44 protein-coding genes and 11 pseudogenes are annotated in these 44,246 nt (G+C 68.8%); 33 read left to right on the forward strand and 22 right to left on the reverse strand.

What is annotated here, in order from left to right; all coding sequences use genetic code 11:
• Positions 1-104: pseudogene (locus PV419_RS50370) on the forward strand (IS481 family transposase); the annotation flags it as partial.
• A 159-nt stretch (positions 105-263) separates the two neighbouring features.
• On the opposite strand, the gene PV419_RS53650 reads toward PV419_RS50370, so the two are convergent.
• The 6 genes from PV419_RS53650 to PV419_RS50395 form a co-directional block, all read right to left on the reverse strand.
• On the reverse strand, positions 264-638 hold the full coding sequence (locus tag PV419_RS53650; protein WP_415925549.1) for a PTS glucitol/sorbitol transporter subunit IIA: 375 nt from the start codon (positions 636-638) through the stop codon (positions 264-266).
• A 9-nt stretch (positions 639-647) separates the two neighbouring features.
• Positions 648-1,070 carry a transcriptional regulator GutM gene (locus PV419_RS50375; RefSeq protein WP_319700812.1) on the reverse strand — a complete coding sequence of 141 codons (423 nt, stop codon included), beginning with the start codon at positions 1,068-1,070 and terminating at the stop codon, positions 648-650.
• 11 nt (positions 1,071-1,081) lie between these two features.
• A complete protein-coding gene (locus PV419_RS50380; RefSeq protein WP_319700813.1) occupies positions 1,082-1,456 on the reverse strand; it encodes a hypothetical protein in 375 nt (124 codons plus the stop codon).
• A 114-nt stretch (positions 1,457-1,570) separates the two neighbouring features.
• Positions 1,571-1,942, reverse strand: coding sequence for a PTS glucitol/sorbitol transporter subunit IIA (locus PV419_RS50385; RefSeq protein ID WP_319700814.1), 372 nt, complete (start codon positions 1,940-1,942; stop codon positions 1,571-1,573).
• Positions 1,942-2,994, reverse strand: coding sequence for a PTS sorbitol transporter subunit IIB (locus PV419_RS50390; RefSeq protein WP_319700815.1), 1,053 nt, complete (start codon positions 2,992-2,994; stop codon positions 1,942-1,944). The genes PV419_RS50385 and PV419_RS50390 overlap by 1 nt, the downstream gene beginning before the upstream one ends.
• On the reverse strand, positions 2,991-3,662 hold the full coding sequence (locus PV419_RS50395) for a PTS glucitol/sorbitol transporter subunit IIC (protein WP_319700816.1): 672 nt from the start codon (positions 3,660-3,662) through the stop codon (positions 2,991-2,993). Before PV419_RS50395 ends, PV419_RS50390 begins: the two co-directional genes overlap by 4 nt.
• Positions 3,663-4,125: 463 nt before the next feature.
• Here PV419_RS50395 and PV419_RS50400 point away from each other — a divergent pair, with 463 nt between their 5' ends.
• The 14 genes and pseudogenes from PV419_RS50400 to PV419_RS50465 all read left to right on the forward strand — a co-directional run bounded on the left by PV419_RS50400 (position 4,126) and on the right by PV419_RS50465 (position 14,327).
• The gene (locus PV419_RS50400; protein WP_319700817.1) at positions 4,126-4,398 is read left to right on the forward strand and encodes an HPr family phosphocarrier protein; all 273 of its coding nucleotides are present in this window, start codon (positions 4,126-4,128) and stop codon (positions 4,396-4,398) included.
• 69 nt (positions 4,399-4,467) lie between these two features.
• The gene (locus tag PV419_RS50405) at positions 4,468-5,451 is read left to right on the forward strand and encodes a sugar-binding transcriptional regulator (RefSeq protein ID WP_319700818.1); all 984 of its coding nucleotides are present in this window, start codon (positions 4,468-4,470) and stop codon (positions 5,449-5,451) included.
• A 30-nt stretch (positions 5,452-5,481) separates the two neighbouring features.
• Positions 5,482-5,649: pseudogene (locus PV419_RS50410) on the forward strand (hypothetical protein); the annotation flags it as partial.
• On the forward strand, positions 5,646-6,452 hold the full coding sequence (locus PV419_RS50415; RefSeq protein WP_319700819.1) for a PRD domain-containing protein: 807 nt from the start codon (positions 5,646-5,648) through the stop codon (positions 6,450-6,452). The pseudogene PV419_RS50410 and the gene PV419_RS50415, both read left to right, overlap by 4 nt.
• 170 nt (positions 6,453-6,622) lie before the next feature.
• Positions 6,623-6,877, forward strand: a pseudogene (locus PV419_RS50420) (transposase); the annotation flags it as partial.
• A 147-nt stretch (positions 6,878-7,024) separates the two neighbouring features.
• Entirely contained in the window at positions 7,025-7,237 is a 213-nt protein-coding gene (locus PV419_RS50425) for a type II toxin-antitoxin system VapB family antitoxin (RefSeq protein WP_319700820.1), read from the forward strand.
• The gene (locus tag PV419_RS50430; protein WP_319700821.1) at positions 7,234-7,653 is read left to right on the forward strand and encodes a PIN domain nuclease; all 420 of its coding nucleotides are present in this window, start codon (positions 7,234-7,236) and stop codon (positions 7,651-7,653) included. Before PV419_RS50425 ends, PV419_RS50430 begins: the two co-directional genes overlap by 4 nt.
• Positions 7,654-8,149: 496 nt before the next feature.
• Complete coding sequence (locus PV419_RS50435) at positions 8,150-8,443, forward strand: MerR family transcriptional regulator (RefSeq protein ID WP_319700849.1); 294 nt, start codon at positions 8,150-8,152, stop codon at positions 8,441-8,443.
• Between the two features lie 180 nt (positions 8,444-8,623).
• Positions 8,624-9,412, forward strand: a complete 789-nt coding sequence (locus tag PV419_RS50440) for a GntR family transcriptional regulator (protein ID WP_319700822.1) — start codon at positions 8,624-8,626, stop codon at positions 9,410-9,412.
• A gap of 42 nt (positions 9,413-9,454) precedes the next feature.
• On the forward strand, positions 9,455-9,682 hold the full coding sequence (locus PV419_RS50445) for a ferredoxin family protein (RefSeq protein ID WP_319700823.1): 228 nt from the start codon (positions 9,455-9,457) through the stop codon (positions 9,680-9,682).
• Positions 9,683-9,697: 15 nt separating this feature from the next.
• On the forward strand, positions 9,698-11,035 hold the full coding sequence (locus PV419_RS50450) for an ABC transporter substrate-binding protein (protein ID WP_319700824.1): 1,338 nt from the start codon (positions 9,698-9,700) through the stop codon (positions 11,033-11,035).
• A gap of 32 nt (positions 11,036-11,067) precedes the next feature.
• Positions 11,068-11,331, forward strand: a pseudogene (locus PV419_RS50455) (ABC transporter permease); the annotation flags it as partial.
• Positions 11,332-11,556, forward strand: a pseudogene (locus PV419_RS50460) (ABC transporter ATP-binding protein); the annotation flags it as partial.
• Positions 11,553-14,327 (forward strand): fumarate reductase/succinate dehydrogenase flavoprotein subunit, encoded by a 2,775-nt coding sequence (locus PV419_RS50465; protein ID WP_319700825.1) that lies wholly within the window; start codon positions 11,553-11,555, stop codon positions 14,325-14,327. The pseudogene PV419_RS50460 and the gene PV419_RS50465, both read left to right, overlap by 4 nt.
• A gap of 7 nt (positions 14,328-14,334) precedes the next feature.
• Here the strand turns inward: PV419_RS50465 and PV419_RS50470 are convergent, their stop codons facing one another.
• Positions 14,335-14,481, reverse strand: coding sequence for a hypothetical protein (locus PV419_RS50470; protein WP_319700826.1), 147 nt, complete (start codon positions 14,479-14,481; stop codon positions 14,335-14,337).
• Between the two features lie 210 nt (positions 14,482-14,691).
• Between PV419_RS50470 and PV419_RS53655 the strand changes: the two genes are divergently transcribed.
• The gene (locus tag PV419_RS53655; protein WP_415925550.1) at positions 14,692-14,790 is read left to right on the forward strand and encodes a universal stress protein; all 99 of its coding nucleotides are present in this window, start codon (positions 14,692-14,694) and stop codon (positions 14,788-14,790) included.
• 156 nt (positions 14,791-14,946) lie between these two features.
• Positions 14,947-16,263, forward strand: coding sequence for a GAF domain-containing SpoIIE family protein phosphatase (locus PV419_RS50475; protein ID WP_319700827.1), 1,317 nt, complete (start codon positions 14,947-14,949; stop codon positions 16,261-16,263).
• A 241-nt stretch (positions 16,264-16,504) separates the two neighbouring features.
• Here the strand turns inward: PV419_RS50475 and PV419_RS50480 are convergent, their stop codons facing one another.
• Entirely contained in the window at positions 16,505-16,729 is a 225-nt protein-coding gene (locus tag PV419_RS50480; RefSeq protein ID WP_319700828.1) for a hypothetical protein, read from the reverse strand.
• Here PV419_RS50480 and PV419_RS53660 point away from each other — a divergent pair.
• A complete protein-coding gene (locus tag PV419_RS53660; protein WP_415925554.1) occupies positions 16,665-17,003 on the forward strand; it encodes a hypothetical protein in 339 nt (112 codons plus the stop codon). The genes PV419_RS50480 and PV419_RS53660 overlap by 65 nt on opposite strands.
• Here the strand turns inward: PV419_RS53660 and PV419_RS50485 are convergent.
• The gene (locus tag PV419_RS50485) at positions 16,922-17,206 is read right to left on the reverse strand and encodes an STAS domain-containing protein (RefSeq protein WP_319700829.1); all 285 of its coding nucleotides are present in this window, start codon (positions 17,204-17,206) and stop codon (positions 16,922-16,924) included. The two genes, PV419_RS53660 and PV419_RS50485, sit on opposite strands and share 82 nt — an antisense overlap.
• A gap of 267 nt (positions 17,207-17,473) precedes the next feature.
• Positions 17,474-17,836, reverse strand: a complete 363-nt coding sequence (locus PV419_RS50490; RefSeq protein WP_319700830.1) for a DUF488 domain-containing protein — start codon at positions 17,834-17,836, stop codon at positions 17,474-17,476.
• A 207-nt stretch (positions 17,837-18,043) separates the two neighbouring features.
• Between PV419_RS50490 and PV419_RS50495 the strand changes: the two genes are divergently transcribed.
• On the forward strand, positions 18,044-18,844 hold the full coding sequence (locus PV419_RS50495; RefSeq protein WP_319700831.1) for a uracil-DNA glycosylase: 801 nt from the start codon (positions 18,044-18,046) through the stop codon (positions 18,842-18,844).
• A gap of 71 nt (positions 18,845-18,915) precedes the next feature.
• On the opposite strand, the gene PV419_RS50500 is transcribed toward PV419_RS50495, so the two are convergent.
• The 4 genes from PV419_RS50500 to PV419_RS50515 form a co-directional block, all read right to left on the reverse strand.
• Positions 18,916-19,461 carry a hypothetical protein gene (locus PV419_RS50500; RefSeq protein ID WP_319700832.1) on the reverse strand — a complete coding sequence of 182 codons (546 nt, stop codon included), beginning with the start codon at positions 19,459-19,461 and terminating at the stop codon, positions 18,916-18,918.
• Positions 19,448-20,158 carry a GTP cyclohydrolase I gene (folE, locus tag PV419_RS50505; protein ID WP_319700833.1) on the reverse strand — a complete coding sequence of 237 codons (711 nt, stop codon included), beginning with the start codon at positions 20,156-20,158 and terminating at the stop codon, positions 19,448-19,450. Before folE ends, PV419_RS50500 begins: the two co-directional genes overlap by 14 nt.
• A 234-nt stretch (positions 20,159-20,392) precedes the next feature.
• On the reverse strand, positions 20,393-20,683 hold the full coding sequence (locus tag PV419_RS53665; protein ID WP_415925551.1) for a transposase: 291 nt from the start codon (positions 20,681-20,683) through the stop codon (positions 20,393-20,395).
• 427 nt (positions 20,684-21,110) lie between these two features.
• Entirely contained in the window at positions 21,111-21,263 is a 153-nt protein-coding gene (locus PV419_RS50515) for a hypothetical protein (protein WP_319700834.1), read from the reverse strand.
• A 100-nt stretch (positions 21,264-21,363) separates the two neighbouring features.
• Here PV419_RS50515 and PV419_RS50520 point away from each other — a divergent pair.
• Positions 21,364-21,936, forward strand: a pseudogene (locus PV419_RS50520) (histidine kinase dimerization/phospho-acceptor domain-containing protein); the annotation flags it as partial.
• A 534-nt stretch (positions 21,937-22,470) separates the two neighbouring features.
• Here PV419_RS50520 and PV419_RS50525 read toward each other — a convergent pair.
• Entirely contained in the window at positions 22,471-22,707 is a 237-nt protein-coding gene (locus PV419_RS50525) for a hypothetical protein (protein ID WP_319700835.1), read from the reverse strand.
• A gap of 759 nt (positions 22,708-23,466) precedes the next feature.
• Between PV419_RS50525 and PV419_RS50530 the strand changes: the two are divergent.
• From PV419_RS50530 to PV419_RS50545, 4 genes and pseudogenes are all read left to right on the forward strand, one after another.
• Positions 23,467-24,155, forward strand: a pseudogene (locus tag PV419_RS50530) (LacI family DNA-binding transcriptional regulator).
• 386 nt (positions 24,156-24,541) lie between these two features.
• On the forward strand, positions 24,542-25,543 hold the full coding sequence (locus PV419_RS50535; RefSeq protein WP_319700836.1) for a glycoside hydrolase family 43 protein: 1,002 nt from the start codon (positions 24,542-24,544) through the stop codon (positions 25,541-25,543).
• Positions 25,544-26,207: 664 nt separating this feature from the next.
• On the forward strand, positions 26,208-26,456 hold the full coding sequence (locus PV419_RS50540; protein ID WP_319700837.1) for a hypothetical protein: 249 nt from the start codon (positions 26,208-26,210) through the stop codon (positions 26,454-26,456).
• Positions 26,457-26,490: 34 nt separating this feature from the next.
• Positions 26,491-28,290: pseudogene (locus tag PV419_RS50545) on the forward strand (RICIN domain-containing protein); the annotation flags it as partial.
• Positions 28,291-28,958: 668 nt separating this feature from the next.
• On the opposite strand, the gene PV419_RS50550 reads toward PV419_RS50545, so the two are convergent.
• The 6 genes from PV419_RS50550 to PV419_RS50575 all read right to left on the reverse strand — a co-directional run bounded on the left by PV419_RS50550 (position 28,959) and on the right by PV419_RS50575 (position 35,326).
• On the reverse strand, positions 28,959-29,396 hold the full coding sequence (locus tag PV419_RS50550) for a hypothetical protein (protein ID WP_319700838.1): 438 nt from the start codon (positions 29,394-29,396) through the stop codon (positions 28,959-28,961).
• 310 nt (positions 29,397-29,706) lie between these two features.
• Positions 29,707-29,856: a hypothetical protein gene (locus PV419_RS50555; RefSeq protein ID WP_319700839.1), complete on the reverse strand. Its 150-nt coding sequence runs from the start codon at positions 29,854-29,856 to the stop codon at positions 29,707-29,709.
• A 181-nt stretch (positions 29,857-30,037) separates the two neighbouring features.
• Positions 30,038-32,068, reverse strand: a complete 2,031-nt coding sequence (locus PV419_RS50560) for a beta-galactosidase (protein WP_319700840.1) — start codon at positions 32,066-32,068, stop codon at positions 30,038-30,040.
• Positions 32,069-32,112: 44 nt separating this feature from the next.
• Positions 32,113-33,000 (reverse strand): carbohydrate ABC transporter permease, encoded by an 888-nt coding sequence (locus tag PV419_RS50565; RefSeq protein WP_319700841.1) that lies wholly within the window; start codon positions 32,998-33,000, stop codon positions 32,113-32,115.
• Positions 32,997-34,019, reverse strand: coding sequence for a sugar ABC transporter permease (locus PV419_RS50570; protein ID WP_319700842.1), 1,023 nt, complete (start codon positions 34,017-34,019; stop codon positions 32,997-32,999). The genes PV419_RS50565 and PV419_RS50570 overlap by 4 nt, the downstream gene beginning before the upstream one ends.
• A complete protein-coding gene (locus tag PV419_RS50575; protein WP_415925552.1) occupies positions 34,016-35,326 on the reverse strand; it encodes an ABC transporter substrate-binding protein in 1,311 nt (436 codons plus the stop codon). The genes PV419_RS50570 and PV419_RS50575 overlap by 4 nt, the downstream gene beginning before the upstream one ends.
• Before the next feature lie 491 nt (positions 35,327-35,817).
• Between PV419_RS50575 and PV419_RS50580 the strand changes: the two genes are divergently transcribed.
• A complete protein-coding gene (locus tag PV419_RS50580; RefSeq protein WP_319700844.1) occupies positions 35,818-36,882 on the forward strand; it encodes a LacI family DNA-binding transcriptional regulator in 1,065 nt (354 codons plus the stop codon).
• A 238-nt stretch (positions 36,883-37,120) separates the two neighbouring features.
• Here PV419_RS50580 and PV419_RS50585 read toward each other — a convergent pair.
• Positions 37,121-37,563, reverse strand: a pseudogene (locus PV419_RS50585) (IS6 family transposase); the annotation flags it as partial.
• A 367-nt stretch (positions 37,564-37,930) separates the two neighbouring features.
• On the opposite strand from PV419_RS50585, the gene PV419_RS50590 reads away from it, so the two are divergent.
• From PV419_RS50590 to PV419_RS50625, 8 genes and pseudogenes are all read left to right on the forward strand, one after another.
• Positions 37,931-38,593 (forward strand): DUF6585 family protein, encoded by a 663-nt coding sequence (locus PV419_RS50590; RefSeq protein ID WP_319700845.1) that lies wholly within the window; start codon positions 37,931-37,933, stop codon positions 38,591-38,593.
• A 329-nt stretch (positions 38,594-38,922) separates the two neighbouring features.
• Positions 38,923-40,112 (forward strand): annotated as a pseudogene (locus PV419_RS50595) (IS3 family transposase).
• 89 nt (positions 40,113-40,201) lie between these two features.
• Positions 40,202-41,266 (forward strand): annotated as a pseudogene (locus PV419_RS50600) (Tn3 family transposase); the annotation flags it as partial.
• Between the two features lie 197 nt (positions 41,267-41,463).
• Complete coding sequence (locus tag PV419_RS50605) at positions 41,464-41,874, forward strand: VOC family protein (protein WP_319700851.1); 411 nt, start codon at positions 41,464-41,466, stop codon at positions 41,872-41,874.
• A 305-nt stretch (positions 41,875-42,179) separates the two neighbouring features.
• Entirely contained in the window at positions 42,180-42,701 is a 522-nt protein-coding gene (locus PV419_RS50610; RefSeq protein WP_319700846.1) for a helix-turn-helix transcriptional regulator, read from the forward strand.
• The gene (locus PV419_RS50615; protein ID WP_415925553.1) at positions 42,701-43,366 is read left to right on the forward strand and encodes a glyoxalase; all 666 of its coding nucleotides are present in this window, start codon (positions 42,701-42,703) and stop codon (positions 43,364-43,366) included. The genes PV419_RS50610 and PV419_RS50615 overlap by 1 nt, the downstream gene beginning before the upstream one ends.
• A 58-nt stretch (positions 43,367-43,424) precedes the next feature.
• Complete coding sequence (locus PV419_RS50620; RefSeq protein WP_319700848.1) at positions 43,425-43,910, forward strand: DUF1801 domain-containing protein; 486 nt, start codon at positions 43,425-43,427, stop codon at positions 43,908-43,910.
• The coding region (locus tag PV419_RS50625) for a transposase (RefSeq protein WP_319700852.1) at positions 43,900-44,246 on the forward strand (347 nt) is incomplete at its 3' end. The genes PV419_RS50620 and PV419_RS50625, both read left to right, overlap by 11 nt.

Genomic DNA, 44,246 nt, shown 5'->3' on the forward strand with positions numbered 1-44,246 from the left:
ACCCCGCCTGGCTGCACACCTACAATCACCACCGCGGACACACCGCACTGAAGGGCCAGCCACCCGCCAGCCGCGTCCCCAACCTCACGGGTCAGTACACCTAGGTAGCCCTTTGTCCGGGCGTCACGGACAGGCCGCCGGTCGACACGGCGCCCGGACCGTACCCAGCGGCGGCAACTCGGTCGATTGTGCGCCCGAGAGGCGCGGTACGGCACCAGGGGCGGAGGCTGAATGTCGACGCGAAGGGGGCCGGCCCACCCATGTCAGGCGCGGTACCGGCTGGGCACACCGGCGGCCAGGGCCAACGGGGCCCCGTCTCGGGAAGCGTCAGAACCGCGACCGTACACCGCAGCGGGCAGCACCTGTGTGTCCGCGGCGTTCACATGGACCACCACGTGACCGAGTTCGCGAAGGTTCCGGGTTGCCCGCTCCCCCACGGCGACCTGCTCGATCAACTGGCCGCCCAGCCACAACCTGTCGCCACAGCGGAGCTCGCCCGTGAGCCGGACACTGGGCTCGTGTACCACGCTGACATCCTGCAGCGCCTCAGGTACCGGAGCGGAACAGAGGATCAGCACTCCGCCGTCGAGCAAACTCCTCGCATGCGGCGCCCACGCGCCACACGGTGCTCTTGTCATAGACGTTGCTCACCCTGTCGTCCGCATCCGGACAGCGGAGCCGCGATCGACCGTGGCGCCGGACTGCATCCGGCGGTAGCGGTCGCGAGCGTCCTCGACCGCACGTGCCATGGCGGTGGATCCGGCCCGGGAGGGCGCCGTGCTCAGCTCCCCGGTGAGCTGCGGGCGTTCACGGAAGCGTGCGAGAACGGAAGCCCCCTGCATCACCAGGGCCCGTTCGACGACGCTGTCGCTCCGCCGTACGAGCAACAGCACCACGGTACCGCGGAGCCGCCCGGTGGCCCGGCCGGAGACGAGGGTGACACCCGCCCGGTGCTCCTGGGCGGCGAGCTTGTTCACCGTGCGCATGTAGTAGCGGTGCTGGGCCATGCTCGCCAGAAGCGAGAGCACGAAGCCGCCGAGCAGCAGCAGGGCCAGGGACAGGTTTTCCATGAGTCCTCTTCTCAGGGGCCTTCGGTTCCGGCCCCTCGTTCATGAGGGGAGGGGACTGCCGGCCGCTCCTGTCCGTCACCCTCGGGGAGAAAGGGCGAGCGGGCCGGCAGTCCCGGTATGCGGGGCAGGCCGAGGGAGTGGCGGCGGCGGACCTTCTTGGCCGCCACCGCATTCCGTATCCGATCGGGATTCCGGCCGCGCAGCCGGACGGTTCCGCAGCTCAGACACATCAGGGCCGCCACCTCGGTGGTGACTTCGGTGGTGCCGAGCTGGTAGGCGAAGCGAGGTGAGCCGAGCAGTGGCAGTGCCATGGATCCCTCGACGAGCGTCCCACCGCAGTCGCGGCAGGCGTCCTCGGCCGGGGCGCTGTCATCAGGGGCGTTCATGGGTACTGCTCCTTCCTGCCTCCGCCGTCGCTTGTCGGCCACCCTCGTTCGACCCGTACGGGTCGTACGAGGCGCCGTGGCCGCATCGCGTCCCCGCCTCGCCCACCCGCACCGTCACGCGCGGACGAGCCTCAGTTCGGTTCCCGGTTCGGGCACCTCGAGTGGACCCTCGGCGTGCAACGCTCCGGGCAGCAGCCCGGCAGCCGGATCGGGGTCGACGTAGACGACCACGTGACCGAGAGTCGTCAGATTCTCCTGGGCGCGCTCCCCGACCGCGGTCAGGGTCAGCCGGGTCTCGCCGAGCCACAGCTCATCGCCCGGTCGAATCTCCTGGGCCGGGGTGTCGGCCGGCTTGTGCACCACGCTGAGGCTCTCCAGGTCACCCGGAAGCGGTTCACCGAAGAGGATGAGGACGCCGCCGTTGATGAGGTCCGCGGCCTCGTCGCCGACGCGGAGGACAGTGCTCTGATAGTAGAGATCGTTCATCAGTACATCCCAAAGCTGACGAGCCAGGCAAGGGCCACGGCGAGGGGAGAGGTGATCAGACGGCTGAGCAGTACCGCCGGCGTACCGACCGCCACCGTCTCGGGTTTCGCCTCGCCGAGGGCGAGACCGACGGGGACGAAGTCGCAGCCGACCTGGCCGTTGATGGCGAACAGGGTGGGCAGAGCGTACTCGACGGGGATGGTTCCCGCGGCGATCTGCGTGCCCATCAGCACCCCGATGATCTGGGCGATCGCCGCTCCGGGCCCCAGGATCGGGGACAGGACGGGCAGGGCCACCACGGCACCGAGGGCGATGAGCCCCAGCGGGTTCCCGGCCAGCGGCTTGAGACCCTCGCCCATCTTCTCGGCGACGCCGGTGTAGATGACGAACCCCAGCAGCAGGCTGACGTACGCCATGAACGGAAGGATGGTGCTGATCGTCAGGGTGATGGCCTGCCGACCCGAGGCCAGCAGGGTGTTCACCGCATAACCGATCCCGGAACTGAACTTGATGAAGCCGTCGGATATCCGGGAGAAGAGCCCGCCGCCTCCCGACGCTTCCGCGACGGACTCGGTGACCGGGTCCGCGGTCTGTTCACGGTTGCCCTCGGCCGACGGGGTGTCCGGCGCCGGCGCTGCCTCAGCGCCGTCCTCCGTCCCCTCCTCGACCACGACATCGTCCACCCTGACGTCGGAGACGAAGATGTCCTCGGTGATGAACTGGGCGAGCGGGCCGCCGGGCGAGCCGGGATACACGTCGATCGTCGGTATCCGCTTGCGCGGATAGACACCTATCCGCGCGGTGCCGCCACAGTTGATCACCGCGCAGATGACCTCGTCGTCGGGAACAGTGGTGCGGAACCCGTCGACGGCCTCCGCCCCGGTCAGGTCCGCGATCCGCTGTGCGACCGGGTGAATACCCCCGCCCGTGACCGACAGCACCTTGTCGCGGGTCTCGGTGCGGCGCAGTGTGAGTCCGTCGCCCCAGCCGCCGGCGCCCTTGCGGACAAACACCGAGGGGTATGTACGTGGGCTCTGCTCGGTGGTCGTCATCGTGTGCCTCCGGTCACCGTGAGCGCGCTGCCGGCGGTGCCCGTGGTGAATTCCTCGTCGAACTTGCGGAAGATCTCGGTGCGGCCGGTCCTCTTGATCAGGATGAGAGTGATCCGCTCGGTGACGACGCCCCTGATGAAGATCACCACGACGCCCGTGGCGAGGTAGTACAGCGCCAGGGGCACGGTGGACAGCCCCAGCTTCTGCACGCCGCTGGCGATGCCCAGCCAGACGAACAGCTCGCCGGAGTTGGCGTAGGGGAAGAACGAGGTCACCGGGTGGACGAAGGAGACCGCCGAGTCGTAGAAGGCCGGCTTGTACCGCTCGGGCAGGAACCTGCCGAACGAGTAGCACATCGGGTTGGTGAGCATCAGCACGGCGAGCACCGGCATGACGGTGTAGCGGGTGATCCACCAGCGCGAGGACCACTCGACGGCCCGGGTCACGCGCTTCTCGCCGACGAAAGTCACCAGCGCGTACATCGCGGTGAGCAGGACGATCAGCGTGGGGAGAATCCCGGTCACCAGACCGGTGAACTGCTTGCCGGCCTCGTTGAACAGGCCGATGAAGTGGGAGCCGACCCAGACTGCGCCACGAATGACAGGGTTGTCACTCTCCTCGCCCTGGGGTGTCGACGCTGCCAGGGCGGCCGCAGCAACGGTAACCATCTCGGCCCTCCTCTCTGTTTCTGAGCGGGGATACGGAGGTCTCTTTCTCCGAGTGGGGATGCGGAGGCCGGTCGAAGCCCACGGCCCGTACGGCGGAGACGAGTAGGCGGCTCTGGTGGGGAGCCGACGTGATCGGGGTGCGACGGGAGGAACCAGGGGATATCCAGCACACGGATTTGCACGTCTGCTCAGAGTTCCTCACGTCTGTTCGATAGAGGTGTAGCACCGAGTGGCGAGGCACGACAAGATGTCGAACCTGATTACGCGTGTGACAGCGATGGAAACCCGGCCCGCCAGCCCGAGCCTCGGCCGCCTCCATGGGTGGGCAGCGGTCGCTGACGGTGGCCGTCTGCACATTGATGCAGTCGTTCTTCACATCTGTCCATCGGCTGTGTAACGTGCAGCTCCACCCAGCCCTCGGCCAACGCGAGCGTACTTGGCCGGAGACACGAAGGAGAACGCTGTGCCTGATACCCACGTCACGATCGCATCCGAGGTAGGACTGCACGCCCGGCCCGCGGCGGCATTCGTCCAGGCGGCCGCGAAGCAGCCGTGCCAGGTGTCCATAGGCAGGGAGGAAGGGGCGCTGGTGAACGCGAAGAGCATGCTCGCCGTGCTGTCCCTCGCTCTCAAGCACGGGGAGGAGGTCGTGCTGCGCGCCGAAGGCGCCGAGGCCGAGGCTGCTCTTGCCGACCTCGGTGACCTGCTCGCGCAAGACCTCGACGCGGTGTCATGACGCGCGTTCCCCGCGGTCACCGGACCGCACCGCTTGACGCGCCGCTTGACGCACCGCCGAGGAAGCACCATGCCGACCGCGCGTGATCAGCACCTGCTGGTGAAGGTCGCCCGCATGTACTACGAGGAAGGTCGCTCCCAGCAGGAGATCGCCCACGCCCTCGGCGTCAGCCGGCCCAACGTCTCCCGCATGCTCGCCGCAGCCCGGGAGCGGGGGATCGTAGAGATCAGCATTCACGATCCGGCAGGGCGCGACCTGACCCTGGAGAGCGAACTGCGCGCGACGTTCGGCCTGCGTGACTGCCGGGTGGCCGATGCCCCTGGAAGTGACCGCACCCTGACCCACGTCGGCGACCTCGGAGCCCGCTGGTTGCTGGAGACCCTGCGGCCCGAGCAGCGCGTCGGGGTGTCCTGGGGCCGCACTCTTCAGGCGGTTGTTCAGCACGTCCCCGACCATGGCGGGCTCGATGTCGAAGTGGTGCCCCTCGTCGGCGGTCTGTCCTCTGTGGACTGCGAGATCACCGGCGAGGAACTGGTACGGGACCTGGCCGCGCGCCTCGGCGGCCGGTTCCGCCGCCTGCACGCTCCGGCCCTGCTCACCACCCCGGCGAGCACGCAGATCCTGCTCGCCGAGCCCTCCGTCCAGGCCGCGCTCAAGGCAGCCGAACAGGTCGGCATCGCGCTGGTCGGCATCGGCAGCCACGGCGTCGGTTCCTCCGCGGCGATCATCGACGCCCTGGCACTCGACCCACGGGAAAAGGAGGAGTTCGACAGCCGACAACCGGCCGGCGACCTCTGCGCGCGCTTCTTCGACGTCGACGGAAGACCTATTCCCGGTCCCGTCGAGGACCGGGTGCTGGCCGTATCCCTCGAGCAACTGTCCAGAATCCCGCTCGTGGCGGGGGTGGCGGCGGGAGCGGAGAAGGCCCGCGGCGCGCTCGGCGCCCTGCGCAGCGGCACGGTCGATGTGCTGATCTCCGACAGCTCACTCGCTCGGGCCTTGCTCTCCGCCCAAGCCCCCTCCGACATGATCGGGACCAGGAGCAGGCCCTAGCGACCAAGGGTCGCTAGAACTAGCTATGGCTTCATCTACGTGGACCGGGACGAGTTCGACCTCAAGGAGCTGCGCCGGGTACGCAAGGACAGCTTCTTCTGGTACCGGGACGTCATCGCTCGCAACGGGGTGTCGGCGCCCTGGCGGCGCCGCCATCAGGAAAGGTGCGCCGTCGTGCGAAGAAGGAGCCGCGCGTGAGAGTGGTCAAGGTCTTCAACAACAACGTCGTCCTGGCGGCCAGGGGCGACGGGGACGACGTGGTCATCCTGATGGGTCGCGGCATGGGGTTCGGCGTCAAACCGGGCCAGGCCGTCGACCCGTCTCGTGCGCAGCGCACCTTCGTCCCGACGGCGAACCAGCCTCCGGAGCGGACAGCGGCCTTCCTCGACGAGATCCCCGCGGACCATCTCGCCGTCGCGGAGGAGATCTTCGCCATGGGCCGCGCTGAGCTGGGCGACCACATCGGCGGGCATGTGGTCATCCCGCTGGCCGACCACCTCTCGTTCGCCCTGCGCCGAGCGCAGGACGGTCTGGAGCTCGTCTACCCGCTGCGGGGTGAGGTGCTCCACCTCTATCCCCGCGAGGTGGCCGTCAGCCGGCGCGCCATCGACCTGGTGGCCGACCGGCTCGGCGTCCGCCTGCCGGACATCGAGGCCATCCCGCTGGCCTTGCACTTCGTCAACGCCCAGTTCGAGGCGCCGGACCTGGCGAAGGTGGTGCAGCTGACCGAGACGTTCTCCGTGGTCCTCGCTGAGACCGGCGGCTTCCCCGGCGTCCCGGTGGACGCCGACTCCTTGGAAGCCTCCCGGTTCATCACGCACCTGCGCTATCTGGTGAGCCGGCAGGAGAAGGGCGAGGAGGCGTCCGACTCGTTCGGGTCCCTGCACGACAGCCTGCGGGCCAGCCACGCGCGCGAGGTCGCCTGCGCCGAGCACGTCGGACGCGTCCTGGAGGAGCGCTTCGGCTGGACCCTCGGCCGGGACGAGGTGCTCTACCTGTGACTCCACATCAGCCGCCTCACGGCGAGGGCGAAGTCCTCATGAGCGGCCTCGGTCCCGATTTCGCCCCGCGCCTGCTGCGCCTGGTCGGCGGTGCCGGCAACGTCGCCACGCTGACCCACTGCCCTGGCCAATCCCGTACCGCCAGTCGGTGAGCGTCTTGCCGCCTACCCCGGATGCTCGCCGAGATCGGCGACGACCGATCCCGCTTCACCAACGCGAAAGGCCTCAAAGCCTTCGCCGGAGCCGCACCCATCACCCGGGCATCCGGAAGAAGCGTCACAGTACTCGCCCGCCGGGTCAAAAACCAACGCCTGGCCTCCGCCGGCTCTGGGTGCCTCCCCCACTGCCTGGCCCACGGCACCCACTACGACGAAACAACCGCATTCCCCGCACCGACAAGCCCCGGTCCGGAAGCCGCCGCTTGACAGATCATCCGCATCGGATGTCTTGACCCCCATGTCCACGCTCGACTGCATCGATATCCGCACGGCCGCCGACCTCAAAACGACACCACTTCTGCACCTCATACTGCTATCATTTTGGGTGTCACTGCGCTTAGCAGGAGGTACTTGATGTCGCGCACCATGATCGATCTCGACGATGAAATGGTAGAGCACGCCATGCGCCTGTACGGCGTGAAAACGAAGGCCAAGGCCGTGCGCATGGCCATGGAGGAGGCCGTCAAGCGCCGACTGCGGCAGGAGGGCATCGACTCGATCAAGTCCGGTGACCTGGACCTGACCTACGACAGCAGGACAGAGCCCGACAACAGGAACGTGGCGTGAGTGAGCGCTTCCTGATCGACAACTCCGCCCTCCAGCGATGGCGCAAGCCGAAGGTGGCGGAGGTCCTCGACCCGCTCCACGAGGATGGCGTACTGGCTGTGTGTGGACCGGTCGAGATAGAAGTGATGTACTCCGCACGCAACGAGAACGACGCGAAGCGCCTGCATTGGTTCCTGGCCGGCTTCGACTACCTGCCGATGCCCGACGAGGTGTGGGACCGAGCCAAAGACATCCAGCGACAGGCCATCGCCAAGGGCAACCACCGCGCGCTCTCCATGCCGGACCTGTTGATCGCCGCAGCGGCCGAACGGCATGTGGTGACGGTGCTGCACTACGACCAGGACTACGACATGATCGCCGCGATAACAGGCCAGCCCATGAAGTGGGTCGTGGAGGCGGGCACAGCGGACCCGTAGCGCTTCAAAACTGCTTCACCGCTGCATACCAGGGCGTTGGCCCCCGCGGTCGGGCATGATCCGGCATTGTGCTCATATGGACGATCTACCTGCTCGCCACGCGAATCTCGCGTGGCTCGCTCTGCTGCGAGCCGTTGGTGCTGTCCTGGACCTCCCCGCCCCTGCGACCACCAGAGCAGCGGCGGCCCTGCATGGACCGGCGATCGACGTACCAGACCTGCCCGTACACGAGGTGTTCGCGGATGGGTACGACGTGAACCGGACCGCCTAGCGATCAGTGGGGGCGGTGTGGAGCTGACGATCAAGATCCGCCATCAGCGTGTCCACACCACAGGGGTCACCTCAATGAGCAGGCCACCGAGCACGGTCACCACCCCGGCTGAAACGGCCAGCCCCGCTGCCGTTCGAGGGGCGGCACTTCTGCACCGTCGTCGTGGAGCTGCCGCACGAGTGACAGATCGCGGCCGCGCTGCGGTTCTACGAAGAGCGCCGCCTGCTGCGCCCGCCGCCGCGCACGGCCACCGGCCAACGCCGGTACGGGCCGGACGAGGCGGCACACGTCCGCGCGATCCGTGAACTCCTGGCCCTCGGCCTCACCGTCCAGGCCCTGCGCGGCATCGCCGACCGGATCCAGCTCCTGGTCGACGATCCGCAACGGCGCTGTGCCCTCGCCGACGCGGCCTCCCCAGCCTCCGGCGTGGTCGAACGCCGGCTGGCGGCGATCGACGCCGAGATCGATCGTCTGGGACGGCTGCGCGACCGCCTGGCGCAGCGGACAGGACAGGCATAGGTCCCCCGGACCGCTCCGGCCGGCCCCAGCCCGGTATCCCGCTCCCCATGCCGGCGGGCCCTGGCAGATCTTCCCTCCCGCCTACCGAAAGCCCAGGTCAGCGATATATTCGGCGATACGTCAGGTGGCGCAACACTCCCGCAACACCACTATCCCTACCGGATAGGTATGGTTCCGGCCATGCCGACCACCGACCGCGTCCGAGACCACGCCAGCCAGGGCGCGCCCACCGTCGCCGCCCAGCGCACGCGGCGTCGGCTGCGCGCGGACCGGGCACGGCAGCTCGCCGACCTCCTGCGCCACCAGCTCCTCACCGGGGGCTTCCCGGCCGACACCCTCCCGCACGAGTCGACCCTCGCCACCGACTACCGGACCTCCCGCAACACCGTCCGCCAGGCCCTCGACCTCCTGCGCGCCGAAGGCCTCGTGGACCGCCTCCCCGGCGTCGGCACGGTGGTCGTCGCCCAGAAGTACCCCCACGGGCTCGATTGTTTGATGGGCCTCGCGGAAACCCTGCGCGAACACGGCCACGTCACCAACGAGGTCCGCACCATGAGCCCCGTCCCGGCACCCACCCCCGTCGCCGAACGTCTCCACGTCCCACCCGGCGCCGACGTCCTCTACGTCGAACGCCTGCGCCGCCTGAACGGCCTCCCCCTCTCCCTCGACCTCACCTACGTCCCCCTCGACATCGGCACCGCCCTGCTCGGCGCCGACCTGGAGAACACCGACGTCTTCCGCCTCCTGGAAGCCATCACCGGCCAGCAGCTCGGCCACGCCGAGATCACCCTGGAGGCGGTGAACGCGGACGCCCACTCCGCCACCGTCCTCGAGGCCCCCCGCGGCGCGGCCGTCCTGATGCTGGAACGGCTCACCCACCTCGCGGACGGCCGCCCGGTCGACCTGGAGTTCATCCGCTTCCGCGGCGACCGCATCACGATGAGCGGCCTGCTGCACCGCTCCTTGTAGACACCACCTGCTCCATACAGCACGACCTTCCTGGAGACAGCCATGCCCTTGGCACGCCAGCGGGCCGACGTGCCCGTGACCATCGACGAGTCGAAGTGCATCGACGGCTGCACGCTCTGCGTGGACATGTGCCCGCTGGACTCCCTCGCCATCGACGAGAGCAGCGGCAAGGCGTACATGCACGTCGACGAGTGCTGGTACTGCGGCCCGTGCGCGGCCCGCTGTCCCACCGGAGCCGTCACGGTCAACATGCCCTATCTGCTCCGCTGAGAGGCCCCAACTCCCATGAAACGCACGGCAGTCGCACTCGCCGCATCCGCTCCGTTGCTTCCCCTGTCCGCCTGCGGCGGGAGCGCAGGCAGCGGCTCCACGGTCACCGTCACCGTCGGATACCAGTCCAAGACCATCAACACGGTCACGGCCGGCACCCTCCTGCGCTCCCTCGGCTACTTCGAGAAGCAGTTGAACTCCCTCCATGACGGGAAGACGTACAGGGTCGACTGGCAGGACTACGCCACCGGCGCCCCCATCACCGCGCAGATGACCGCCGGGAAGATCGACATCGGGTCGATGGGTGACTTCCCGCTGCTCATCAACGCGGCCCGCGGCAGGCAGTTGGGCAAGCCCACCCACCTGGTCTCGGTCACCGGCTACAACCTCAAGGGCGGCCTGAACACGGTCGTCGTCCCACCGAAGTCCGAGCTCACCTCCCTGAAGGACCTGAAGGGCAAGAAGGTCTCCACGAGCATCGGCTCGGCCGCCGACGGCACTCTCGTACGGGCCCTACAGCAGGCCGGCATCAACCCGAACAAGGGCATCGAGAAGCTCAACCAGCAGCCAGCGGTGGGCGCCTCGGCCCTCTCGGCGGGCAGCGCGGACGCGCTGTCGCAGTTCGTCGCCTGGCCGGGCCTGCTCGCCTACCAGGGCAAGGCGAAGGCGCTGTACGACGGCGCCCAGCTGAATCTGCCCACCTTCCATGGCGTCACCGCCCGCGAGGACTTCGCCAAGCAGCGCCCGGCTGTGCTGGAAGCGTTCCTGAAGGCCCAGGCAGAGGCGACCGACTACCTCAACGCCCATCCGGTGGAGGCCGCCGAGAAGGTCGCGAAGGCCACCGGCCTGCCGGCCGAGGTCGTCTACCTCTACAACGGCGCCCACGGCATCTCCACCTTCGACCCGGCGGTCAAACCGCAGCTCGTCTCCGCGCTCAAGCAGGACGTGGCGGTCCTGAAGGCGGCCAAGCTGACCGGTGACATCGACGTGGACTCCTTCGTCGACGACCAGTACGTCAAGAAGGCTCTCGGCGCCGGCTACGCCAAGCAGCTCGCCGCCACCCCGCCCGCCGCCTCGAGCGAGGTCTGGCCCAAGGGCGAAACGAAGACCCGGAGCTTCACCTCCCCCACCCAGCTCCTCACCTACGTCGACCAGCACAAGGACGCCATCCGTGCGGCCTACGTCCCCGACGCCACCACCGGCACCCTCTGGTTCGCCGACAAGGCCGTCTGGGTGGCGGACGGCGAGCAGTTGCTGCCCTTCGTCGCCCCGGAAACCGCGCGGGCCTACGCGGCCGGTCACAGCGGCGCCCAGGTGATCACGTACGCGGACGCCCTGGGGCGGGCCTCGTGAGCCGGTACCCCCGGCGGACGGGCCGGCTCGCCATGCGGGCCGGCTCGCTGGCCGCCGCTCTGGGTCTGTGGCAACTGCTGACCACCTTCGACGTGAACCTGTGGGTGCGCTTCTCGCAGTTCCCCACGGCGACCGACGTGGCCCGGGCCTTCGCCGACCGGTTCTCCGGCCCCGACTACTGGACCGACCTCACCGACAGCCTCACCCGGATCGTGACCGGCTTCCTGCTCGCCGCCGTCCTGGGCGTGGCCACCGGCGTGCTCATGGCACGCTCACGGCTCGCCGAGGACCTGCTCCCGCAGGACCTGCTGGTGGAGGTGTTGCACGGCACGGGCGCGACCGTCGTCTTCGTCACCCACGACGTCGACGAGGCCCTGTTCCTCGGCGACCGCGTGGCCCTGCTCGGCGCGGGCCGGCTGATCGCCGTACGGAACGTGCCGCGCCCGCGCGAGCGCGCCGCCCATGACGACCCGGTGCGTGTAGCCCTGCGTAGCGACATTCTCACCTCGCTCGGTACATGAAAGGCCCCCTGGTGACCTCCCCCGTGAACACCTCCCTGGAGATCCCCGCCCTCAGCGACGCCGAGGAACTGACCTGCGACGTCCTCGTCATCGGCGGCGGCACCGCCGGCACCATGGCCGCCCTGACGGCCGCCGAGCACGGCGCGGACGTCCTGCTGCTGGAGAAGGCGCACGTCCGCCACTCCGGCGCACTCGCCATGGGCATGGACGGCGTCAACAACGCGGTCATCCCCGGCCGCGCCGAGCCCGATGACTACGTGGCCGAGATCACCCGCGCCAACGACGGCATCGTGGACCAGTCCACCGTCCGCCAGACCGCCATCCGCGGCTTCGCCATGGTGCAGCGCCTGGAGTCGTACGGCGTGAAGTTCGAGAAGGACGAGCACGGCGAGTACGCGGTCCGCCAGGTCCACCGCTCAGGCTCCTATGTCCTGCCGATGCCGGAGGGCAAGGACGTCAAGAAGGTCCTGTACCGGCAGCTACGGCGGCGCGCGATGCGCGAGAGGATCCAGATCGAGAACCGGGTGATGCCGGTGCGTGTGCTGACGTCTCCCGAGGACGGGCGCGCCGTGGGCGCGGTCGGTCTCAACACCCGCACCGGCGCCTTCGTCACCGTCCGCGCGGGCGCGGTGATCCTGGCAACCGGCGCCTGCGGCCGTCTCGGCCTGCCCGCGTCGGGCTATCTCTACGGCACGTACGAGAACCCGACGAACGCGGGCGACGGCTATGCGATGGCCTACCACGCGGGCGCCGAGCTGACCGGCATCGAGTGCTTCCAGATCAACCCGCTGATCAAGGACTACAACGGCCCGGCCTGCGCGTACGTTGCCAATCCCTTCGGCGGTTATCAGGTCAACCGGCACGGCGAACGCTTCGTCGACTCCGACTACTGGTCGGGACAGATGATGGCCGAGTTCGCTGGGGAGGTGGCCAGCGACCGCGGACCGGTGTACCTGAAGCTCAGCCACCTCCCGGAGGAATCGATCTCGGCCCTGGAATCGATCCTGCACTCCACCGAGCGCCCGACGCGCGGCACCTTCCACGCGAACCGCGGCCACGACTACCGCACCCACGACGTGGAGATGCACATCTCCGAAATCGGCCTGTGCGGCGGCCATTCGGCGTCGGGGGTACGGGTCGACGACCACGCCCGTACGACCGTTCCCCGGCTGTACGCCGCCGGCGACCTGGCCTGCGTCCCCCACAACTACATGATCGGCGCGTTCGTCTTCGGCGACCTGGCGGGCGCGGACGCCTCCCGGTACAGGCGGTACGAAGGAGAGTTGCCCCTGGCCCAGCTGACGGAGGCGCACGAGCTGATCTACCGCCCGCTGCGCAACCCCGACGGCCCACCGCAACCCCAGGTCGAGTACAAGCTGCGCCGCTTCGTGAACGACTACGTGGCCCCGCCGAAGTCCGGCGCCCGCCTCTCCCTGGCCCTGGAGGCGTTCGAGCGGATGCGCGCCGACATCGCCGCGATGGGCGCCCGGACCCCACACGAACTGATGCGCTGTGCCGAGGTCACCTTCATCCGCGACTGCGCGGAGATGGCCGCGCGGGCTTCCCTGGCTCGCACTGAGTCCCGCTGGGGCCTCTACCACGACCGCCTCGACCATCCCCAGCGCGACGACGCGTCCTGGTTCCACCACCTCGATCTGCACAAGTCCTCGACTGGTGCGATGGAGTTCACGGCCCGTCCCGTGGCTCCCTACCTGGTCCCGGTCGACGACTTCACGCCGGTCGGCGGCCCCTTCCGGCACCTCGGCGAGATCCACACGGAACAGGTGGCGACGGCAGGCGCCCGGGAGGTGGCGCCGGTGGCGTTGCGGCCGGAGCCCACCGCGACCGGCACAACCGTCCACGCCGGCACCGAGGCGGACACGCCGGCCACACCTCGCCTGCTCGATCTCCTCTCCCTTACGGAGGAGGAGCCCGAACTGTCCGCCCTCACCACCTATTTGACCGATCCGGAGCCCACCGTGCGCCGTACGGCCGTCACGGTCCTGACGGAGACCGTGCCACCGGGGACCGGACCGGCGCTGGCCGCAGCGCTCGCCGACACCGACGCCGGTGTCCGCGCCGCCGCGGCCGCCTCACTGCGGGAACTGGTCGAGACGCTGCACCCCGAACCGGCCCTGCGCGACGGCCTCGTATCCGCCCTGTCGGAGGCAGACCCCGTTGTCCGTGCCTCCGCACTGGATGTCCTGCGCGCCCTGCGCCTGGGTGACGTAGTGCTGTTCGCGGACTCGCTGTCGGACTCGGACATCACCGTCCGCATCGCGGCCGTGCGAGCGCTCGTGTCGGTCGACGGCACCGGGGAGCTGGCCCGCGCGGCAGCCGTCGATCCGTCCCGCGAGGTCCGCGTCACCATCGCCAAGGCCCTGGCCACAGCGGGCCCGGACTCGACCGTGGCCCACTCGGCCCTCGCGGAGCTCGTGGACGATCCCGACGCCCTGGTCCGCGGGGCCGCCTACGAGGCGCTGGGCACGGTCGGCTGCCCGGCCGCCCTGGCCGCCCGCGCCGAGGCGGCCCTGACCGACCCGGCCTGGCAGGTGCGCGCCGGCGCCGCCACCGCCCTGTCCGCCGCGGATCCCGACTTCGCCGTCCCCGCACTCGCCAAGGCCGTCGCCGACGCCAACGCGGACGTCCGCAAGGCCGCCGTACTGGCCCTGACCCGCCACCGTGCCACCGAGGACGCCCGAGCGGCCCTGGCCGCCGCGACGACGGACTCGGACGCGGACGTCAGGGCCTATGCGGCGCGGGCGCTATGACCGTGTCCTACCGTGAGGTCAGCAGACGTCCCGCGTTCCGCACGACGTACCGGGCGACGTTCTTGCCGAGCGTGATCCCCGCCCCGTCGGCCGACCGGGTGTGGATACCGGAGAAGCCCCGCCGGACCGGGCGGCCGCTGCTCGTCGCGTACATCAGCCCCGTCCCCATGTCGTACGGCCCCGGGACGGCCGTCGTTCCTGTGGTGGAGCAGGAGGCCGATGCCCTCGCCTGGCCGCGCGCGGAACTCGCTGACACGCTCCCCGCAGCCACGCCGGCCGGACTGGATGTCCGTGTCGCCGCCTGCACCGGGGATGCGGCCCGTGAGCTGGCCCGTCTGGCGGATGAGCACCAGGCGGCGCGCTGGTGCTCGGCGCTCCGGAGCACCGGCTGCACCACCTCATCGGGTCGGTATCCGCGTGGATGGCCCGCCACGCGCACTGCCCCGTCGTCATCGTGCCCTGACCTGGTCGGCACGGCAGGGGAAGCCGACCGCAGCGGCCTTCCGGGGGCAGGAGCGGGCGGCGCGCCATTGCGGCCTGCTCCCGACCAGGTGAGCGCGTAGGGTGACAAGGCAGGGCGGCGTGACCACAGCGCCCGACGGCGCCGGGAGGAAGCACCATGGCGCACAACCCGTGGCAGCAGCGGGGTCGGGGCCAGGCCGGGGACGGCGTGGCCGCGCGGCCGCCGCAGCGTGCTCTGGACCGGCACCAGCTGCGGCACCTGCTGGACGGGGTCGTGGCCGTCAGCGCCAACCTGAATACCCGCACCGTGCTGCACCGCATCGTGGAAGCGGCCACCGACCTCATCGCCGCGCGCTATGGGGCGCTGGGCGTGCTCGACGAGAACGGCAGGGTCATCGACCTGATCACCGTAGGCATCGACGACCCGCACCTGTGCGCTGCCATGGGCATGCCGCAAGGGCACGGCCTGCTGCACACCATGGTGGACGACCGGGAGTCGTTGCGTGTGGCGGATGTAGCCGCGCACCCTCGTTCGGCCGGTTTTCCGCCCGGCCATCCGGTCATGCGGACTCTGCTGGGCGTTCCGCTCATAGTGCGCGGCGCGGTCTACGGTGACCTCTACGTCGCCGACAAGACGGACGGCACGCCGTTCGATGACGACGACGAGGGCCTGCTGACGGCGCTGGCCAGCGCCGCCGGTGTCAGCCTCGAAAACGCCCGCCTGTACCAGCAGCTCAAACATGCCGCCGAGCACTTCCAGCGTCGCATGCTGCCCGTCCTTCCCGACCTGGCGCCGCTTGAGGCTGCCGCCCGCTACGAGCCCGCCTCCGAGCTGCCCAGGCTGGGCGGGGACTGGTACGACGCCATGGTCCTGCCTGATGGCGCGACCTATGTCGTGGTGGGCGACGTGACTGGGCACAACGTGGAGGCCGCCCCGCTGATGGGCCAGATCCGCAACATGCTGCGGGCGATCGCCCTCGACCGGGGCGGGCCGCCCGGCCTGGTGGTGTCCCGCCTGGACCGCGCTCTGACGATGTTTACGGATCCGCCCACGGCCACCCTGGTGCTCGGCCGCATCGAGCGCGGCCCTGAAGAGGGCGGGCCGTACACCTTCGGCTGGAGCAACGCCGGGCATCTGCCGCCGCTGCTGGTCGGCGCGGACGGCAGCACCCGCTATCTGGCACCCGCCCGGCACGGGATCCCGGTGGGCATCGAGGCGTCTGTTCCCCGGTTCAGTCACGAACAGCCCCTCCCGCCCGGCAGCACTCTGCTGCTGTTCACCGACGGGCTGGTCGAGCGCCGCGACCAGGACATCGACACCGGGCTGGCTGACCTGGCCGAGCAGGCTGCCGGCCTGGCCACGGCCTCGCTGGAGGTACTGTGCGACGCTCTGATCAGCCGGAGCCGGCAGATGTTCGACGACGATGTCGCCCTGCTCGCCCTCCGCACGCCCTCCCACGGCCCGGCGCGGTAAGAGATGGCTCGTGGGCAGTGGGCCCGAAGGGAGGCGGTCAGGCTGGCAGCAGGGTCCGCAGGGCGTAGGGCAGGATGCCGCCGTGGCGGTAGTAGTCGGCCTCGGTGGGGGGTGTCGATGCGTACCCGCGCGGTGAAGCTGGTCGTGCCGGCGGGGCCGTCGGCGGTGATGGTGACCCCGCGCGGCAGCCCCCCGGCCTCGGTGCCTGCCAGGCGGCGGATGGTGTAGGTCTCCTCGCCGGTCAGACCGAGGGGTTCGCGGCTGTCTCCGTGACCGAGGCCCCCGCCTCGGGCACCCCGGCTCCCGCGGCCGAGGTGACGCCCGCGCCGTCCCCGGCTGAGCCCGGCAGGGTTGCGACCTCCCCGCTGGCGCGGCGTATCGCCAGCGAGCACGGCATCGACATCACCACCGTCCCCGGCAGCGCCCCCGGCGGCCGGATCGTCCGCGCCGACGTGGACAAGGCCATCGCCCGGCACGAAACCGAACAGGCCCCGGCCGCCGACGCTGCGCAACCGGCCGCACCCAAGCGGAAACAACCCTCCGTGCGGCCTTGGCCGACCGCCGAGGACAGCGAGGCGGTCCCGCTCAGCACGGTGCGCCGCCTGACCGCGCAGCGCCTGGCCCCCCCCCGGTCCCATTCGGCGAAGCGGCGCATCCGTCAGTCGGAGGAGGGATGCGGCCAATGCTTGAGGCTACCGGGCGAGGGCTCGGATTGCGTCGCTTCCGCTGCTGAGGGGTAGATCTCGAAGCTCTCGCGCATGCCGCTCAGGTCGAAGATCTTCAGTATCCGGCCGGAGACGCTCGCGATACGCAGCGATCCATCGTGTTCACGGATACGTTTGGTGATCGCCACGATCACGCCCAGCCCCATCGAATCCATGAAGGTGACGAAACCCAGGTCCAGGACGAAGTGGCGGTGTCCCTGATCAAGGAGCTTGATCACTCCTCCCCGGATCATAGGGGCGGTGTGGAATCCACCTCACCGTCGATCTCGACAACACTCCAGCCGTTCACCACGTCGTAGCTGACCATCATGCTCTCGTGCCGGATGATGTTCGTTCGCATTGCCATCCCTCCTCACCTCTGCGGACGGCGCACGATGCCCAGCACGATGCGGCGGAGACGACCGGCCCGTCCCCGATCACCGCCTGCGCAAGGGAGAGTGCGCGTGCACGGCGGTGACCGCCACCGCCGACGTCTGACGTGCTTGTCAGCGGCTCTTGGTCAGCCACTCGGCGAGAACGGCGGCCTGGCTGTGGTCCACATCCTTGGTGGCGGTCAGCAGCATGAGCTTGTCGTGCGCCGCCACCTCACGCAGATGCTCGGCCGCCTCGCGGTGCCCGGCATCGCGCAGTTCTGCCAGATAGCGGCGGCGGAACTCGGTGAAGCGGCTGGGCTCATGGCCGTACCACTTGCGCAGCTCGCTGGAGGGGGCGACATCACGCAGCCACTCGTCCAGATGCGCGTCCTCCTTGCGCATGCCCCGGGGCCACACCCGGTCGACCAGCACCCGCTTACCGTCCTTCGGCGCCGTCTCCTCGTAAACTCGGCGATAGGTGATCTGCTTGGCCATAACGGTGCCCTTCCAGATCGGTCGGCCGCCCCAGCCTTGAGCGGGGTGTGCAACTCCGTGCACTGCCGCGAAGCGGATGGTCCCGACTCGCCCATTTTATCGGGGACAGCTCATGCGAACCGGTCGGGATCCTGGCGGGTCAGCGCCACCAGTGGCGCCCAGGTGCAAGGGACGGCGTCCTGTACGCGTAATGACGAGGAGCACGAGGTGTCCAGCAGACGTCCCCCGCCCGAGTCACCCGATTTTCCCGCGCGGACGGCTCCCCGGGTGAGCTCCCCGGGCGAACTGGACGCGGTGGTGGCCACCTGCCGGGCCTGCCCGCGCCTGGTGGCCTGGCGCGAGGAGGCCGCCAGAGTCAAGCGCAGGGCGTTCCGGCACTGGGAGTACTGGGCGCGTCCCGTACCCGGTTTCGGCCCGCCGGACGCGGCGCTGGCGATCGTGGGTCTGGCTCCGGCCGCGCACGGCGGCAACCGCACCGGGCGGATCTTCACCGGTGACCCGTCCGGCGACGCGCTGTACGCCGCCCTCTACGACATCGGACTGGCCTCCCAGCCCACGGCCACGCACCGGGGCGACGGGCTGGAGCTGTACGGGGTGCGGATCACGGTACCGGTGCACTGCGCCCCGCCCGACAACCGGCCCACCACCACTGAGCGCGACACCTGCCGCCCGTGGCTCGCCCGCGAACTGGACCTTGTGCACCCGACCCTGCGGGCCGTCGTGGTCCTCGGCGGCTTCGCCTGGCAGGCGCTGCTGCCCGTGCTGGCGGACGCGGGCTGGCGGCTGCCCCACCCCCGCCCGGCCTTCGGCCACGGCGCCGAAGCCCTCCTCACCGACGCGGCCGGTGAACAGCACGTGCACCTGATCGGCGGGTACCACCCCAGCCAGCGCAACATGTCCACCCGGACTTTGACCCCCGCCATGCTCCGCGACGTGCTTCACCGGGGCGCCGTAATCGCCGGGCTGCCACGGGAACGGCAGCACCCGCAGGCCGGCACGCCCTCCTGACACGGTTGGTTCTGATCCCCAGTGTGAGGGGCTGCCGTTTGTCCAGGCCGGGGAGGCATGGGCGGCTTGGTTCACCGTGCGACTCCAGTTATTCCTGGGTGTCCGTCGCCGGCCGAAGGGTGCCGGCTGGGCAGTCGGTAGCGCAGGAACAGATAGGACGCCCGCCGTCGGGCGCTGATCAGGCCGGCTGCCTCGTGCCGCATCGGGAGCAGCTCGAGCCCGGCGATCAGCCCGTCACGGATGCTGCCTTCGCGGCCGGCCGGCACGGGCGAGAGAGTCAGGAACAGCTCGTTCAGGATGCCGGCGCCGACGAGCTGCCCGACCAGGCGCGGGCCTGTCGCGGAGAGGATCGTGGCGTGTCCGCGGGCGCGGATGGTGTCGAGCACTCGCGGGAGGTGACCGGACGAGGGGTATTCCGGGCCGAGCGCCACCACTCCGTCGAGCGAGGCGACGAAGTTGGTATACAGGCACGGTTCGGGGAAGCCGAGATCGCCTCCGTAGAGCGCGGCCAGCGCCGGCGGCAGACTCCAGTGGTGCAGCCCCGCCTCCTCGTACAGGCGTACCAACGGCTCGGCGTGGGGCACCGGAGCCGTGGGAGAGGTGTCAGGTCCGGCCACGGCCGGTGTTCCTGGGCCCGCACAGGTCGAAGAACTCCGTCCTCAGCTGGTCCTCGGTGTCGTAGGTGCCGCGCCAGTAGGTGGTGCGGGTGCTGGACTCGATCTCGCGGACGCCGCGCATCTGGGTGCACAGGTGCACCGCCTCCACATGCACGGCGACGCCGTGCGGCTGGAGGATGCGTACCAGCGCGTCGGCCAGTTGCTGGCCGATGCGTTCCTGCACTGAGAAGCGGCGGGCGAACAGCCGTACCAGCCGGGTCAGCTTGGACAGGCCCAGGATGCGCTCGTGGGCGATGTAGCCGACGTAGACGGTGCCGAAGAACGGCAGGCTGTGATGCTCACAGAGCGCGAAGAACGGGATCGGCCCCTCCACCACCTGGCTGATGCGGCAGTCCGGGCCGCCGCGGCACTCGGTCGGGAACGCGGTGACCAGCTTCTCGTCACCCTCGTATCCGCTGGTCGCCTCGAACAGCGCGCGCAGGAAGCGACGCGGGGTATCGGCGGTTGAGGGGGAGCCGACGGGCATCCCCAGCGCGGTGAAGATCTCCCGCATGTAGCCCTCGAACTGCTGCCACTGCTCGGGAGCGATGCGCCGGGGGCGGACGGCGGCCCATTCCTCGCTGTCGTATCCGATGTCGTCGCCGGCCAGGCCGCCGACCTTCGGCGCCTGGCTGGGTGGCTGCTGTTGGTCACTCACCTGTCGTCACTTTCTGGTGGAGGTCTGTTCGCCCGCGGCCGTCCTGACTCCGGCACGCTCGGGCCGGGATCATGGCGGTCGCTCTCGCACCGGCCGTCCGTGCGCTGCCGTACTCCGGCTCCTTGATCATGCAGTGACCGCGGTGACGGTGCACCCCGGGACCGTCCGCGCCACAGATGGGTGTTTGCCCGGTTTGATCAGTGTCTGCACGGGCTACCTACTGACTTCGGCGAATTAGGGTCCGTCCGGTCTGTCGAGATCGAGGCCCGTTCCGGCGAGGAATCCACCGAGGACACCATGCCTGTACTGGAGCGCCTCGAGCCGTCTGCGGAGTAGAGTCTCCAGTTCGGTGAGGGTGCGGGCGGCCACGTTGGCCAGGCTCCGTTTGATGTGCGCCCACAGGGCCTCCACCGGATTCAGCTCGGGCGCGTATCCGGGCAGCAGCACTATGGTCAGCCACTCGCGCTCCGCCACGAGCGCCTTCATCGTCTTGGAGATGTGGGTGTTCAGCCGGTCCCACACCACGATCAGCGGGGCCTTCAGCAGCTGGTGGGCGCCGTCGAGCAGGCGGATGTAGTCGCTCTCGTCGAGCGAGCGGCGCTCGCCCTTGCGGCCGGTATGCCGACGCAGCCGGTAGCACAGGCGGGCGGGCAGGCCGGTAGCACAACAGCCCGGCCACCGAGAGCCGCCCCCGGCTGCGGCCGGACACCTTGACCCTCGGGGTGATCCCGCGCCGGCTGCTTGGGCGGACGGCCGGTCACACCCGCTTCGTCCTCGCAGTAGATGAACGCGCCGGTCGCCGCCCGCGTGGTTTTACCTCCCGCCAGGTCGCCTCCCGCCAGGCGGTGACCGCGTCCTCGTCGCGTTCGGGGCGGCTGGCCGGGCGGGCGGGCATGGCCCGGCGCCGCCTTGGAATGCAGGGCCTCCTGCCGTCCGCCTTCCAGGCACGGCGCTACTGGTAGACGGACTTCTCGCTCACCCGTAACTCCCGGGCGATCCACGGAACTTTCACGTCCTCTTCGAAGAGGTCGACGGCCCGCATCCGTACCTCTTCACGGCGCTTGCGCTGCTCGGCGGTCAGCCCGCCCCCGCCCGGATACCGCATGCCTCCGGCGTACCACCTCGGGCAGACCGCGTCACCTGCTGTTGGTCGAGAACCCGGTTGCGCAGGACCGTCCAACTCACTTTCAGTACCGCCAGTTTTAATGGTCAGCATCGGCTGGTGGGTACACCGCGACGTCTGCCGCGAGAGCACGCAGATCGCCGAAGAACAAGCCCAGGAACAGCTCTGGGCTCTCGTCGATCAGCTGAACGAGGGTGTCGTTCCCGTTCGCAGAAGCGCCGTGCCGTACGAGGTCGTCGCGAGCGGCCGGCGCTCCGCTGTCGCCTACGGCGGAGGCATGGACGCCTTCGATGTGATCGCCGCCGTCGCCTACTTCGCCGTCCGAATCGCGCTGCGGCCGGTCGAAGCCATCCGCGTCCTCACCGCCTCGGTCACCGGGAGCGACCCCCGCGAACGCGTCACCGTCCCCGCCACGGGACACGAGATCACCGCCCTGGCCACCACCATCAACACCACCCTCCAGCGCCTCGACAACGCCGCCGCCCAGCAACGCCGCTTCGTCGCGGACGCCGCCCACGAACTACGCAGCCCCCTCACCACACTGCTGGCCGGCCTGGAAGTCGCGCTCGCCTACCCGGAACGCACCGACTGGCCCGCCGCGGCCACCACCGCCGCACGACAGACCCGCCGCCTCCACGCTCTCGCCGAAGACCTGCGGGTGCGTACCTCCATGATGAACAGCGTGTAGAGCCGCTGTAGGCCGATGGTGTCGACATGGAAGAGATCGGTGGCAAGCAGGCCGCTGGCCTGGGCTTTGAGGAACGCGGCCCACTCACCGCGCGCCGGTTGGCGGCGCGGGGCGGGACCGAGACCGGCGGCACGCAGCACCCGACGGACGACGGCGGGCTGACCTTGTGCCCGAGGCGGCGCAGTTCGCCGTGCACGCGCCGGAAGCCCCAACGGGGATTCTCGGCGCCGAGCCGGATGATCAGGTCGCGGATTTCCTCCGGCAGGGGCGGCCGCCCGGTAGACGGCGACTGCGTCCACTTCTGCTTCACCAGACGCTGGTGCCAGGCCAGCAGGGTGCGCGGTGAGACGATCCGGCGTTCGCGCAGGATCAGTATCTCCGCGTTATCTCCGCGTTCTTGGCCGCAGAGGATCGAGACGTCAGGAACAGCCTCATTTTGGAGCGCTACGGGGCCACACCGTGCCCTGCGGCAGCCCAGAAGGGCACAAACTGGCCCCGCGGTCACGTCTCATCGTCGTCCTCGACGTCGAGGTCGTTGCTCAGATTCTGCAGCAGACCGCCGGTCATCAGCGCTGCGGGCATACAGAACTGCCCCGCACGGCGAAGGACAAGCTGCTCCAGCCCGCCCAGGGCGAGGGCATCGGCCCGACCGGACCAGCCGTTCCCGCTCACCGGGACCGTCGTCCACGCGTGGCTGCGCAACATGGAGGCATTCGGCGAGATCACCACGGTGCCCATGTGGCCGCCGCGGAACGGAGAGCAAGCGGGCAGGCGTGGCTGGGGCCTTGAAGGTGAGGGGGATGCGGGCGCTTGCCCATCGCTCTGGCGCCACTCCGACATGCGCCGCGTACGCGTCAGATGTTGCCGAAGTGTCCAACCGGCTCGCCGGTCACCGCATGCAGTCCTTCGCGGCGAAGAAGCTCACCACTCCGATCGACGACGGTTGACAGAGGATCGGCGGCAACTTCCCCGAGGCGGTGAAGGCACCTGAACGAGGGCGAGGACGGACGGCTATGGCGGCTTGCACCTGTGCCGACCCGACCGAGGGGGCAAATAGTGCATTTCACCTCCTGACGGGGCGCCTCCATAGTGACTTGAAGCGAGCAGAACCAAACGCGATTAAACAGCGATCACCAATCGCCAAGAACATAAGACCCTCTGGGGACCTCCTGTCAAGGCGGTCGTTCGACGGGGCGCGTACGCGAACTGCACCAAGACGGCCGCCCGGAAGCCGGCGCCGCGTCCCACAGGGGCTCCACATGTTCGGCCTCAGGGGCGACAAGGACGCTTCGGAGGGGCGGATGCGCTGGTCAGATGCAGTTTTGCGCCGCAGGCAGGGCGTCGTCCGACGCCTGACTCCCCGCTTCTCGCCGAGGGCGCGTGGTTGAAGGAAACCGTGCGCACACCCTTGACGCGCCGTCTCTGACTGCGTAGACAATGACCGCGCGGTCATACAGCTGACCTTGATGGTTCCCGCGTTCGGCCAGAGGAGACACCATGACACGAGTGGTAGGACGGGGCGGGAGCCCCACCGTGCCGCGCAGTGCTGATGTCGCCCAACTGGCCGGCCTCTCACGCAAGACCGTGTCCAGGGTCCTCAACGACGAGCCCTATCTCTGCGACGACGTACGGCGACGCGTCATCGAAGCAGCCGAAGAATTCGCCTCGAGCGGTGGCGGCAGGGGTCGGCGCCGATCTGCTGGCGCGGGCCGCCACGGACCACCTGCTCGATCTGGGGCACCACACCGTCCACCACCTTGCCGGACCGCTGCGCCGGTACGCCGCCAAGGACCGTGTCGAGGGATGGCGGGCAGCTCTGGCGGCACGCGGCAGGCACCAACCGCCATGCGTCGAAGGCGACTGGTCGGCCGCGTCCGGTTACCCAGCGGGCCGCAAACTGGCCGCCGACCCCGGGGTGACCACGGTCTTCGTCTCGGGCGACGACATGGCAATCGGCCTGATTCCACGCCCTGACAGAAGCCGGTCGACGCGTGCCCCACGACGTCAGCGTCATCGGCTTCGACGGCAACCTCGTCTTCGCCTACGTCACCCCACCCCTGACCACTGTGCGCCAGCCATTCGCCGCCGCAGCCGGGGAAGGACTCAAGCTTCTCGTCCGCGCCGTCGAAGAGCCCGACACCCAATTGCCACCGGCGAGCGACCTACCGGTCGAACTCGTCGATTGAGCCTCGACTACACCCCCCATCCTCCTCAGTTGGTCAGCGCACGTCATCGTCACGTTCTCACCCATCACGACGGTCATAGGCCTGATCAAGCTACTGACATTGCGTCAGCTCCCACGCAGGCGAGCAAGCCCCGCCGGCAAGAGGAGGCTGGCACACCCGGAAGAGCCCATGCCGCACGTCATGGGTTCGTCACCAGATCAGCAGGCGCGCTCGCCTCCCACATCTCCCGGAAAGGTCGAACTACCTTGCCTCAATCCCGACGTAACTTCGTCGTAGCCTCTGGCGCGGCCGCCGCCGCATCCGTCCTCGGCGCTTCTCCGTCATCCGCGGCGACCCCCGCCGACGGCGCGTCAACGACATCGTCGACCGCGGCTGACACCGATCTCATGCGGCTTCCCGACATGCCCCTGCACGACCCGTTCATCGTCGCCGACAAGAAGACTCGCACCTACTACCTCTACACGTCCAACGACCGGTCGGTCTCGGGTGTCGCCGGCACCGGCACGATGGTCTACCGCAGCCACGACCTGCGCGCCTGGAAGCGCCCCGTCGTGGTCTTCCTCGCCGCCGAACAGAAGGGCATCTGGACGACCGACGGCGGATGGGCGCCGGAGGTACACGAGTGGGGCGGCAAGTACTACCTGTTCACCACCCTGCACAACCAGAACAAGCCGCTTCCGATACCACCACCCAACCAGTGGGGCACGCCGTTTCCGATCGGGAACTACATGCGCGGCACGACCATTGCTGTTTCCGACTCGCTGCTGGGGCCCTTCACCGTCCTCGACCCCTCACGCCCCGTTCCGCCCGAGAACCTCATGACCCTCGACGGGACCTTGTACGTCGACCCGTCCGGGCAGCCCTGGATGGTGTACGCGCACGAGTGGCTGCAGACCATCGACGGAACCATGGAAGCGATCCGGCTGGCTCCGGATCTGTCGAAAACGGTCGGCGACCCGACCTACCTGTTCAAGGCCTCGGACGCGTTCTGGACCAGCGAGCAAATCCCCAGCGGCGTACCGAACCAGCTCCCGCCCTACGTGACCGACGGCCCGCAGCTTTACCGCGGCCCTGACGGCTCCCTGATCATGCTGTGGTCGACGTACGAAAAGAACTTGGTCAACAAGGACGGCACCATCGGCGGCCGCTATGTGCAGACCTATGCCGTCTCGAAGTCCGGCAACATCAAGGGGCCATGGAGCCAGCGTCGGCCGCTGGTCCGGAACGACAGCGGTCACGGCATGCTGTTCCACACCTTCGACGGCCAGCTGATGATGGTCCTCCACCGCCCCTTCAACAACGCGCGCGGGAAGCTGTACGAGATGCAGCTTCTCGGCCACGAACTCCGGGTGCTCCGCCAGCGTACCGATCTCGATGGCGGCGGGTGACGCCCCCGTGTGACCGCTGGCTGTCGGTGGACCCGAACACCTGGCGCCTCGCCCGGCCCGCAGCGGTGGTTCGCCGCCCGGGCCAGGCTCGGATGCCGGTGCGCGGTCCTCCGGCACGCAGCAGCCGCCCGTAGTGGAGGCGACTTGGCCATCGGTCTGATCCGCGTGCTGACGGACGCCTTCCTGCTCGCGTTGTCCAAGCCCGTGTCCTCGGCTGCGACGACAGCCCGCCTCCCCTGGGTGACCCATCGCCTGACCTAGACGCGTCAGCCGTTCGACGCTGTGGCGCACAAGGACTTCGCCTTCTGGTGCAGGCCTTCAAAGAGCCGGACGGGGAACTGCAGTCGGTGAACGACCCGCCGGTCGAACGCATCCTCGGTGCCTCGACAGCGCCACCGCGCTCCGGAGGGCCCCGGGGCGCGGGCGGCGCGCGGCCTCCCGCTTGCGCGGCGGGGCGCACGCACCCCCTGTCAGCGGAGGGACCACCAACCATCAACTGATCACTTTTGATCGGCCGCGCGGCACAACGCTCGCGGCCGGGCGTACGAGACCGCCTTGGCTCACTCGGCCGCCGGCCCGCGGCCGCCACCCGCCGCCACGGGGAGGGCACATCACATACGTCGCATCGGTGCCGGGCCGAAAGCCTCGCGCGGGCGCTGGCCGAATGGCTGATGCCCTCCGCGATCAGCGGCTGACGCGAGCTGCGGGAGACCGTCACCGCGACGACCGGGACGAGCCCAGAGGGACACCGCGCCATGTGATCCATAACTGGAGCTGGGAGCCGGCCGACGTCGCCGCTCCGGTGGAGCTGTCCGACGTCCTGGACGGCAGTTGCATCCCCGCAGGCACGGCGCTGGAGCTCGGCGCGTGGAACGTGCGGACGTTCGTCACCGCAAACGCGCCGACGGCCTAGGACGAGGGTCGTCGGCATCCCCAAAGGAGGAGCTATGCACAGAAGAAGGCTCGGTAAGGCGCTGGGAACCTTCATGGCAGCGTCTGCCATGCTGGCGCTGCCCATGGGCAGCGCGCAGGCGTACAACCCAGCGGGAGGGATCCTTTACCAGCTCGGGAACGAGCCGTGCCTGAAGGGGCGGGGCAACTGCGCGATCTACGCGAAGTCGGCGCAGCTGCCGGGCGGGCGTCTCGTCGCGTCGTTCGAGAAGGCCACGGTCGTGCCGGAGACGGGAAGCGCCGACGGAGAGACTCTCCCGGTCTACAAGAGCGACGACTACGGATCGTCGTGGCAGCCGCTGTCCGAGGTCAAGGCTCCGGCGTACCTCTCCCGCGATCCCCGCTACGCCAAGTACAAGAGCAACTGGGGGGCACCGTTCCTCTACGCGCTTCCTCAGGACGTCGGCGAGCTCAAAGCGGGCACGCTGCTCCTCGCCAGCGTCGTGACGGGCGACGACCACTACTACCTCGAGCACAAGGCGGCCGACCCGAACTGGACGCCGTCCAACGACGGTGACCGCAGCGACATGGCGATGGCCCTGTACTCCAGCACCGACGAAGGCGTGACGTGGAAGGTCGTCAACGTCATCGCCACAGGCGGCTGGCAGGGCGGCAGCGCGGGCGCGATCGGTAAGAACGTCGCCGCCGCAAACACGTACAAGCAGGTGGATCCCCTCTGGGAGCCGTACCTGATGGTCCACAAGGGCCAGCTCGTCTGCTACTACTCCGACGAGAACGACTACATCGGCTTCGACCCGGTCACCGGCGTGCCGACACTGGACCCCGAGAACGACACTGCCACGGATTCGCACGGCCAGATTCTCGTCCACAAGACCTGGGACGGCCGAAGCTCGAAGTGGAGCGACCCCGTCGTCGACGTCGCGGGACTGACCCAGGACATGGGCGGCGGCAAAACGGAGATCGGAGGCGGACGGCCCGGCATGACGAACGTCGTCCCGACGACGGATGGCAAGTGGATCCTGCCCTACGAGTACTGGGGCGGCGGAGTCAACACCAGGTACGTCATCGCCGACGACCCCCTGAAGTTCTACGCGGGCTCCGCGGGCAACCCCGTCACCTCACTGCCCGTCGCCGCCGGCTCCCGCCCCCTCGCGACCGGCGGCAGCCCGGTCATCATCAGGCTTCCCGACGGGCGCCTGGTGTACAACGCCGCCGGCAGCGGCAACGTCTGGGTCAATGAGAGCGGGCGCAGCGACGGCGTGTGGAAGGAGTACCAAACGCCCCTGGGAGCCGGCTACACCCGCAACCTGCAGTACGTCGAGGGCACTGGCCGCATCTCGATCCTCCGGCACCAGGGCATATCGGCGATCGCTTACGCCGAGGTCGATCTCGGCCACTCGGAGGGCGCCTACTACCAGCTCGTAAACCGCAAGACCGGCCAGGTGATCGGTACCGGAGGCAAGACCAACGACGCGAACATCGGTAACGGGGACGTCCCCGACGTCCGCCTGGAGGACGCCGGCTCGGCGGCGAACAAGGACACCCAGTACTGGCATGTGATGACCGAGCCGAAGGGCGGCGTGACGCTGCTGAACAAGTCGGGCGGCCGCGCGGCATCCATCTGGACAGGAAACGCGACGGTCGGCCAGCGGATCGGCCAGTGGGTCGACTTCAGCGCCACGGGCAGCTGGAACGTCGTGAAGACCGACGGCGGGTACTACAAGTTCCAGGCCGTCAAGAACACCAATGTGTACCTGACCGGCGCATCCCGTGGAGCGCCGCTGACCTTGCAGAATGCCGTCGCGGACGGCTCGCAGGAGTGGCGGCTCGTCCAGCAGGCTCCGACCTCCGCGGACCTGACGAAGGACAGGAAGTCGAACCACCTGATCGCCGGCATCGTCGAAAAGAACGCCACCGTGTCGCTGAACGCCGCCGCGTCGGATCCCGCGGGCACGGCCTCGCACGCGAACATGAACGGCCGTGTCTACGGGTTCGCGGCCGACGGGAAGGTCACGGACCTCGGCCCGGTCTCCTTCGACGAGTCTCAGAAGGGGAGCGTGACGCTTCCGAAGACTCTCGCAGCCGGGAAGCGGGTCAAGATCGCCGTGGTGTTCGACGACACACCGCTGATGTGGGATTCGGCTTCCGTTCGGGCTACTGCCACCGAACATTGATCTCAGGTGGGGTGAGCCGACGAGTCGGCTCACCCCACCTGGGCCCTGGTAGGACTCCATTAGGTCTCCCTGGCTGGGACCTGTTCAGGAGCATGTTGTGTGTGGGCGCACAGCAAGTGAACCGTATACGGGTCAAGTTGGCGTTGTTCGTAGCGGATCTGTTCGCCTCGCGCACCGCAAGAGGATGAGCGGGCCAAGGGTGACCGCTGTTCGCCCGCAAGGGAAGTCGAGGGGCTGCCGACCAACCGGGTGGACGTTCGACGACCCGTGCGGGCTCGTTCGCGCGCGGCACGGGCAGTAGTGCGCGGGGCAGCAGGACCGGCGCCAGGTCAGACCGGCAGCCGCAGCTCGTGTCGGTCGACGCCCTGGCCGCTCCCCCATACATCGTCGCCATGCTGGATCATGCCCTGCCGGAGCCACGTTGGGCATCCTGAAGACCTGGTGCCGACCTGGAACAGTTGGTTGACGCCGTCACCCGCCTGCTGCGGGTCAATGGCAACGTCTCCGACCGCTTTCAGCTCTCCGTCCCCATATCCTTTGTTGACTTGCGGACCCTGGGGACCGTCGTGACCGGGCACATTGAGGGCTTCGAAGCCGGGAATGAACATCACCGCGCTGTCGATCAAGTCGCCGTCGAAATGGAGCACATCGCAGCCGATGACATCCTCCGCCCTCGTCTCGGTGGGTTGGTTCCACTGGTACATGGCGTAGTCATGGTGGTGCTGGATCGGGGTGGCGACCGAGAATGCGACCTGTGACTGCGCCAAGCGGCCCCGGGAAAGCCACCGCCAAGACGAGGCGGCGGGTGGAGGTGCGGCGACGGCCGCCGGCGGCCCAAGGTTGACGGCCCGTGGATCGCACGGACCGGCGGCACTGCGGATGCCCGTCCCCTGGGGCGAACCAGTTCCGTCACAGGGGCGAACACCGCCATGCCGGGCAAGCTTGCGCCTCACAGCCCGACGATCCAGGCGCACCACTCCGCGTCGGCGCGCCGTCCAGGCAGGTCCAGCACCGTGGAATCCGTCAGGATGAGACCGGTGGCCAAGAAGGATCGCATCTGCATTGGGTCGGCCCCCGTCAGACGCGCGTGGCGGTGGGGTCGATGAACAGGTCGCTCTTCGCCGCCGAGACCACTTCCAGCGACGTTCCGTTAGTGGTCCACCGGGCCACGGCCGGGCCGCGCGCCGTCAACTCGAACGGCAGGGCGGGCATACGGACTGGTTCCATCGTCCAATCTCACTTCCTCAGCGGAATTGGGCAACGAAACGGTTCTCCAGGCCGCACAGAGCTGGCGAGTCCCGGCGCAGTCCGAAGCTGTCGAGGTCGTCACTGGCGCACCGCGCTCCTGAGGAGACGGGTCAGTACGCAAGGGAAGACCGGCACACGGACGGAACCCCCAACACCTCACTCACCGCTCCGGTTCGGCCATTGGCTCGCGGACGACAGCCACGCCTCCCTCGGGGACAGTGACCGAGCCCACGACCGGTTTGCCGGTGAGGAGTTCGAGCCCGTCGGCGGGGATCTCGGCGCCGTGGCCGGCGTGGTCGATCAGGAAGAGGTAGTCGGCATCCGTGCCGCGCCGCCTCACCACCTCGATGCCGGCCGGAACCTCACGCTCCGGGCGCACGCCCGCCTCCTGGCAGATGCGCTCCAGGATCGCGGACAGGGTGGTGGGGTTCGGGTGGGTGGCGAGGTACCAGGCGGTGCCACTGCCGTACGTGTGGCGGGTGATGGCCGGGACGCCCGACAACGGTCCGTCCGCGTACGTGGCGATGGACTCCGCCCCGGCGAGCCGGAGGCGTTCGGTCCACAGGTCGGCGGTCGCGTCCTGCGGGACCTGACCGGCCAGGCCGACCGACTGGCCGGGCAGCAGGGGGAACGGTTCGTCGCCGTGCACTCCGAGGATCTGCCGGAAGGCGCCCGGGTAACCGCCCAGGCGGATGTGACAGTTCTCGTCCACCGCGCCGCTGTGGAAGCCCACGGCCAGGGTGCCGCCGCCCTCGACGAACGCCGCCAGGTTGGCCGCTCCCGCGTCATCGACCAGATACAGGCTCGGGGCGAGGACGAGCTGGTAGCGGTCGAGGTCGGGGGTGTCGGGACGGACGAAGTCGACCGCCACGCCGGCCTTCCACAGCGGTGCGTACCAGTACCTCACCAGGTCCTGGAAGCGGAGTTCACCGCTGGGCTGGGAAGGTTGTTCCATGGCCCAGCGGGCGTTCCAGTCCCAGACGATGGCGGCCCGGGCGGGGCTGGTGCTGCCGCGCACTTCGGCCAACGCCTTGAGGTCCGCGCCGAGTTGGACGACGTCCTGCCAGATCCGGCTGTCCGTGCCCGCGTGCGGCAGCATCGCCGAGTGCCACTGCTCGGCGCCCGCCTTGGCCGCCCGCCACTGGAAGTAGGCGATGCCATCGGCGCCGTGTGCGACATGAGCGAGCGCGTTGCGGCGCATTTCGCCGGGCTGTTTGGCTCGGTTGACGGGCTGCCAGTTGACGGCTCCCGTGGAGTGTTCCATCAGCAGCCAGGGGCCGCCCGCCAGGGAGCGCACCAGGTCGCCGCAGAGCGCGATGTCGACCTCCGACTCCGGGTCGGTGGAGCGCAGATAGTGGTCGTTGGAGACGATGTCCAGCTCGGGGGCCCAGCGCCAGTAGTCCAGGGCCTCGAAGTTGTGCACCACCATGAAGTTGGTGGTGGCGGGGATGTCCGGGGCGGCACGGCGGAGCACGTCACGTTCGGCGGTGAACAGTGAGAGCAGTTCGTCGGAGCAGAAGCGGCGCCAGTCCAGCTGGTGGGTGGGGTTGGGGTCTGCGCCGGTGGGGCGGGGCGGGAGGATCTCGTCCCAGTCGTAGTACCACTGGCTCCAGAAGGTCGTCCCCCAGGCGTGGTTGAGCGCGTCCAGGTCGTTGCCGTACTTCGCCCTCAGCCAGTCCCGGAAGGCGGCCGCGCTGGTGTCGCAGTAGCAGGCGGCGTTGTGGCAGCCGTACTCGTTGTGGACGTGCCACATCGCGACGGCCGGATGCCCGGCGTACCGCTCGGCCAGCGCGCCCGCGATGCGAAGCGCCGCGGTCCGGTAGGCGGGGCTGGACGGGCAGAACGTCTGGCGGCTGCCGTACGACAGCGTGCGGCCGTCGCGGTCGACCGGCAGTGCCTCGGGATGGGCGCGGAAGAACCAGGCGGGCGGGGCGGCCGTCGGAGTTGCGAGGTCGGCGGCGATGCCGTTCTCATGGAGCAGATCCAGGATCTTGTCCATGCGGGAGAAGTCGCAGACGCCCTCGGACGGCTCTAGCAGGGCCCACGAGAAGATCCCGACGCTGACCATGGTCACCCCGGCCTGGCGCATCAGGGCCATGTCCTCGGCCCATACCTCCTCAGGCCACTGTTCGGGGTTGTAGTCGCCGCCGTAGGCGATGCCGGGCAGGCGAAGACAGCGTTCGGTGCTCACTGGTGGTACTCCGGAAGGTGTGGGAGACGAGGAGGAGGCCTGTTTCAGCCCTTGTTGGCGCCGAGCGTGAGGCCGCTGACGAACTGCCGCTGGAGCGCGAAGTACACGATCAGGGTGGGGATCGCGGTGAGCAGGGCGCCGGCGGCGACCAGGTTGGGGTCGGTGAAGTACTGGCCGGAGAGGTTGTTCAGCGCCGAGGTGATCGGCATGTTCTCGCCGGTGGAGATCAGCACCAGGGCCCAGAAGAAGTCGTTGTAGATCCAGATGGACAGCAACGTCGCCAGGGCCGCCATCGCCGGCTTGCACAGCGGCAGCACGATCTGCCAGTACAGCCGCCACACGGAGGCGCCGTCGACGAGCGCGGCCTCGGTCAGCTCGTGCGGCAGCGAGCGCATGTAGTTGGCGAGCACGAACGCGCAGAAGCCGGACTGGAACGCCACGTGGATGAGGACCAGGCCGAGCGCGGAGTCGTACAGCTTGCCGCTCATCGTGATGCCGGGCAGGTCGATGAGCAGGTACAGGCGGTACAGCGGGGTGATGATGACCTGCTGCGGCAGCAGGTTGCCCGCGGTGAAGACCAGCAGCAGGAAGAGGTTGAGGCGGAAGTCGAAGCGGCTGACGTAGAAGGCGACCATGGAGGACAGGAACAGCGTCAGCAGCACCGCCGGGACGGCGATGATCAGGGTGTTCACGAAGTAGTGCGTCATGTCCGACTGGGTGAACGCGTTCGTGAAGTTGTCGAAGCTGAGCTTGTCGGGCCAGGAGACGTAGCCCTTCTCGCTGGTCTCGCCGTAAGGGCGCATGGCCGCGTACAGCGCCCACAGCAGGGGCGCGAGCCACGCCAGTGCCGTGCCGGCGAGGAAGACGTGCAGCAGGATCCGGGCGGGGCGGACGGGGGTGCGCTGCTTTCCGAGCGCGCTCACGGTGCTCACGTGCGCCGCTCCTTCCGGAAGGTCGCGATCAGGTACGGGATGATGATGGCGAGGGAGATGACCAGCAGGACGACGGCGATCGCCGATCCGTACCCGATCCGGCTGGACTCGCCGATGATGTTGTTGGTGACCAGGATCGACAGCAACTCGGTGCCCTGGGCGCCCTTGTTGAAGACGAAGACCAGGTCGAAGCAGCGCAGGGCCTCGATGATGGTGACGACCAGGACGACCGTGTTGGTGGGGCGCAGGGTCGGGAAGATGACGTTCTTGAACGTCTGCCACTCATTCGCGCCGTCCAGCGCGGACGCCTCACGCAGCGAGGGGTCGACGCCCTTCAGGCCGGCCAGGTACAGGATCATCATGTAGCCGGTGTGGCGCCACGATGCGGCGATGAGGACGGACCACAGGTTGAGGTCCGGGTCGCCGATCCAGTCGATGTAGTGGCCGGGCTTGTTGGCCCCGATGAGGCTGTTGATCAGGCCGGTGTCCGGGTTGTAGACGAGCTGCCAGACGAACCCGATGACCGCCATCGACAGCACGACCGGCAGGAAGAACGCGGTCTGGTAGACCCGGCTGAAGCGGATCTTCTTGTCCAGCTGCACGGCCAGGAACAGGCCCATCGGGGTCGGGATCAGGATGAGCACGACGAACCAGATGACGTTGTGCTCGACGGCGGGCCAGAACTGCGGGTTGCTGGTGAACAGTTCACGGAAGTTCTGCAGCCCGACCCACTTGATGGAGTCGAAGCCGATGCCGTCCCAGGTGGTGAAGGCCAGCGCGATCGAGGCGAGGGCCGTGAGCCATACGAGCGCCACGTGCAGGATCGTCGGAACGCCCGCCATCAGGCCCAGCGTGATGCGGTCCCGTCGGGTGAGCAGCCTTCGGTGGCCCGAGGGCACCCGCAGCCGCTTTTTCTGCTGAGCTGTCATGTCATTCGGGGGACCCGGGGGTGGCACGGCGGCCGTCCCCGGGGTGCTGGTGGTGCCGGTCCCGATACCGGTCTTCGATGGCGCGGTCATGCGGCCGCGAAGATGGTCTTCTTCTGGCGTTCGATCGACGCCAGCAGACTGTCGACGCCCTTGGGGTCGCGGACGAACTTCTGCAGCGCGGGCTGCATCACCGTGGAAGTGAAGTCCGGCCGGCTGTCGCGGTCCATGAACTGCGTGAGGTGCTTGGCGCCGGAGATCATCTCGTACGCCTTCTTCTGCAGCGCGGTGTACGAGGAAGTGTCGGCCCTGCTGGAGGCGGCGACGAGACTCGAGTCGGACTTCAGGTAGATCTGCTCGGCCTCCGGCGTGCCCAGGTACTCCAGGAGCTTGTGCGCGCCGGCCTTGTTCTTCGGGGCCTTGGAGAGCATGAAGCCGTCGGTGGGGGCCTCGACGGTGTCCTGGCCGTACGCGGGGTTGATCTCAGGGAAGGCGAAGAAGTCGAGGTCGTCCAGATCGGCCTTGTGGGTGAACTGCTGCGCCACGAAGCTGCCGAACAGGTACATGCCCGCCTTCTTCGATATCAGGGTCTGGGCGGCGTCCTGCCACGTGCGGCCGACGGCGCCGTCCTGGTGATACGGAAGGATCTCGGCCCAGTGGTCGAAGGCGGTGCGCACCTTGGCATCCGTCCAGGACGCCTTGCCGGCCATCAGCTCGACATGGAAGTCGTAACCATTGGTGCGGAAGTTGATGTGGTCGAAGGTGCCCATCGCCGGCCAGGCGTCCTTGTCGCCGAACGCGATCGGGACCAGGCCGTCCTTCTTCATCTGCTTGCACAGGGCGACGAGCTGGTCCCAGGCGGTGGGGACTTCATAGCCGTACTGCCGGAAGACGCTCTTGCGGTAGAAGACCCCCCACAGGGACGTGGAGATCGGCACCAAGTAGTACTTGCCGTCCGCGCCCTTGCTGAGCGCCTTCATCGCGTCGGGGAAGTTCCCGCCGATCTTCTGCCACACGTCGTCGATCGGGGTGACGAGCTTCTTGCCCGCGAAGAACTGCATGCGGTAGCCGGCGAACCAGCTGAACACGTCGTCCGGGGTGCCCTGGAGGTAGGAGTTGATCTGCTCCTGAAACGTGTTGTGGTCCTTCGTGTTCACGTCGACCGTGATCCCGGACTGCTTCTTGAACGCCGAAAAGACCTCGGCGAACGCCTTCTTCGGCACCGCGTCCGACGCGTTCGACCCGAGACTGACCGTCTTCGGGTCCGCGGCGGTACCGCTGCCGCCGCAGGCGCTGAGCAGAGGAATGCCGGCACCGAGGACGGCTGCACCGCCGATACCGCGCAGGACGGTGCGGCGGCTGGCGGCAGGCATAGGCCGACCGAGGGAGGAATGATGCATTTCGACTCCTGACAGGGCGGTCGTACCCAGGCGGCACGTCGACCCGAGGGTGTGACGGGGAAGCGGTCGCCCAAGCGACCAATACTCAACACGATCGAACAAATGCGACCGGCGGCTGTCAGGAAGACTGAACGCATCGGAGAGCCTCTGTCAAGCCCCTCCCGCCGGAGCGCAGGGCCGACCGTCCATGTCGAAAAGTCAGGCACCCCGCAGCCGGACGGGAACGACAACCACCGTCCGTAAGCGGACTCGAGAGTGAGAATCTAGTATCTGACCAGCGCATATAGCCAGGCGAGAGGTGCCCCCTCGCGGCTACGGCACCCCGACAGAACGGCCTCCCTCCGCCGGATCCGATGCCCGTCCGCCGGAATCGATATCGCGGGAACCCTTGACGTACGACCCCGGGCTACGTAGACATGACCACGCGGTCAGATCACGTGGTCATACGATTGGCCTCATTCGATGCAGACGTACGGTCGTCGGGAGACTTCATGGCACCAGTGGTGGGGCGGAGCGAGGGCTCCTCTGTGCCGCGCAGCGCGGACGTGGCCCGGCTGGCCGGGGTGTCGCGCAAGACGGTTTCCCGGGTCCTCAACAACGAGCCCTATGTCTCGGCGGAGGCCCGCAAGAAGGTTCTCGCGGCCGCTGAGGAACTCGGCTACCGGCTGAACCAGGCGGCCAGGACACTGGCGTCCGGGCGCACTGGCTCCATCGGTGTGGTCGCCCTGGGCACCGCCGGGTACGGCACCGCTTCACTGCTCGTGCATATTGAGCGGGCCGTGCGCGACGCGGGTTACGCGCTCCGCGTGGTCAACACTCCGGACGGCGCCCCGGCGGGGATCGCCGGCGCCGTGGAGTCGCTGCTCGAGCAGGGGGTGGACGGCGTCGTCGTCTCCGAACCCATCGTGGAGGGAGAGGTCGGCGTCCGCGTCGACGTCCCCGTCCTCTTCCTGGGGGCACCGCCGGCCTTTACCGCCACCCGCACGGTGACCATGGGTGTGGGCGCCCACGCACTGGCTCGGGCTGCCACCGAGCATCTGCTGGATCTGGGGCACGCGACCGTTCATCATCTCGCCGGCCCGCGACGGTGGTATGCCACCAAGGACCGCATCGAGGGATGGCGGGCGGCGCTCGCGGCGCGGGGCGCGCACGAGCCGCCGCTGCTCAACGGTGACTGGTCGGCCGCCTCCGGCCATGCCGTGGGCCGGGCGCTGGCCTCGGACAGGTCCGTGACCGCGGTCTTCGCGTCGGGCGACGAGATGGCCATCGGGCTCATTCACGCCCTGCGGGAAGGCGGGCGTCGCGTACCGGAGGACATCAGTGTCGTCGGCTTCGACGGCAACCCGGTTTTCGCCTACGTCTCTCCTCCCCTGACCACCGTGCGCCAGCCCTTCGAGGCCGCGGCCCGGGAAGGCATCCGCCTTCTCGTGCACGCGATCGAGAAGCCCGGCACCGACCTACCGCAGGCGAGCGACCCACCGGTCGAACTCATCGTCCGCGGCTCGACCGCGCCCCCGCCGCCTCACCCTGACACAGCGGGCCGGCGCACCACGTGAGAGCACCCCGGCAGCAGCAGGGAGCGCACCCGCACCCCCCGGCAATGCTTTGCCACTCACACCGACTGTCCCGCCGAGAGGCCGACCGGTCCGATCCCGCGCCGTCGCAGTTCTCCTACGCGGTGGACGCGTCCTCCGGGCTCGCCCCTTCCTACTCCTTCCCTGCGCGCTGTCACGCTGTTGGGTGGGTAGGTGCCTGATGGTGCGTCGTGGCGTGGTGGAGCCCGGTTTCCGGGCTGTGTGCGGGCATCAGATGGCGGCTGAGTGGGAAGTGGGACGAGATGCCGCTGAACGCGGACAGAAACCGCTGTGCTCCGCCGCGGCACCGTGCGGGTCTTCTTCGGGAGGCGGCGCAAGAAGCGCCTGGGATGTCCAGGACGTTGCCGTCCTGGTCGACGGACCGCCACAGGTACTTCTGTTCCCGTTGATCTTGATGAAGACCTCGTCCAGGTGCCATTTGTCACCAGGCCGAGGCTGCCGGCGGCGCAGCGCGCCTGCGTATTGCTGCCCGAACTGGCGCACCAGCGGCGCACCGTCTCGTAGGAGACGACGATCCCGCTCGAGTATGAGCTCCTCGACCTCCCGGAACGACAGCGGGAAGCGGTGGTACAGCCACACACAGTGGGAGAAGACCTCGACCGGGTACCGGTGCCCCTTATACGACAGCGACGCGCTCCCCACGAACGACCCTTCCCGGGCTCATCAACCAGAAGATCATCCCACCGGTCAGCCAACGTGACAGTGCCGACAGGCCCCCAGGTCGGATTTTCTCGCGCCAGGCGCTGAATGAGCGCCGCAGTTTCCTCCGCCAGCGGTGGCCGGCCGGGTCCCGTTGGGCTCTGGCGCCCTTTCCAGCGCACGAGGCGGCGGTGCCAGTTCAGCAGTGTGCCCGGGGTGACCAGTCGATGGCGGCGTAGGGCGGATGGCAGGTGCCGTGCGAGAGCGGAGAGCAAGCTTCTGGCTCACGTCTGGTGTACGGTGCGGGCTGAAGTCGGCCTGCCCAACCGGGGAGCGGAGCCACGGCCGGCGGCTTCAGGTGGGAGATGACGTGCAGCGCAGCGACGGCATACCAGTGCCCTCGTCCTTCTCGGGGATCGCGTCGAACCGCGCCATGGGCGGGTTTGTGCACGCCATGAGCGGCGGTTCCCGGCTCCAGGCCTGGCAGAACAAACAGCTTGTGATCGTCGTGTACGAGCAGGGCAGCGTGGTCGGCCTCGCCAATGACCCGGCCCCCTTCCACTTCCGATACGACGAGGTGAGCAGCTTTACCCAGGACGTGGTGAAGCGATACGTCAACCAGAGCTACCGAGGCATATCCACCACCTGTTGGATCGGCCTCAATGATGGCCGCAGTCACCGGTTCCAGGGCCAGTCCACTCGGACGGAGCGCAATGTCGTCGACGATTTCCGCCAGCTTGTCGACCCGAGGATCGCCGCAGCCCAATTCCCCGGAATGCTGGCGATGATGCGCCAAGGACAGGCTGTGGCCTTCGGCGCCTATGTCCTGGAGCCGGGTGCGCTCACCACCGGGACCGGCCGCAAGCACAAGCGGCTGCCCTGGGCCCAGGTCGAACAAGTCACCTTGGAGCGCGGCCTCGTCAAGGTGACCGAGCGGGGGCGACGCCGCGCCTGGGCCACCGCGAGCACCTCTGCCGTCCCCAACCTCACCGCGTTCTTCAACCTGGTGCGCGAAGCGCAGGCAGGTCGCTGAACGCCCCCTGGTCCGAGCGGTGGTGACGGGCCGGCTGGAGTTTCGTCGTCCATCGGCACCGCCACCCCGGGCACCGGCTGCAGCACCCAGGCCGCCGGGCGGATCCACTGCACCGCGGCCGCGGGCCCAACGCCTGAGGTTCCGGAGGAAGTAATGCCAGGTGGGTAGTCAGTACTCGAAGCGGAATTCGGAGGAGTTCAAGCGGGACGCGATCGCGTTGGCCCACTCCTCCAACAAGACGATCAAGGAGGTCGCGCGGGACGGGGCTTGCCCCTGGATCTTGGACACCCGAGACACTTGGATCTTGAGTCCAGGAGAACGGATGTCCCGTGGTCATGAAGCACCATCCGCCGAAGTTCAAGGCGGACGCGGTCGCGTTGTACGAGTCGCGGCCGGCAGCGACGATCAGGTCGGCCGCCGCTGATCTGAGGGTGACCCCGGAGACGTTGCGGAACTGGGTCCGGGCGGCCGGAGCGAGTCGGCCATGGGGACGCCGGGCGGAGGCGTCCGCCGAGCCGCCCACGGCACTGGAGGCGGAGAACGCGGCCCTGCGCAGGAAGGTCCGTGAGCTGGAGGAGGAACGCGAGAACATCAAGTCAGGCAGTAGTTAATTGACGGCTCCTGAACCGCTTCCAGTTCGTCGCCGACCATCAGCGCCGTTACGGCGTGAAGCGGCTGTGCGCCATCCTGGGCATCGCCCGCTCCAGCTTCTACCACTGGCGCCGCACCGCCGCAGACCGGGCCGCCCGGCAGGCGGCCGACGCCCGGCTGGCCGCCCGGATACGGGCCGTGCACCACGAGTCGGACGGCACCTACGGGGTCCCCAGGATCACCGCCGAGCTCCGCGACGGCGGCGAGCGGGTCAACCACAAGCGGATCGCGCGCGTGATGCGGAGCATCGGCCTGGCGGGCGTGCGGCTGCGTCGCAGGCACCGCACCACGATCCCGGACCCGGCCGCGACGAAGGCCCCGGATCTGATCGGCCGCGACTTCACCGCGAGTGAACCGAACACGAAGTACGTCGGCGACATCACCTACCTCCCTATGGACGGCGGGAAGTTCCTCTCCCTGGCTACCGTCATCGACCTCGCCTCACGCCGCCTCGTCGGCTGGACGATCGCGGATCACATGCGCACCGATCTCGTCATCGCCGCCCTGGCCGCCGCCGAACGCACCCGCGGCAGCCTCGCTGGAGCGGTCATGCACACCGACCACGGCGCCCAGTACACCAGCCGGGCGTTCGCCGACGCCTGCCAGTGCCGGCGTCCGTCAGTCCATGAACGCGATCGGCAGTTCGGCGGACAACGCGCTCGCCGAGTCCTTCAACGCGACGTTCACACGCGAGGCGCTACAGGATCGCAAGCACTGATCCAGCGAGCGCGAAGCCCGCCTCGACGCGTTCCGCTGGCTGCACCGCTACAACACCCGACGCCGTCACTCCCGCCTCGGACACCGCAGCCCGATCACTTACGAGACAGCGTCCGAAACAACATCAACTACGCTGGCGCCAGCCGCATAACCCGTGTCCAGACTTCAGGGCCAAGGCCCGTGCACGCCTGGACCGGGTTCCTGGACACCTTCGTGCACCTGGGCGATGGCAGAACCCGTATGAAGGACCTGACCACCTCGGTCGTCGCCCTGCTCGTGTCGGAGGCGTGCAACATCGGCATGACCCCGGTCATCAACCCGAACCACGAGGCCCTGACCCGCTCCCGGCTGGTCCACGTCGACCAGTACTACCTGCGCGCCGACACCATCGCCGCGGCGAACGCCGCCCTGATCGCCGCTCAGGCCGAGGTGCCCATCGTTCAGCACTGGGGCAAGGGCCTGCTCGCCTCCGTCGACGGCCTGCGCTTCGTCGTCCCTGTCCGCACCGTCAACGCCTCGCCCTCACCCAAGTACTTCGCGAAGAAGATCGGCATCACCTGGCTGAACGCCATCAACGACCAGGTCATCGGGATCGTGCAGATGGTGGTGCCCGGCACCCCGCGCGACTCCCTGTTCATCCTCGACGCCCTGCTGAACCTGGACGGCGGAGTGAAGCCGGAGATGGTCGCCACCGACAACGCCTCCTACTCCGACATGGTCTTCGGCATCTTCAAGCTGCTCGGCCACCGCTTCTCCCCGCGCTTCAAGGACCTCGATGACCAGCGGTTCTGGAAGGCCCAGATGCCCGGCGCCGAGGCGGCGGGCAGGTACGGGCCGCTGGAGGCGATCGCGCGGAACAAGGTGAACGTGAACAAGGTGATCACGCACTGGCGGGACATGTTGCGGGTCGCCGGCTCCCTGGTCACCAACCAGGTCCGCGCCTACGACCTGCTGCAGATGTTCGGCCGCGAGGGGCATCCCACCCCGCTGGGGCAGGCGTTCGCCGAGTACGGACGCATCGCCAAGACCCTGCACCTGCTCGCCGTCGTCGACCCGGTCGACGACACCTACCGCCGCCAGATGCACAAGCAGCTCACCGTCCAGGAATCCCGCCACAAGCTCGCCCGTGACATCTGCCACGATAAGAAGGGCACCATCCACCAGGCATACAGGGACGGGATGGAGGACCAGCTCGGCTCGCTCGGCCTGGTCCTGAACGCCGTGGTGCTGTGGACGACGCGGTACATCGACGCCGCAGTCGCCAGCTGCGCGCCGAAGGCCACGAGATCAAGGACGAGGACGTGACCCGGCTGTCCCCGCTCAAGCACAAGGCCGGCGCGCTGAGCCTCCGTTGCCACTGGAGGGCAGCTGACAGGGCGTCGGGTGCGCTGTCGCGGGAAGCGAGTGCGCTCCGGGTGACCTGCCTGCGAACGTCCGGACGTGTCCGGATCGAGCAGGAATCGAGAAGCGCAGCTCACGGAGTCGCGTCTAGCCTGCTCGCCATGGACATCACCATTCACACGACCTCTCTGCCGCACGACGACCCGGACGCGTCGCTCGCCTTCTACCGCGACGTCCTCGGCTTCGAGGTCCGCAGCGATGTCGGGCAAGGCAGGATGCGCTGGATCACGGTCGGCCCGGCCGGTCAGCCCGGCACGTCGATCCTTCTGGCCCCACCTGCCGCCGATCCCGGCATCACGGAGGATGAGCGCCGCACCATCACCGAGATGATGGCCAAGGGCACCTACGGCTGGATCCTGCTGGCCACCCCGGACCTCGACGCCACGTTCGAGAAGGTACAGGCCGGTGACACCGAGATCGTCCAGGAGCCGACCGAGCAGCCGTACGGCATCCGCGACTGCGCCTTCCGCGACCCCGCGGGCAACCTGGTCCGTATCCAGGAGCTGCGCTGAACCCTGCGGGTATCGGTGCGGCTATGCGGGCCGACATCGCGACCGCCCATAAGGAGCACGGCGGCGCACCAGAGCGGAGGTGCCTGCCCTGCCGGCCGCTCGCCAGGGCCGCGTCCGGAGCCTCGTTGAACCGGCCATGAGCCCGGACTCCGCCCCCCGCTGTCCGGCGGTTGCTCGCCCGGCAGGTCGAGTCCGACGGGCCGGTCCACACCACCGAGCGTCTGGGGTGCGCGCCGAGGCCGGCACCCCAGACGCTCGAAGACGTCGATGGCATTGGAAGATGAACGACAAAGGGGAGGGTTTTCATGTGTAAGCCTGAATGGCGGCGTGCACGCGCCCAGGCGCAGCGCCTGGACGATCTCGCGCGGCTGCGCCGCGTCCGCGACCGAATCGACAGGGAGTACGCGCAGCCGCTGAACGTGGAGGCGCTCGCTCGCGATGCGCACATGTCCGCCGGGCACTTGAGTCGGCAGTTCCGGGCCGCCTACGGTGAGTCGCCGTACGCGTATCTGATGACGCGTCGCATCGAGCGAGCGACGGCGCTGCTGCGGCGGGGCGATCTCAGCGTCACCGAGGTCTGCTACGCGGTCGGCTGCGCGTCGCTGGGCACGTTCACCACCCGCTTCACCGAGCTGGTCGGCGTGCCTCCCGGGGCCTTCCGGCGCCAGGCGGCAGATGCTGCGTCCGACTCTGCCGATGCCGCGGATGCGGCCCGTGACGCGGGCTCGGCGATCACGGTGGAGGGGATGCCCGCGTGCGTGGCCAAGCAAGTGGCGAGACCGGTCAGGAATCGAGAAGCCCAGACCACCGCCCAGCCCCTAGCGTGATGGACATGGCAACCACCACTTCCACCACAGCCCACACGATCCTCGCGTCCGTCACCCTTGAGGTAGCCGACCCCGAGGCCGCCCGCCGCTTCTACGGCGCCTTCGGCGTGGACACGTACATACGCCTGCGGGCGTCCGAGGCGCACTCGACTGGATTTCGCGGCTTCACCCTGGCGCTCACGGTGTCCGGGCCGGCCACCGTCGACGGCTTCGTCGCCGCCGCCGTGGACGCCGGTGCCGCCGTGCTGAAGCCCGCCACGAAGTCGCTGTGGGGTTACGGCGGCGTCGTCCAGGCCCCGGACGGGACGATCTGGAAGATCGCGACCTCGGCGAAGAAGGACACCGGCCCCGCCACCCGCGAGATCGACGAGGTCGTCCTGCTGCTCGGTGTCGAGGACGTGAAGGCTACCAAGCAGTTCTACATAGGCCGGGGCCTGACCGTGGCCAAGAGCTTTGGCGGCAAGTACGCCGAGTTCGCCCCCGGTCAGTCCAGCCCCGTCAAGCTGGCGCTGTACAAGCGCCGCGCGCTGGCCAAGGACCTCGGCGTCCCCGCCGACGGCACCGGCTCGCACCACATCGTCCTCGGCAGCACCGGCGACGCCTTCACCGACCCGGACGGCTTCGTCTGGGAGGCCGCCGCGCCGCCCGCTCCCACACCGTCCTGACTTCCGATTCTGTACTTCCGCACCGCCGTGTCTCACCTTGTACGAGAGGAAATCTGCTATGCCGTCCACGAAGTCGCCCGCCGAGAACTCCGGCACGACCGCCGAGAAGTACGACGGATTCACCGCCGAGGAGCGGGCCGCGATGAAGGAGCACGCACGCGAGCAGAAGAAGACGGCGGCGCGGCGTGGTTCGTCCCGGGCGGAGAAGGAGGCGGCAGCGGAGCAGGACGTACTCGCGAAGATCGCCGAGATGCCGGAAGCGGACCGGGTCCTCGCCGAGCGGATCCACGAGATCGTCAAGACCGCCGCTCCCGACCTCGCGCCCAAGCTCTGGTACGGAATGCCCGCGTACGCCAGGGACGGCAAGGTCGTCTGCCACTTCCAGAGCGCGGAGAAGTTCAAGTCGCGGTACGCCACGCTCGGCTTCAGCGACCAGGCGGCACTCGACGAGGGCGCGATGTGGCCGACCGCCTACGCCCTGAAAGAGCTGACCGCGGCCGACGAACAGCTCATCAGCGCCCTCGTGAAGAAGGCTGTGGGCTGAGGCGTTAGGGGGCGGGACCGACGGCGAAAGTGACCGAGCCGTTGGGGACCAGCGGGCCAAGGGCGACTGCTACCTGCGGGGGCTGATGACGGACGGTCGCCGCAAGTCGATCCAGGCCATGGCCGCTCGCCTGCCGGACGGCAACGAGCAGAACCTGCAGCAGTTCGTGAACCAGTCCACATGGGATCCGGTGCCGGTGCGCCGGCGGATCGCCGAGCGGATGGTGCCGCAGATCGGCCCAAACGCCTGGGCGGTCGATGACGTGTCGTTCCCCAAGGACGGAAGGATGTCGGTCGGCGTCGCCCACCAGTACTGCGGTGCGCTGGGCAAGCAGGC

The organism is Streptomyces sp. ME19-01-6 (assembly GCF_033793745.1).
In the GTDB taxonomy this organism is placed as follows: domain Bacteria; phylum Actinomycetota; class Actinomycetes; order Streptomycetales; family Streptomycetaceae; genus Streptomyces.

Coding starts and splice junctions, on each gene's coding strand:
- PV419_RS53650 (WP_415925549.1), bottom strand. CDS start 638: ATGACAAGAGCACCGTGTGGCGCGTGGGCGCCGCATGCGAGGAGTTTG.
- PV419_RS50375 (WP_319700812.1), bottom strand. CDS start 1,070: ATGGAAAACCTGTCCCTGGCCCTGCTGCTGCTCGGCGGCTTCGTGCTC.
- PV419_RS50380 (WP_319700813.1), bottom strand. CDS start 1,456: ATGAACGCCCCTGATGACAGCGCCCCGGCCGAGGACGCCTGCCGCGAC.
- PV419_RS50385 (WP_319700814.1), bottom strand. CDS start 1,942: ATGAACGATCTCTACTATCAGAGCACTGTCCTCCGCGTCGGCGACGAG.
- PV419_RS50390 (WP_319700815.1), bottom strand. CDS start 2,994: ATGACGACCACCGAGCAGAGCCCACGTACATACCCCTCGGTGTTTGTC.
- PV419_RS50395 (WP_319700816.1), bottom strand. CDS start 3,662: ATGGTTACCGTTGCTGCGGCCGCCCTGGCAGCGTCGACACCCCAGGGC.
- PV419_RS50405 (WP_319700818.1), top strand. CDS start 4,468: ATGCCGACCGCGCGTGATCAGCACCTGCTGGTGAAGGTCGCCCGCATG.
- PV419_RS50425 (WP_319700820.1), top strand. CDS start 7,025: ATGTCGCGCACCATGATCGATCTCGACGATGAAATGGTAGAGCACGCC.
- PV419_RS50440 (WP_319700822.1), top strand. CDS start 8,624: ATGCCGACCACCGACCGCGTCCGAGACCACGCCAGCCAGGGCGCGCCC.
- PV419_RS50445 (WP_319700823.1), top strand. CDS start 9,455: ATGCCCTTGGCACGCCAGCGGGCCGACGTGCCCGTGACCATCGACGAG.
- PV419_RS50450 (WP_319700824.1), top strand. CDS start 9,698: ATGAAACGCACGGCAGTCGCACTCGCCGCATCCGCTCCGTTGCTTCCC.
- PV419_RS50465 (WP_319700825.1), top strand. CDS start 11,553: ATGAAAGGCCCCCTGGTGACCTCCCCCGTGAACACCTCCCTGGAGATC.
- PV419_RS50470 (WP_319700826.1), bottom strand. CDS start 14,481: ATGTACGCGACGAGCAGCGGCCGCCCGGTCCGGCGGGGCTTCTCCGGT.
- PV419_RS50475 (WP_319700827.1), top strand. CDS start 14,947: ATGGCGCACAACCCGTGGCAGCAGCGGGGTCGGGGCCAGGCCGGGGAC.
- PV419_RS50480 (WP_319700828.1), bottom strand. CDS start 16,729: ATGGCCTTGTCCACGTCGGCGCGGACGATCCGGCCGCCGGGGGCGCTG.
- PV419_RS50490 (WP_319700830.1), bottom strand. CDS start 17,836: ATGGCCAAGCAGATCACCTATCGCCGAGTTTACGAGGAGACGGCGCCG.
- PV419_RS50515 (WP_319700834.1), bottom strand. CDS start 21,263: ATGCGGTATCCGGGCGGGGGCGGGCTGACCGCCGAGCAGCGCAAGCGC.
- PV419_RS50525 (WP_319700835.1), bottom strand. CDS start 22,707: ATGGGCACCGTGGTGATCTCGCCGAATGCCTCCATGTTGCGCAGCCAC.
- PV419_RS50535 (WP_319700836.1), top strand. CDS start 24,542: ATGCGGCTTCCCGACATGCCCCTGCACGACCCGTTCATCGTCGCCGAC.
- PV419_RS50540 (WP_319700837.1), top strand. CDS start 26,208: ATGGCTGATGCCCTCCGCGATCAGCGGCTGACGCGAGCTGCGGGAGAC.
- PV419_RS50555 (WP_319700839.1), bottom strand. CDS start 29,856: ATGGAACCAGTCCGTATGCCCGCCCTGCCGTTCGAGTTGACGGCGCGC.
- PV419_RS50570 (WP_319700842.1), bottom strand. CDS start 34,019: ATGACCGCGCCATCGAAGACCGGTATCGGGACCGGCACCACCAGCACC.
- PV419_RS50575 (WP_415925552.1), bottom strand. CDS start 35,326: ATGCATCATTCCTCCCTCGGTCGGCCTATGCCTGCCGCCAGCCGCCGC.
- PV419_RS50580 (WP_319700844.1), top strand. CDS start 35,818: ATGGCACCAGTGGTGGGGCGGAGCGAGGGCTCCTCTGTGCCGCGCAGC.
- PV419_RS50605 (WP_319700851.1), top strand. CDS start 41,464: ATGGACATCACCATTCACACGACCTCTCTGCCGCACGACGACCCGGAC.
- PV419_RS50610 (WP_319700846.1), top strand. CDS start 42,180: ATGTGTAAGCCTGAATGGCGGCGTGCACGCGCCCAGGCGCAGCGCCTG.
- PV419_RS50615 (WP_415925553.1), top strand. CDS start 42,701: ATGGACATGGCAACCACCACTTCCACCACAGCCCACACGATCCTCGCG.
- PV419_RS50620 (WP_319700848.1), top strand. CDS start 43,425: ATGCCGTCCACGAAGTCGCCCGCCGAGAACTCCGGCACGACCGCCGAG.